This is a genomic window from Streptomyces sp. NPDC014764, assembly GCF_043082785.1.
Lineage (GTDB): Bacteria > Actinomycetota > Actinomycetes > Streptomycetales > Streptomycetaceae > Streptomyces > Streptomyces althioticus.
In genome coordinates this window covers 1-56,783 of sequence record NZ_JBIBXY010000006.1, presented here as the reverse complement: position 1 = coordinate 56,783, position 56,783 = coordinate 1, and the positions used below count along the sequence as shown (strand labels likewise).

General features: G+C 73.3%; 50 protein-coding genes and 1 pseudogene. 30 read left to right on the top strand and 21 right to left on the bottom strand.

Annotated elements, in window-relative coordinates; genetic code table 11:
- Positions 1-48: 48 nt before the first annotated feature.
- Together ACF1AG_RS16680 and ACF1AG_RS16675 are read left to right on the top strand one after the other, a co-directional pair.
- Positions 49-1,542 carry a hypothetical protein gene (locus tag ACF1AG_RS16680; protein WP_359607045.1) on the top strand — a complete coding sequence of 498 codons (1,494 nt, stop codon included), beginning with the start codon at positions 49-51 and terminating at the stop codon, positions 1,540-1,542.
- Between the two features lie 116 nt (positions 1,543-1,658).
- Complete coding sequence (locus ACF1AG_RS16675; protein WP_359607047.1) at positions 1,659-2,138, top strand: DUF5709 domain-containing protein; 480 nt, start codon at positions 1,659-1,661, stop codon at positions 2,136-2,138.
- Between the two features lie 351 nt (positions 2,139-2,489).
- Here ACF1AG_RS16675 and ACF1AG_RS16670 read toward each other — a convergent pair whose 3' ends face one another.
- From ACF1AG_RS16670 to ACF1AG_RS16655, 4 genes are all read right to left on the bottom strand, one after another.
- Positions 2,490-2,696: a hypothetical protein gene (locus ACF1AG_RS16670; RefSeq protein WP_048454866.1), complete on the bottom strand. Its 207-nt coding sequence runs from the start codon at positions 2,694-2,696 to the stop codon at positions 2,490-2,492.
- Between the two features lie 200 nt (positions 2,697-2,896).
- Positions 2,897-4,102, bottom strand: coding sequence for a glycoside hydrolase family 64 protein (locus ACF1AG_RS16665; RefSeq protein WP_391809937.1), 1,206 nt, complete (start codon positions 4,100-4,102; stop codon positions 2,897-2,899).
- 371 nt (positions 4,103-4,473) lie between these two features.
- A complete protein-coding gene (locus ACF1AG_RS16660; RefSeq protein WP_359748842.1) occupies positions 4,474-5,364 on the bottom strand; it encodes a Gfo/Idh/MocA family oxidoreductase in 891 nt (296 codons plus the stop codon).
- A 129-nt stretch (positions 5,365-5,493) separates the two neighbouring features.
- Positions 5,494-5,907, bottom strand: a complete 414-nt coding sequence (locus ACF1AG_RS16655) for a VOC family protein (RefSeq protein ID WP_359606152.1) — start codon at positions 5,905-5,907, stop codon at positions 5,494-5,496.
- A 223-nt stretch (positions 5,908-6,130) separates the two neighbouring features.
- On the opposite strand from ACF1AG_RS16655, the gene ACF1AG_RS16650 reads away from it, so the two are divergent.
- From ACF1AG_RS16650 to ACF1AG_RS16640, 3 genes are all read left to right on the top strand, one after another.
- Positions 6,131-6,988, top strand: a complete 858-nt coding sequence (locus ACF1AG_RS16650) for an aldo/keto reductase (RefSeq protein WP_359606150.1) — start codon at positions 6,131-6,133, stop codon at positions 6,986-6,988.
- 101 nt (positions 6,989-7,089) lie between these two features.
- Positions 7,090-8,859, top strand: coding sequence for an ABC transporter ATP-binding protein (locus ACF1AG_RS16645; protein ID WP_359606148.1), 1,770 nt, complete (start codon positions 7,090-7,092; stop codon positions 8,857-8,859).
- Between the two features lie 206 nt (positions 8,860-9,065).
- Positions 9,066-9,323 (top strand): DUF5133 domain-containing protein, encoded by a 258-nt coding sequence (locus ACF1AG_RS16640; protein WP_359606146.1) that lies wholly within the window; start codon positions 9,066-9,068, stop codon positions 9,321-9,323.
- On the opposite strand, the gene ACF1AG_RS16635 is transcribed toward ACF1AG_RS16640, so the two are convergent.
- Positions 9,279-10,307 carry a helix-turn-helix domain-containing protein gene (locus ACF1AG_RS16635; RefSeq protein WP_359606144.1) on the bottom strand — a complete coding sequence of 343 codons (1,029 nt, stop codon included), beginning with the start codon at positions 10,305-10,307 and terminating at the stop codon, positions 9,279-9,281. The genes ACF1AG_RS16640 and ACF1AG_RS16635 overlap by 45 nt on opposite strands.
- A gap of 225 nt (positions 10,308-10,532) precedes the next feature.
- Between ACF1AG_RS16635 and ACF1AG_RS16630 the strand changes: the two genes are divergently transcribed.
- Together ACF1AG_RS16630 and ACF1AG_RS16625 are read left to right on the top strand one after the other, a co-directional pair.
- Entirely contained in the window at positions 10,533-11,006 is a 474-nt protein-coding gene (locus tag ACF1AG_RS16630) for a hypothetical protein (RefSeq protein WP_387795145.1), read from the top strand.
- A 93-nt stretch (positions 11,007-11,099) separates the two neighbouring features.
- Entirely contained in the window at positions 11,100-11,318 is a 219-nt protein-coding gene (locus ACF1AG_RS16625) for a hypothetical protein (protein WP_359606140.1), read from the top strand.
- A gap of 50 nt (positions 11,319-11,368) precedes the next feature.
- Here the strand turns inward: ACF1AG_RS16625 and tgmB are convergent, their stop codons facing one another.
- The 3 genes from tgmB to ACF1AG_RS16610 all read right to left on the bottom strand — a co-directional run bounded on the left by tgmB (position 11,369) and on the right by ACF1AG_RS16610 (position 13,004).
- Positions 11,369-12,352, bottom strand: coding sequence for an ATP-grasp ribosomal peptide maturase (tgmB, locus tag ACF1AG_RS16620; protein WP_391809936.1), 984 nt, complete (start codon positions 12,350-12,352; stop codon positions 11,369-11,371).
- A gap of 16 nt (positions 12,353-12,368) precedes the next feature.
- On the bottom strand, positions 12,369-12,560 hold the full coding sequence (gene tgmA / locus ACF1AG_RS16615) for a putative ATP-grasp-modified RiPP (RefSeq protein ID WP_004935783.1): 192 nt from the start codon (positions 12,558-12,560) through the stop codon (positions 12,369-12,371).
- 120 nt (positions 12,561-12,680) lie between these two features.
- The gene (locus ACF1AG_RS16610) at positions 12,681-13,004 is read right to left on the bottom strand and encodes a YkvA family protein (RefSeq protein WP_359606136.1); all 324 of its coding nucleotides are present in this window, start codon (positions 13,002-13,004) and stop codon (positions 12,681-12,683) included.
- A 248-nt stretch (positions 13,005-13,252) separates the two neighbouring features.
- On the opposite strand from ACF1AG_RS16610, the gene ACF1AG_RS16605 reads away from it, so the two are divergent.
- On the top strand, positions 13,253-14,752 hold the full coding sequence (locus ACF1AG_RS16605; RefSeq protein WP_359606134.1) for a hypothetical protein: 1,500 nt from the start codon (positions 13,253-13,255) through the stop codon (positions 14,750-14,752).
- A 452-nt stretch (positions 14,753-15,204) separates the two neighbouring features.
- Here ACF1AG_RS16605 and ACF1AG_RS16600 read toward each other — a convergent pair.
- From ACF1AG_RS16600 to ACF1AG_RS16590, 3 genes and pseudogenes are all read right to left on the bottom strand, one after another.
- A pseudogene (locus ACF1AG_RS16600) lies at positions 15,205-15,542 on the bottom strand (ABC transporter ATP-binding protein); the annotation flags it as partial.
- Between the two features lie 58 nt (positions 15,543-15,600).
- Positions 15,601-17,235 carry an ABC-F family ATP-binding cassette domain-containing protein gene (locus ACF1AG_RS16595; protein ID WP_359606132.1) on the bottom strand — a complete coding sequence of 545 codons (1,635 nt, stop codon included), beginning with the start codon at positions 17,233-17,235 and terminating at the stop codon, positions 15,601-15,603.
- A gap of 260 nt (positions 17,236-17,495) precedes the next feature.
- Positions 17,496-18,653: a hypothetical protein gene (locus ACF1AG_RS16590; RefSeq protein WP_387795140.1), complete on the bottom strand. Its 1,158-nt coding sequence runs from the start codon at positions 18,651-18,653 to the stop codon at positions 17,496-17,498.
- Positions 18,654-19,011: 358 nt separating this feature from the next.
- Here ACF1AG_RS16590 and ACF1AG_RS16585 point away from each other — a divergent pair, with 358 nt between their 5' ends.
- From ACF1AG_RS16585 to ACF1AG_RS16560, 6 genes are all read left to right on the top strand, one after another.
- Positions 19,012-19,404: a hypothetical protein gene (locus tag ACF1AG_RS16585; RefSeq protein WP_359606128.1), complete on the top strand. Its 393-nt coding sequence runs from the start codon at positions 19,012-19,014 to the stop codon at positions 19,402-19,404.
- Positions 19,401-20,183, top strand: coding sequence for a hypothetical protein (locus ACF1AG_RS16580; RefSeq protein WP_387795139.1), 783 nt, complete (start codon positions 19,401-19,403; stop codon positions 20,181-20,183). Before ACF1AG_RS16585 ends, ACF1AG_RS16580 begins: the two co-directional genes overlap by 4 nt.
- A gap of 38 nt (positions 20,184-20,221) precedes the next feature.
- On the top strand, positions 20,222-20,734 hold the full coding sequence (locus tag ACF1AG_RS16575; RefSeq protein ID WP_359608210.1) for a roadblock/LC7 domain-containing protein: 513 nt from the start codon (positions 20,222-20,224) through the stop codon (positions 20,732-20,734).
- A 93-nt stretch (positions 20,735-20,827) separates the two neighbouring features.
- Complete coding sequence (locus ACF1AG_RS16570) at positions 20,828-21,202, top strand: hypothetical protein (RefSeq protein WP_024888267.1); 375 nt, start codon at positions 20,828-20,830, stop codon at positions 21,200-21,202.
- Positions 21,203-21,389: 187 nt separating this feature from the next.
- Positions 21,390-23,135, top strand: coding sequence for a GAF domain-containing protein (locus ACF1AG_RS16565; RefSeq protein WP_391809935.1), 1,746 nt, complete (start codon positions 21,390-21,392; stop codon positions 23,133-23,135).
- 202 nt (positions 23,136-23,337) lie between these two features.
- On the top strand, positions 23,338-25,710 hold the full coding sequence (locus ACF1AG_RS16560) for a glycoside hydrolase family 65 protein (RefSeq protein ID WP_391809934.1): 2,373 nt from the start codon (positions 23,338-23,340) through the stop codon (positions 25,708-25,710).
- A gap of 75 nt (positions 25,711-25,785) precedes the next feature.
- Here ACF1AG_RS16560 and ACF1AG_RS16555 read toward each other — a convergent pair whose 3' ends face one another.
- The 4 genes from ACF1AG_RS16555 to ACF1AG_RS16540 all read right to left on the bottom strand — a co-directional run bounded on the left by ACF1AG_RS16555 (position 25,786) and on the right by ACF1AG_RS16540 (position 31,818).
- Positions 25,786-27,150: an FAD-dependent oxidoreductase gene (locus ACF1AG_RS16555; protein WP_391809933.1), complete on the bottom strand. Its 1,365-nt coding sequence runs from the start codon at positions 27,148-27,150 to the stop codon at positions 25,786-25,788.
- 127 nt (positions 27,151-27,277) lie between these two features.
- The gene (locus ACF1AG_RS16550; protein ID WP_391810057.1) at positions 27,278-29,929 is read right to left on the bottom strand and encodes a SpoIIE family protein phosphatase; all 2,652 of its coding nucleotides are present in this window, start codon (positions 29,927-29,929) and stop codon (positions 27,278-27,280) included.
- Between the two features lie 762 nt (positions 29,930-30,691).
- Positions 30,692-31,237: a hypothetical protein gene (locus ACF1AG_RS16545; RefSeq protein ID WP_033275207.1), complete on the bottom strand. Its 546-nt coding sequence runs from the start codon at positions 31,235-31,237 to the stop codon at positions 30,692-30,694.
- A gap of 29 nt (positions 31,238-31,266) precedes the next feature.
- Positions 31,267-31,818: an ATP-binding protein gene (locus ACF1AG_RS16540; protein ID WP_391809932.1), complete on the bottom strand. Its 552-nt coding sequence runs from the start codon at positions 31,816-31,818 to the stop codon at positions 31,267-31,269.
- 173 nt (positions 31,819-31,991) lie between these two features.
- On the opposite strand from ACF1AG_RS16540, the gene ACF1AG_RS16535 reads away from it, so the two are divergent.
- Positions 31,992-32,225, top strand: a complete 234-nt coding sequence (locus ACF1AG_RS16535) for a DUF397 domain-containing protein (protein WP_102642031.1) — start codon at positions 31,992-31,994, stop codon at positions 32,223-32,225.
- 206 nt (positions 32,226-32,431) lie between these two features.
- The gene (locus ACF1AG_RS16530) at positions 32,432-33,355 is read left to right on the top strand and encodes a helix-turn-helix transcriptional regulator (protein WP_359608066.1); all 924 of its coding nucleotides are present in this window, start codon (positions 32,432-32,434) and stop codon (positions 33,353-33,355) included.
- Between the two features lie 104 nt (positions 33,356-33,459).
- Here ACF1AG_RS16530 and ACF1AG_RS16525 read toward each other — a convergent pair whose 3' ends face one another.
- Positions 33,460-34,281, bottom strand: a complete 822-nt coding sequence (locus ACF1AG_RS16525) for an SAM-dependent methyltransferase (RefSeq protein ID WP_359607745.1) — start codon at positions 34,279-34,281, stop codon at positions 33,460-33,462.
- Positions 34,282-34,513: 232 nt separating this feature from the next.
- On the opposite strand from ACF1AG_RS16525, the gene ACF1AG_RS16520 reads away from it, so the two are divergent.
- From ACF1AG_RS16520 to ACF1AG_RS16510, 3 genes are all read left to right on the top strand, one after another.
- A complete protein-coding gene (locus ACF1AG_RS16520) occupies positions 34,514-36,907 on the top strand; it encodes a nitrate reductase (protein ID WP_359607746.1) in 2,394 nt (797 codons plus the stop codon).
- Positions 36,904-37,395 carry a hypothetical protein gene (locus ACF1AG_RS16515; protein ID WP_359607748.1) on the top strand — a complete coding sequence of 164 codons (492 nt, stop codon included), beginning with the start codon at positions 36,904-36,906 and terminating at the stop codon, positions 37,393-37,395. Before ACF1AG_RS16520 ends, ACF1AG_RS16515 begins: the two co-directional genes overlap by 4 nt.
- 134 nt (positions 37,396-37,529) lie before the next feature.
- On the top strand, positions 37,530-39,254 hold the full coding sequence (locus ACF1AG_RS16510; RefSeq protein ID WP_359607750.1) for a hypothetical protein: 1,725 nt from the start codon (positions 37,530-37,532) through the stop codon (positions 39,252-39,254).
- Between the two features lie 112 nt (positions 39,255-39,366).
- Here ACF1AG_RS16510 and ACF1AG_RS16505 read toward each other — a convergent pair whose 3' ends face one another.
- Complete coding sequence (locus ACF1AG_RS16505) at positions 39,367-39,549, bottom strand: hypothetical protein (RefSeq protein WP_359750878.1); 183 nt, start codon at positions 39,547-39,549, stop codon at positions 39,367-39,369.
- Positions 39,550-39,687: 138 nt separating this feature from the next.
- On the opposite strand from ACF1AG_RS16505, the gene ACF1AG_RS16500 reads away from it, so the two are divergent.
- A complete protein-coding gene (locus tag ACF1AG_RS16500; RefSeq protein WP_359607754.1) occupies positions 39,688-39,900 on the top strand; it encodes a hypothetical protein in 213 nt (70 codons plus the stop codon).
- 134 nt (positions 39,901-40,034) lie between these two features.
- On the opposite strand, the gene ACF1AG_RS16495 is transcribed toward ACF1AG_RS16500, so the two are convergent.
- On the bottom strand, positions 40,035-40,967 hold the full coding sequence (locus ACF1AG_RS16495) for a LysR family transcriptional regulator (RefSeq protein ID WP_387795137.1): 933 nt from the start codon (positions 40,965-40,967) through the stop codon (positions 40,035-40,037).
- 60 nt (positions 40,968-41,027) lie between these two features.
- Between ACF1AG_RS16495 and ACF1AG_RS16490 the strand changes: the two genes are divergently transcribed.
- From ACF1AG_RS16490 to ACF1AG_RS16450, 9 genes are all read left to right on the top strand, one after another.
- Complete coding sequence (locus ACF1AG_RS16490) at positions 41,028-41,393, top strand: DoxX family protein (RefSeq protein ID WP_387795136.1); 366 nt, start codon at positions 41,028-41,030, stop codon at positions 41,391-41,393.
- A 299-nt stretch (positions 41,394-41,692) separates the two neighbouring features.
- On the top strand, positions 41,693-42,595 hold the full coding sequence (locus ACF1AG_RS16485) for an alpha/beta hydrolase (protein WP_359606706.1): 903 nt from the start codon (positions 41,693-41,695) through the stop codon (positions 42,593-42,595).
- Positions 42,596-42,803: 208 nt separating this feature from the next.
- Positions 42,804-45,626, top strand: a complete 2,823-nt coding sequence (locus ACF1AG_RS16480; RefSeq protein ID WP_387795135.1) for a LuxR C-terminal-related transcriptional regulator — start codon at positions 42,804-42,806, stop codon at positions 45,624-45,626.
- A 143-nt stretch (positions 45,627-45,769) separates the two neighbouring features.
- Complete coding sequence (locus ACF1AG_RS16475; RefSeq protein ID WP_387795134.1) at positions 45,770-47,038, top strand: helix-turn-helix domain-containing protein; 1,269 nt, start codon at positions 45,770-45,772, stop codon at positions 47,036-47,038.
- Between the two features lie 625 nt (positions 47,039-47,663).
- Positions 47,664-48,446: an ABC transporter ATP-binding protein gene (locus tag ACF1AG_RS16470; RefSeq protein WP_391809931.1), complete on the top strand. Its 783-nt coding sequence runs from the start codon at positions 47,664-47,666 to the stop codon at positions 48,444-48,446.
- Positions 48,443-49,276: an ABC transporter ATP-binding protein gene (locus ACF1AG_RS16465; protein ID WP_391809930.1), complete on the top strand. Its 834-nt coding sequence runs from the start codon at positions 48,443-48,445 to the stop codon at positions 49,274-49,276. Before ACF1AG_RS16470 ends, ACF1AG_RS16465 begins: the two co-directional genes overlap by 4 nt.
- A complete protein-coding gene (locus ACF1AG_RS16460; protein ID WP_359606716.1) occupies positions 49,273-50,169 on the top strand; it encodes a branched-chain amino acid ABC transporter permease in 897 nt (298 codons plus the stop codon). Before ACF1AG_RS16465 ends, ACF1AG_RS16460 begins: the two co-directional genes overlap by 4 nt.
- Entirely contained in the window at positions 50,162-51,304 is a 1,143-nt protein-coding gene (locus tag ACF1AG_RS16455; protein WP_391809929.1) for a branched-chain amino acid ABC transporter permease, read from the top strand. The genes ACF1AG_RS16460 and ACF1AG_RS16455 overlap by 8 nt, the downstream gene beginning before the upstream one ends.
- Positions 51,301-52,581 carry an ABC transporter substrate-binding protein gene (locus ACF1AG_RS16450; protein ID WP_387795132.1) on the top strand — a complete coding sequence of 427 codons (1,281 nt, stop codon included), beginning with the start codon at positions 51,301-51,303 and terminating at the stop codon, positions 52,579-52,581. Before ACF1AG_RS16455 ends, ACF1AG_RS16450 begins: the two co-directional genes overlap by 4 nt.
- 44 nt (positions 52,582-52,625) lie before the next feature.
- On the opposite strand, the gene ACF1AG_RS16445 is transcribed toward ACF1AG_RS16450, so the two are convergent.
- Both ACF1AG_RS16445 and mgrA read right to left on the bottom strand, forming a co-directional pair.
- Positions 52,626-53,108, bottom strand: coding sequence for an MSMEG_6728 family protein (locus ACF1AG_RS16445; RefSeq protein ID WP_359750861.1), 483 nt, complete (start codon positions 53,106-53,108; stop codon positions 52,626-52,628).
- Positions 53,109-53,201: 93 nt separating this feature from the next.
- Positions 53,202-54,245 carry an L-glyceraldehyde 3-phosphate reductase gene (gene mgrA / locus ACF1AG_RS16440; protein WP_359603713.1) on the bottom strand — a complete coding sequence of 348 codons (1,044 nt, stop codon included), beginning with the start codon at positions 54,243-54,245 and terminating at the stop codon, positions 53,202-53,204.
- A gap of 219 nt (positions 54,246-54,464) precedes the next feature.
- Between mgrA and ACF1AG_RS16435 the strand changes: the two genes are divergently transcribed.
- Complete coding sequence (locus tag ACF1AG_RS16435; RefSeq protein ID WP_359750859.1) at positions 54,465-55,004, top strand: snapalysin family zinc-dependent metalloprotease; 540 nt, start codon at positions 54,465-54,467, stop codon at positions 55,002-55,004.
- A 204-nt stretch (positions 55,005-55,208) separates the two neighbouring features.
- Here ACF1AG_RS16435 and ACF1AG_RS16430 read toward each other — a convergent pair whose 3' ends face one another.
- Positions 55,209-56,531, bottom strand: a complete 1,323-nt coding sequence (locus tag ACF1AG_RS16430) for a lipase family protein (protein ID WP_391809928.1) — start codon at positions 56,529-56,531, stop codon at positions 55,209-55,211.
- Positions 56,532-56,783: the final 252 nt, after the last annotated feature.

Here is a 56,783-nt window from a genome sequence, read left to right as displayed (position 1 = left end):
CCCATGACGGGGATGGCACTCCGAACCGGCGGCAGCGAAGGACGGACGATGACCCACGGCGCCGGCGCTCCGCCGACCGTCACCCGGCGGAGCGAGGACCGCTCACGGCCCGCCGGCCCGAGGACGACCCACGGCGCACGGCCGCTCGCGGTGCTCGCCGCCGTCTTCACCCTGGCCCAACTCGCTCTGATCAGACCGACGTTGGGTCTGGGCTGGGACGAGATCGTCTACACCAGCCAGGTCACCACCCACCACCCGGCCGCCTTCTTCAGCGCACCGCGCTCCCGTGGCGTCTCCCTGCTGGTCGCGCCCGTCGCGTCCTGGTCCGACTCCACCGTGCTGCTGCGGATCTACCTCGCGCTGCTCTCCGGACTGGGCCTGTACCTCGCCCTGCGCGTCTGGCGCGGCCTGTTCCCCACCCGCGTGCTGGTCGTCGCGGGCGCCTTCTTCGCCTCCTTGTGGGTGACCCTCTTCTACGGTCCCCAGGCCATGCCCAACTACTGGGTGGCCGTCGGCGCGCTGATCGCCGTGGGGGCGTTCCTGCGCCACCGCGAGGACCCCTCCTCCACGGGCATGCTGTGGGCCGTCGTCGCGGGGGCCGCGCTCATGGCGTGGATGCGGCCCACCGACGCCGTGTGGGTCACGATCCCGCTGCTCGTCCTCGCGGCGGTGTGGCGACGCCCCCGCCTCCTGGCAGCCGTCGTGGGCGGACTGCTGGCCGGCGGGGTGCCCTGGGTGATCGAGGCGTACGCGTCGTTCGGCGGCCTCTCCGAGCGGCTGGCCGAGGCGTCCCGCATCCAGGGCGGACTCGGCCTCCACATGGCCGTCGACGACCAGCTCCGCAGCCTCGGCGGACGCGCCCTGTGCCGCCCCTGCACCGGCGAGATGCCCCACCCCGTGATCACCCTGTGGTGGTTCGTGCTGCCGGTGCTCGCCGTGCTCGGCCTGGTCGTCGCCGTACGGGCCGGCCGCGCCCTGCGCGCCGCCGTGCCGCTGGCGTGTGCCGCCACCGCCGCGCTGCCGTACCTCTTCACCATCGCCTACGCGGCGCCGCGCTTCCTCCAGCCCGCCTACGCCCTGCTCGCGATTCCCGTCGCCGTCGCCCTGTGGTACCTGGTCACGGCGCCGCGCGGGCGGTGGCGGACGGTGCTGCGGACCGTGGTCGCGGTGGGACTGGCGGGCCACCTGGCGGTGCAGCTGACCGTGGCGGTGCACACCGCGAACCGCTCCGCCGCGAGTCGCGTGGACTGGGCCCGCACCGCCGGGGGACTGCACCGGCTCGGTGTCACCCCGCCCTGCCTGATCACCGGCCACGAGTCCATCCCGATCGGCTACTACACGGGCTGCTCCTCCGGCGCGACCACCGGGAACAACGAGAACATGACGGCCGAGGACATCCGGCGCACCGCCGCACGCGTCCCGGTCGCCGAGATCACCCGCGTCGGCAGCAGGCCCAACGCGTACGCGCGGACCTGGCCCGTCCACCGCGTCGAGGACTACGACGTCCGCGTCGCGCCCGCCCCGGGGACGCCACGGGAGTGAGATCCGGCGGTTCGCCCTCAGGTCCGGCCGATCACGGGGTTAGAGACCGCCTCACGGGAAACGCGGACCGGACACCGAGACGGCGCGAGCCGACGCAGCACGACAGGGAGGACGCCATGGGCTCCGAACCGATGGGGGACGACGTCTACCAGCCCACCGGGACCAACGAGCAGCAAGAGGATGGCGCCCCGCTCGACATGCAGGACGCCCTCGACGAGCGGGACTACGACGACATGCTCGACGAGGGCTACTCACCGCCGGAGAAGGCGGTGGGCGTCACCAAGCACGGCGTGACCGCCGCCGAGCAGCACGACGGGGAGACGCTGGACGAACGGCTGGCCCAGGAGGTCCCGGACCCCTCCGCCGAGGCCGGCGACGGAGTGGGGGACCTGCCGGGCGGCGAAGGCGAGCCGGTCGACCCGGAGGCGGGCACCGCCCGCGCGGGACGCCTGGTCGCACCGGACGAGGGCGTTCACACCGACACCACCAAGGAGTCCGTCGCCGACGACGTGGGCATCGACGGGGGCGCGGCGGGCGCGGAGGAGGCCGCCATGCACGTCGTGGAGGACGAGACGGAACTGCCCGAGGACCGGTAGGCGCCCGGGACGACAGGGCCCCCTGGTGATGCGGTTCGGTCTCGCGACCTCCGGATCCCGAGGGGGCCCTCTTCCGTGCGCCGACGCGGGGTGAGTCCTCGTCCTCGGCGGCGCCATCCCGACGGCCTGCCGTCGTACCTGTCTCAGCCGTCCTGTACGGCGGAGCCGACGCCGGCCGTGGTCAGTACATCGAGAGGCGCCTGCGCCGGCAGGCAGCACTCTTCCCGGCCGGCATTCGGCGTCGAGCGGTCGCATGCCGGCGGGCAGCCGCGTGACGACGTCTTCGGGCCCGGTGCCCAGGGCGTGCACCGGGCCCGAAGACGTCGTCCTGCCGAGGGAGCGACGGGGTGACTACGGAAGGATCTTCTCCATCGCGGAGGGACCCTCCTCGGCCAGCTTCCGCCTGGCCCACTCGATGTTCTGCGGGGTGAGGTCCTTGCCGCTGGCGAGAACCAGGTCTTCCGGCGACACCTCGTTGCCGGTGCGGGTGTGGAGCAGGCTGTCGGGGGTGGCGCGGTCCTCGCTCTGCCGGGACGCGTCGGGCTGGGACGTCGACATCTTCGGGCTCCTCGGGTCCGGATCGCTGGTACGGCCCGGCGCCGGGCGCCGGGTCCGGTACTCAGCCTTCACCGAGGAGGCCCGCCGTGCATCCGGAGCGCCCCGGCGCCCGCCGTCGGGCACCCGGGGCCCCGGGTGCGGGGCCTCCCCGTGCATGCCGGAGTACCGTGCCCCGCCCCGGGGAAACCTGCTCCCCGCGCTCACTCGAAGGGCGTGAGCGTCAGCCGCATGGCGGTGGGCGCCGTGTCCTGGATGTACGAGGCGAAGTCCGCCACGTCGTCGAAGGCGAAGCCGTACGCCCTGCCGTCCTCGGTGGCCGCGTGCATGGCCTTGGAGTAGTGGTTCGTCAGCTCGGTCAGGTAGAACTCCGCGGGGTCGGTCGTCGGCTGCTCGGGATGGCTGAGCAGCGTCGAGCGGTTGAAGCCCGCGCCCAGGATCGCGGCGACCGGGCCCGTGGTGCCGTCGTTGGGCGCGGCCAGGGCGCCGTCGCAGAACAGCACGTCCCGGGTGGACGGCTTGTCGAACGCGACCTGCGCGGGCCCGTCGAAGGTGAACCGGTCCCCGCGCACCCGCCCGGTGAAGGTGCCGGCGTTGGTGGTGACCTTCAGGTCCCGGCCGGTGTAGGTGCTCCACACCTCGTCGATGTACGGGGCGAAGTAGTCCTCGGCGAACAGTCCGGCGTCCAGGCCGTGGCCGGGCGCGATGATCCGGGTGTCGTCGACCACCAGCCGGTCGAAGCCCTCGGTCCCCTTGACGGCGGCGAACGCGGCCGCGCGGCCGCCGGGGCCGACCCTGCCCGTGGTCTGGTCGTCGGCGCCGGTGAGGCGGATGCTCAGCGGCACGCTGAACATGTCGACCATGGTGGTGTTGCAGAACAGACCGGCGGAGTTGTACGTGAACTCCGCGCAGTCGTGCAGCACGCCGTAGTTCGGGTCCGAGGAGACCCATCCGGCCGGGTACTGCAGGGCGGCCGCGCCGCTTCCGTCCGCGACGGCCTTGAACTTCAGCTTCTCGCCGAGCGCGACGTAGATGCGGCCGGACATGTGCGGCAGTGACAGCGTTGTCTCGTTGCCGGTGAGGCTGATCGCGTAGTCGGTGAAGCCGTCCTCGCCGTTGTCGGCCAGGTCGACGGGGGCGAGCGTGCCGTCGGGGGTGAGCCGGACCTGGCGGCCGTCGGAGTTGCCCACGACGTACAGGTGTACCGAGGCGTTGTCGAAGGAGCCGCTGCCGTTGACGAACGTCAGCGGGAGCGAGGCGGCCGCCTTGGTGCCGGACCCGTCCTGACCGGACTGGTCGGCGAGGGCGTGGGGGGCGATCGCCGCGGCCGCGGGCAGCGCGACGGCGGCTCCGCCGAGGGTGAAGAGCAGCTTGCGGCGGCCGAGGGTGCGCTGGTGCCGAGGAGTCATGTGGGGGGTCTCCAGAGTGCTCGTGCGGTTGCGGTGGGGCACACCGGCCCGACCGGCCGGGAGCTTCAAGAGAGCGCTCTCAGGCTGTGCGTCGGGACCGGCACGCGGCACCGATGGTAGGGACCGGGACCGCGCCCGCCAACGGGTCCGACTTGTCCCCGACGCTTCCTGACCTGCGCCTACTTGAATGCACGACAAAGCGCGCACGATCGCTTAACCGGTCCTTAAGGATCGTTTAAGCCGACGGGAGCGGGCCGTGTACGCAACGCACCGGCCGCACTCCGCAGGGTGCGGGAACGGGGCCGCCCTCGGACGCCAAGCGCGCCAGGCCTCTTCGGCAGGTCGCCGACCAGCCGCCCGGGGAGGGGTTCTCAGCGGGTGCCGCTGTGGAGCAGGGTCTCCGCGTTGGCGAGGATCCGGGTCACCGTGAAGGCGAACCGCGCGTCGCACGGGTGCGGTTCCCCGGAGCCGGCCGCGGCGATCAGCGCGTCCGCGGCCCGGCCGAGCGCCGGGACGACGTCGCCGCGGGCCTCCGGAAGCACGGTCACGCCGGACTCGCCCCGCAGCTCCACCATGGCGCCCGCCGCGGCCGGGGGAGCCGTCAGACTCAGGGTCGTACTGCTCGACGCGCCGCCGGAGTGGTCCAGCACGAGATGCACGGTGTCGCCGGGCCCGTACGCCGCCGCCGTCACCCGGCGCGGCTCGCCGAGCACCGGCAGCAGTACGGACAGGGCGTGCGGGCCGACGTCCCACAGGGCGCCCTTCTCCTGTCGCCAGGGCGAGGCGGCGAAGGGGTTGTCCTCGGAGGTGAAGACCGCGCCGAGCCACTGCGCCCGCCCGGTGAACCAGCCGCCCACGCGCGCCTGCTCCTCGATCCAGGCCTGCGGTTCCGGCTGGAAGCGGGTGGTGAAGAAGACCACGGAGGCCACGCCCGCCGCGTCGGCGGCCTCCACGACCGCGCGCCCCTGGGCCACCGTCGTCGCGATCGGCTTGTCGAGCAGCAGATGGCGGCCCGCGCGCGCGGCCCGCACCGCCAGGTCCGCCTGCACGGCCGGCGGCAGCGCCACGGCGACGGCGTCCACGTCGGCGAGCAGCGCGTCGACGTCGTCGTACGCCCGGACACCGTGCACCGCCGCCAGCTCCGCGGCGGCCTCGGGCCTGCGGCCCCAGACACCTACGAAGTCCAGGCCGGGGTGTTCACCCAGCGCGGGGGCGTGTGCCGCCCGCGCCCAGGGTCCGGTGCCGAGCAGTCCGATCCGCATGCCGCCGCCTCTCCCCGGGTCGCCTCGCGCCGCCGGGCCGGTGTCCGCGCCGCGCCCCGTCGGCGCGCGCCACGCTGCACGATGATCCTCGCCGGAATGCCGTGTCAACCACCTGCCGTGCGGGCCGCCTCAGCCTTCGCGCGTGTTGATGTTGACCATCCACGGCACGCCGAACCGGTCCGTGCACATCCCGAAGATGTCGCCCCACATCTGCCGCTCCAGCGGCACCGACACCTGGCCCCCGTCGGACAGCTTCTCCCAGTAGCGGCGCAGCGTGTCCTCCTCCTCGCCGCTGAGGCTGACGGCGAAGTTGTTGCCGGAGGCGTACTCCATGCCGGGAGGCCCGTCCGAACCCATGATCGTGAAGCCGTCGGGAGTGGTGAGCATGCCGTGCATGATCTTGTCGGCGAACTCCTCCCCGGCGCCGCCGGCCTCCCCGAAGGTGTGCATGTTCAGCTCGCCGCCGAAGACTTCCTTGTAATACTCCATCGCCTGCCGGGCGTTGCCGTCGAAGTTGAGGTACGGGTTGAGGAGCGGGGCCATCGGAACCTCCGGGACAGGGGCATGAGGGGTCGATTTCGCGCAGCGTAACGCCGGGGGACGGGGGGCGCGCGGTGAAGCGGACCGGAGGCGTACGGGAACGATTCAGCGAACGGCCCGATGAATCCGTTCTGATTTCCCTGTTGGATTTCCGGGCACCCGGCGACGAGGCTGGTATGCGCTTTCCACGATCGCCAGCACGACAGCCGGAAGGGGCTTCGCGCACATGCACATGCGACGAATCGGTGAGGTCGAGGTGTCCGCGATCGGACTGGGCGGCATGCCCATGTCGATCGAGGGACGGCCCGACGAGTCCCGTTCGCTGGCCACCCTGCACGCCGCCCTGGACGCGGGTGTCACCCTGATCGACACCGCGGACGCCTACCACCGGGACGCCGGGGAGGTGGGGCACAACGAGAGCCTGATCGCCAAGGCGCTCTCCACCCACGAGCGGGGCGGCGACGTACTGGTCGCCACCAAGGGCGGACATCTGCGCCCCGGCGACGGCAGCTGGACCCTCGACGGGCGCCCGGAGTACCTGAAGCGGGCCTGCGAGGCGTCCCTGCGCCGGCTGGGTGTGGAGGCGATCGGCCTCTACCAGTTCCACCGGCCCGACCCCGACGTCCCGTACGCCGAGTCCGTCGGCGCGATCCGTGACCTGCTCGACGAGGGGAAGATCCGCATGGCGGGCATCTCCAACGCGAACCCGGAGCAGATCCGCCAGGCCCAGGAGATCCTCGGCGGGCGTCTCGTCTCCGTGCAGAACCAGTTCTCGCCCGCCTTCCGCTCCAGCGAGCCGGAGCTGGAGCTGTGCGACGAACTCGGTGTCGCCTTCCTGCCCTGGAGCCCGTTCGGCGGCATCTCCAAGGCCGGTGAACTCGGCTCCACCTACGCGCCGTTCGCACGCGTGGCGCAGGAGCACGGGGTGAGCGCGCACCAGGTGTGCCTCGCCTGGATGCTCGCCAAGTCGCCGGTCGTCGTGCCGATCCCGGGCGCGAGCCGCCCCGAGTCGGTCCAGGACTCCGTGCGCGCCGCCGACCTCGAGCTGAGCGCCGAGGAGATCGCGGAGCTCGACGGGGCCTGAGCGGCCGTTCCCGCGCCCGGCACCCCCAGGAGGGGCGCCGGGCGCCGTTCGTGCGCCGCGATCCGCCCGGGCGGCGCTTCACAGGGGGAGGACCACCGCCCATGGCATCGCCGCAGACGAGACCGCTCGACCACCGCTACCGGGGCGAGCATCCCGTGCGCACCCTCGGCTACCTGTTCCGCGCGGACCGCGGCAGGCTGTCCGCGGCCGTCGTCGTCTTCACCGTCAAGCACAGCCCCGTCTGGCTGCTGCCGCTGATCACCGCGTCCATCATCGACACCGTCGTCCAGCACCAGCCCATCTCCCGGCTGTGGACCAGCACCGGCGTCATCATGTTCATTCTGCTGGTCAACTACCCGCTGCACGTGCTGTACGTCCGCCTCCTCTACGGCAGCGTCCGCCGCATGGGCACCACCCTGCGCTCCGCGCTGTGCACGCGCATGCAGCAGCTCTCCATCGGCTACCACTCCCGGGTCAGCGCGGGCGTGCTCCAGGCCAAGGTGGTCCGCGACGTCGAGACCGTCGAGCAGATGGTTCAGCAGACCGCGGAGACCGGGCTCGGCGCGTTCACCGTGCTGGCCGGCGGACTTGTCATCATCGGTGTGCGCACCCCCGAGTTCCTGCCCGTCTTCCTCGTCGTCGTGCCCGCCGCGGCCCTGCTCGTGGCCCGGCTGAGGGCGCGGCTGCGCACCCACAACGAGCACTTCCGGCACGAGGTGGAGACGCTGTCCTCCCGCGTCACCGAGATGACCCGGCTGATCCCCGTCACCCGCGCCCACGGCCTGGAGGGCAAGGCGCTGCACCGCATGCACGGCACCCTCGACCGGCTGCTCACCTCCGGGATGCGCCTCGACCTGGTCAACGGGCGGTTCGGCTCGCTGGCGTGGGTGGTCCTCAACGTGGTCGGCGTGATGGTGCTGGCCGGAGCCGCCCTCGTGTCCTACTACGACGTCTGGGGTGTCACCGCCGGTGACGTCGTGATGCTCAGCGCCTTCCTGACCACGCTCACCAACTCCACCACCACGCTGGCGGGTCTGGCCCCGGTCATCACCAAAGGGCTGGAGTCGGTGCGCTCGGTCGGCGAGGTGCTGCAGGCGCCGGAGCTGGAGGACAACGAGGGCAAGGCCGAACTCACGGCGCTGCACGGCGCGGTGACCTTCGAGGGCGTCGGGCACGCCTACGACGGCGACGACCGCCCAGCGGTGCAGGACTTCACCCTCGACGTCGCCCCGGGCGAGACCGTCGCTCTGGTCGGCGCTTCCGGGGCGGGCAAGTCCACGGTGCTCAACCTCGTCATCGGGTTCATCCGCCCCACCTCCGGCCGGCTGCTGGTCGACGGCACCGACATGAACACCCTGGACCTGCGCACCTATCGGCGTTTCCTGTCCGTGGTGCCCCAGGAGTCGATCCTCTTCGACGGCACCGTGCGGGAGAACGTCGCCTACGGCATGGACGACGCGGACGAGGAGACGGTGCGGGCCGCGCTGCGCGACGCCAACGCGCTGGAGTTCGTCGACCGGCTGCCGCAGGGCCTGGACACCCTCGTCGGGGAGCGCGGGGCGCGGCTGTCGGGCGGACAGCGCCAGCGGCTGGCCATCGCCCGCGCCCTCATACGGGACCCCAAGGTGCTGGTGCTGGACGAGGCGACGTCCGCCCTGGACACGCGTTCGGAGGCGCTGGTGCAGGAGGCGCTCGCCCGGCTGCTGCGCGGGCGGACCACATTCGTCGTGGCGCACCGGCTGTCCACGGTGCGCGGTGCCGACCGGATCGTGGTGATGGCCGACGGGGCGATCCAGGAGGTCGGCACGCACGAGGAGCTGCTGCGGCGGGGCGGCGCGTACACGGCGCTGCACGGCGGACAGGTGGCCTGAGCCGCCGTCCGCTCCTCGGGGCCGGGGTGGCCTGCTGGCCCGGTGGTCCGGTGGCCCGGTGGCCCGGTGGGTCCGAGTGGCCGGGACGGCCAGGCGGGCCGGTCGCAGTGCGACTGTTTTCGGTCATTTTCGATCAACAGGGCGCGGGGTGTGTGTGGTTTCGTCGTCTTCGGGCATGCGCACCGAAAAGACGAAAGGGGCGCTACGTGCTCGTACCGGATCCGAAGGTCGTCAGGCAGCTGCTGACGCGGTATGCCACGCTGCGGATCGCGCAGGCGGAGCGACAGACTCCGGCGGTGGTCGGGGAGCTGGAGGACGTCACCCGCAGGCTCTGCGTGACGATGGGCACGGCAGGCATCCACGACGCCATCGCGCGCGCCGACGACCTGCTCACCCGTGCTCGGACGGACCGTCGCCGGTCACCCGAGGCGGACGGCGATAGCGGCCTGTCTCTGGCCGTCTGAGCCCGCGGCCCGGCCGTCCGCCGGGACGGCCGCGGCGCGCTCGCCCCTGAACGACCGGCGATAGGCGTACGGGGTGGTCCCCACCACCTTGCGGAACCGCTCGCGGAACGCCGTGGGGGAGCCGAACCCCGCCTGCTGCGCGATCCGTTCGACCGTGTGGTCGCTGTTCTCCAGCAGGTACTGGGCGCGCCGCACCCGGGCCCGCAGCAGCCACTGCAGCGGTGTGGTGCCGGTCTGCTCGCGGAACCGGCGGCTGAAGGTGCGCTCGCTCATCCCCGCCCGCGCCGCCATCGCGGCGAGCGTCACCTCGTGCGCCACGTTGTCCTCGATCCACTCCAGCAGCGGCTCCAGGTCCGAGCCGCGCGGCACCGGCGGGTGCTCGTGCACGATGAACTGGGCCTGTCCGCCCTCGCGTTCCAGCGGCATCACCGACATCCGCGCGGCGTTCGCCGCCACCGCCGACCCGAAGTCACGGCGGATCATGTGCAGGCACATGTCCAGCGCGGCGGCCGCGCCGGCCGAGGTGAGGATCCGCCCGTTGTCCACGTAGAGCACGTCGGGCTCCACCTCCACCCGTGGATACGCGTGCGCGAACTCCTCGGCGGCCACCCAGTGCGTGGTGGCGCGCAGTCCGTCCAGCAGGCCTGCCTCCGCCAGCACGAAGGCGCCCACGCACACCGACGCGACCCGGGTGCCCGCAGCGGCCGACCTCCGCAGCGCCGCGAGCACCGCGGGGGAGGGCGGCGGGGAACCCGGGGCGCGCCCTGGCACGATCACCGTGTCCGCGTCCGCGAGCGCCTCCAGACCGCGGCCGACGCGCAGCGTGAAGCCGCCGTCCGCGGCCACCTCCGGCCGCTCGGCGCACAGCCGGACGCGGTACGGACGCCGGCCGTCGGGCAGCCGCGTGAAGTCGAACACCTGCATGGGGGCCGCCATGTCGAACGGCACCACACCGTCCAGTACGAGGATCGCCACGGAGTGCATGAAGGCCACCTTAGACAGATTCCCGCCACCCGCCCCACCCGGTCCTCGTCACGCCGTGCCTGGTCACCACGGTTGGCGGGAATCCGTGGGGAACTGTCGATCCAGCCGCTGTCCGGCCGCTGTGACGGCTCCTAGCGTGAACCCGGCATCCCGCCGAACAGGCCGGCTGCGCCGATCAAGCTATGCCGATCAAGCTATGTCGATCACGTCAAGGAAAGAGCCCCGGTGACCAAGCTGCTCCTGTCCCTCCACGTCCTGGCCGCCATCGTCGCCGTCGGTCCCGTGACCGTCGCCGCCAGCATGTTCCCGCCGGCCGCGCGCCGCGCCGCCCCGGCGGACGGGACCGACCCCGGCCCGCGCGCGGCCGGCACCGTGGAACTGCTCCACCGGATCTGCCGTGTCTACGCCCGACTCGGTGTGCTCGTGCCCGTTCTGGGCATGGCGACCGGTCTCGCGATGGGTGTCCTCGGCGACGCCTGGCTCATCGCCTCGGTCGTTCTCACCGCCGTGGCCGCCGGTACGCTCATCGCCCTCGTGCTCCCCCGCCAGGAGGAACTCGTCGAGCAGGTGACCGAGCGACAGCTCGTCGATCACCGCAGTACCGTCCAACTCGCCATGTTCACCGGCGTGTTCAACCTGCTCTGGGCGACCGTCACCGTCCTGATGATCGTCCGGCCCGGCTCGACTACGGGTGCCTGACGTCCGGAACGCCCACTTCACCCCCGTTGGCCGCATACACTCGGCAGTCGCGGCCCCGCACCGGGGACGCCGAGCAGAAAGGCACGTTGTCGGGTGTTCCAGGATTCCCCCATCTACGACCGACTCATCGCGGAGTGCGGCGACGTGCCCGCACAGGTCCGCCGCGAGGCCGAACGCGTGAACAGGGAACTGGAGTCGGTCATGCGGCCCCTGCAGTCGCCCGGCTACGGCTCCGGCCTCGACCGGCCGCACGGAGCCCCCGGCAACGGCTGGCAGCGCGCCGCCCTGCTGCCCGGCCCCCGGCCGCACTGACGCTCGTAGGCCCCTGGCCGGAGCGGTGACCGGGGCTCACCGCTGCGGGCTCACCGCGCCGTGGTGACCGAACCGGCCGGCTCCGCCGGCTCCTCGGGGACGGGACGGGAGAGCCACTCCGCGATGGTCCGCGCGATCGGCTGTTCCGTCTCCACCTCGACGAACCCGAACTGCCCCGACTGGTTGCACTCCAGGAACCACCAGGTTCCGTCCGCGTCCTCCGCGAAGTCGAAGGCCCCGTAAGCCAGTTGGGCCCGGCGCATGTAGTCGAGCACGGCGTCCGCGGTGCGCGGCGGGACCCCCACCGGCTCCCACGGCGGGCCGGGCGCGGCGAACCGCACGTCCACCACCTGCGGGTCGGCGTCCGGCGCCGTCGTCTTGCGGGCCGCCAGCAGCACGTCACCCACCACGGTGAGCCTGATGTCCGCCTGCTTGGCGATCCGCCGCTGAAGCAGCGTCGGCCCGTAGGCCACCGCCGAGAAGTCCGTGTCCGGCGCCACCCTGCTCGTCGGCACGGCGCGCGGCGGGTCCTGCGGATGCGCGCCCGACACCGGCTTCACCACCAGGTCCGGGAAACGCTCCGCGAACTCCCGCGCCGCACGCGGGAACGTCGTGATCACCGTCGCCGGCACGGGCAGCCCGCAGCGCTGGGCCAGGCGCAGCTGCCACGGCTTGTGGCGGGCCTGTCGTGCGGCGTCCGGGTGGTTCATCCATCGCGCGTCGCAGCTGCGCAGCATGCCGTAGAGGGCCTGCGACGCTTCTTCGGTCAGCCAGGCGGACGGCTGCGGGGCGCGCTCGGCCGGAGCGCCGGGGCGGCGCACCCACACCGACCGCAGCCCGCCTATGCTCACCAGCCGTCCGCCGGCGGACAGATGGCCGCGGAACCGGCCGTGGACGTACTCGCCGGACAGCGAGACGCCGCCGGTGAGATCGGCGGGGTCGAGACGGACCACCGGCACCCCTGCGCCGTTCAGGTGGACCACCACCATGTCGGCGGTCACATCCTCCTCGCAGGTGAGGATCAGCACGGTCATGGTCTACGGTCCGCGTTCAGTCGTCGAAGTGGGTCTTGGAGCCCGCGGTGGACGTGGTCGTCCCCACCTCGCGCAACAGGGCGTGGTCGCAGGCCGCGATCCGCCCGTCACCGAGGACGTTCAACTGCAGTCCGGAGTCATACGCATACGGAGTGGCAACGGCCAACTCCACCGCCGGACGGGCGTAGTTGAGCGCGAACGGTTGCATCGTCTCTCCCTCGTCGGTGCTGCGCCGATCAGGCAACGGCCCTCTGTGCGCCGCCGCTTGGTCCGCCGACTTGCGTTGGCTTCCAGAGACTTATACGAATCGAACGGGTGGTTGGTTTCCTCACGGAGCGTAATCATCGGCGGGTTGTCGTCCCGGGTGCCTTCCGGGCACTCCGGGCGCTCCCGCGCCGAGGGAACCACGCATGGTGCGCAGAGCGAGCAGCAGGACGCCGATGTCGTCCAGGTACACCGGATCGGGTAGCAGATCGGCCGGTAGCACCAGGTAGAGCACCGCGCCCCAGAACACCCAGCGGGGCCCGGTGGGCAGCCCCGCCCGCCGCAACTCCCGCCGTGTGCGGACCAGACGGACCAGCACGGCCACGGCGCCCGCCAGCACCAGGGCCGCGAGGACCGCGAGGCCCCACACCACGGTCGTTGTGTCCAAGGTCACAGCCCTCCTCCCGATGGCCGCGCGACGCGGCCTCGCCCCCCGACACAGTCCTCGAGGAAACGGATTCCCCTTCCGGGCCCCGGTATGGCGGCGGGGACCGGCCATGCGCCGGTCACGACCGCTGCCCCGTGAACAACACCCGAAACACGGAATCGTCGCAGGTCATCCCTGCGGCTCAGTCAAGTGGCAGCCCGCGGTGGGGGAGCCTAGTAATGGTCATCAGTCTTCCACTGGAGTCGATCATGACCACTTTCTCCTCGTCCTCCTCCAACGAACCGGGCATACCCGTGGATACGGCCGCGGCCCCGCCCGTCGGCACGACGGGCACCGCGACCGGCGCGCACCGGCCCGAACCGGCCTGGGCGCGCAACCGGACGGCCGACCGCACGGCCCAGGCCGACGCGCGGTACGCGGCCGGCGCGGACGTGGGCACGGCGCCACCGCCTGACCCGTCCGGGACCGGCCGCACGGCTCGTCAGGCCGACACCGGCCACCCACGTGATCCCGTGCACGGCAACCATCCGCGCGATCCGGTCGACCGGCCGCGCGAACCCGCCGGGGTGGAAGGGCCCCGGGACCCGGTGGCGACGGTCGATCTGGTGGATCCCGTCGACACCACGAGGGAGCCGGTGAGGGAGCCGGGAGCGCCACGCCGCCTCGGTGACGCGCCGGACCCCGCCGGTCCGCCGGGCAGGGCCACCGGGGCGACAGGACGCGTGTACGCCGATCCGGTCACCGATCTGGTGCACGCGGCCGTGTCCGACCGTCCCCTCGAGGAGGTCGTCGACCTCATCACCGCGCTCGAACGGTCGCCCGAGCACACCCGCGCCGTGGTCGACGCGCTGCGCGCCGCCGGTGTCGACCGGTCCGTGGAGGACGTCACCCGGCTGGTCGCACTGCTGACCCGCCCGCCCCGTGACGCCGCCAGCGCGGACGAGACGATCCGCGCGGCCGCCGCCCACCGGTCGGTCGAGGACGTCACCCTCCTCGTCGCGCTGCTGCACAACGAGCCCCTTGCACCGCACTGTCGTGAGGAGGCACTGCGCGCCGCCGCCACCGGCCGGTCCGTGGACGAACTCGTCGAACTGATCGACCGTCTGGCCGCCCAGCGTCCCCCCGAGCACCTCCTCGTCGCGGCACAGGCCGAGACCGGGTGCGCGCACGAGCCGCGCCCCGGGGAGCAGCAGGAGGACGTCCGGCCCGACAACGCGCGCGCGGCGGTCCCGCGTGACGGTCTGCGCGTCGCGCGCCGGAAGCCCGCCGCGCGGAAGAACAGCCGCCGCACCCCCCGGCCGGCCCGGCGTCCCGGCACCGTCGCCAGGTCCGCGATCTGGACGAGCTGGCTGGCCGCCGCCGCCCTCGCGGTCTGCGCGGTCACCCACTTCCCGCTGCAGCGTGACGGCGTGTCGCTCAACGTGCACGCCCTCGCCGTCGGCCTGTCGGTGCTCTGCACGGTGCTGGCGCTGATCCTGGTGGTGCGGCCCGCGGTGGTCGTGCTGGTGGGAGCGGTCGTGGTGCCGTCGGCGCTGGCCGTCGCCCACGCCTACGGCGGGTCGTTCTCCGACGCCGCCCTGCCCCGGGCGGCGGATCTCGCCCTCGCACCCTCCTGGCTGGCCACCTCGGCCGCCGTCGCGGCGGCGCTGCTGGCCCTGACGGCCCTGGTGGTCCGCGTGGCCACCCCGGTCCCAGGCGGCCGCTGGGCCCCCTGGCCTCCGGTCGAACCCCACCACGCGACGGACTGACCGCCGCGCACCCCGGCCCCGGAGGGCCCACCAGGCCGCCCCCCGGGGCCGACGCCTGCCCCCGACCCGGCTGCCTCGGCCGGCGGCCGCCGCGACATCCGGCACGCCAATGGCAGGACACCGGGCGACGCCTCGCAAGGGATCGCGGCCGAGGCCTGTCCGACCTCCGCCACCGGTGTCATGTACCCAGAGGCCGCCGAGATCACGGTCGGACCCACCCCGGGGAACGCCGTGCCCCTCAGGGACCTCCTCCTGGGCTCGATCAGCACCGCCGAGAGGATCGCCACACCGCTGCTGACCTGGCGCACCGTCACCTGGACGCCGCGCCGACCCCGCGCCGCGCCCGGACGCCGGCTCACTGCGGCAGGGGGTGTGGCGCCCAGCCGGCGGTGGCGGGGTCACGCACCCGCCTCCAGCCGGAACCCGCAGCCCTGCCGGCGTCGGCGGAGCCACCGGCCGTGGCCGGCCACCACGATCGCGCCCGGTCCGCTGCCCAGTGCCTCCTCCAACTCGCCGCACAGGCCGGGCGAGGGGTGGTCGGTCGGCTCGTCGAGCAGCAGCGCCGGGGGCCGCCGGACGGTCCGTGCCGCGTCCGCAGCGCGGCCAGGGCCAGTCGGCCGCGCTGCCCGCCGGACGGCTGCCCGAGCGTGCGGTCGCGGCCGACCCCGGTCAGGCCGACGCCGTTCTCCCCGATCCGGCCGACGCGACGGCCCGGGGAGGCGGTCAGGGTGATGCCGTCGAGCACCCGGCGCCCGCCGAGGTCGTGGGTGAGCAGAGACGGTTGGGCCACGGGTTTCCGTCCGAGGTGGCCGGCCCGCCGGGCGCGGGCCAGGCCACACGTCGGCGGCTCACACCTCGGGGGCTCCTGTCTCCGCCAGCAGGCCGTCGGCCAGCCGCAGCCAGCGGCTGATTCCGATCTCGGCGAGGAACCGCTCGTCATGGCTGATCACCATGAAGGCGCCCTGGTAGGAGTTGAGCGCGCTCTCCAACTGGCCGGCGCTCACCAGGTCGAGGTTGTTGGTCGGCTCGTCGAGCAGCAGCAGGTGCGGGGCCGGTTCGGCGCACAGTACGCAGGCCAGGGTGGCGCGCAGCCGTTCACCGCCGGAGAGCACCCCGACCGGCAGGTGGGCGCGCGGCCCCCGGAAGAGGAAGCGGGCGAGCAGGTTCATCCGCTCCGCCTCGGGCCGCTCGGGAGCGAACTGCGCGAAGTTCTCCGCCACGGTTCGGTCCAGGTCCAGCAGGTCGAGCCGCTGGGACAGATAGGCAATGCGGCCGTCGTTGCGCTTGATGTCGCCCCTGTCGGGGGTGAGGTCGCCGGTGATCAAGCGCATGAGGGTGGTCTTCCCGGCGCCGTTGGGTCCGGTGAGCGCGATGCGTTCGGGGCCGCGGATCGTCAGATCGACGCCGCCCGTTCCGAACACGTTCGTGTCGCCACGGTTCACCTGCATGCCCACGCCGAGGAACAGGTTGCGGCCGGCCGGCACCTGGGTTTCGGGCAGCTCCAGGCTGAGGCGCACCTCTTCGCGCAGCGCCCGGCCGGCCTCGTCCAGGCGGGCCCTGGCCTCGCTGACGCGGGCGGCGTGCAGGATGCCGGACCTGCCGGCGGCCTCCTGCGCGCCCCGCTTCATGTTGCCGGCGAAGATGCGGGGCAGACCGGCGCTCTTGAGGTTCCTGGCGGCGTTGCCGGCGCGGCGCTCGGCGCGCTCGCGGGCCTGCTGCGCCTCGCGCTTCTCGCGCTTCAGCTCCTGCTCGGCGTTGCGGATGTTCTTCTGCGCGACCTCCTGCTCGCCCCTGACGGCCTCCTCGTACTCGGTGAAGTTGCCGCCGTACAGACGCAGTTCGTTGCCGCCGAGTTCGGCGATGCGCTCCATGCGGTCGAGCAGCGCGCGGTCGTGGCTGACCAGGAGCAGGCAGCCGTTGAAGTCCGACAGCGCGTCGTACAGCTTGTGCCGGGCCTGGGCGTCCAGGTTGTTGGTGGGCTCGTCGAGCAGGAGGACGTCGGGACGCTTGAGCAACTGGGCGGCGAGGCCGAGGGAGACGACCTGGCCGCCGCTGAGCGTGCTCAGGCCGCGGTCCAGGGCGAGGTCGCCAAGGCCCAGGCGGTCGAGCTGGGCACGGGTGCGCTCCTCGATGTCCCAGTCGTCACCGATGGTGGCGAAGTGCCCTTCGTCGACGTCGCCGGACTCGACGGCGTCCAGCGCGCGGATCACCTCCGCGACGCCGAGCACCTCGGCGACCGTGAGGCTGTTGGTCAGGGGCAGGTTCTGCGGCAGGTGGCCGAGGGTGCCGCTGACGGAGACCGATCCGGTCGTGGGTGTGAGTTCACCGGCGATCAGCTTGAGCAGGGTGGTCTTGCCGGAGCCGTTGGGCGCGACCAGGGCGGTGCGCCCGGGGGTCACGGAGAACGACAGGTCGTGGAAGACCGGGGTGTCGTCGGGCCAGGCGAAGGAAAGGTTCGAGCAGGCGATGGCTGCGTCGGACATGGGACGACCTCGGAAGCACGGAGGGCGGAGCGTGAACATCCGCCCTGGGCAGACGGTGGAGAAAGGGGAACGACGAAACAGGCCACCCCGGCAGCGCTCCTGAGCGCCGGCCGGTGGCCGTCATGTCCGGATCTCACCCGGAGATGTCGTCTTCACCCACCACGTCTGTGACTCCTCGATCGGCGACCTGCCTTCATCCCAATTTAACAGCTCGGGCAGACCGCGCTGCGTCGGAAGACGGTCCGGGGCCGCAGCGGGCTCTAGCCGTCGGACGGTGCCTTCGGTTCGCCCTCCGGGGCCGTCTCCTCCGGGGAGGGCCGGCCGCGACGGGAACCGCCCGGCTTCAGGCGTTCCAGGGTGCGCGTCAGGTGCTGGAGCGGGGCCGGGGTCCGGGGGCGGGGCGGCTGTGCGGCCGGGGGCGGTGGGGCGAGTCCCGTCTCCCGGTAGGCGGCCAGCGCCTCGTGGGCGCGTTCGGCGGCCTCCCGGTACAGGTCGCGGGACTTCGTCATCGCGTCCAGCGCCTCGGCGTACATCGCCACCAGCGCCCGCTCCCGCTCCAGTTCCTCCGCGACGGTGAGCAGGTGCCAGTCCTCGCGCAGCGCGGTCAGCGCCTCCTCGGCCCGCTCCGGGAGCTCCCTCGGCAGCGCGTCGTACCGCAGCACCGCGTCCACCAGGTCCGTGGGCTCCGTGCCGTCGAGGAACACCGCGCGCACCGCGAAGGCGTCCGGCTCGTACCCCTCGGGGACCGGGCGGCCGGGCAGCACCGCCGCGCCGCCACGGGGGACCTCCACGTCGAACTCCCGCAGCGCCCAGTTCGTCACCCGCGCCTGCTGCGGGGTGGCCCGGTGCTCGACGACCCGGTCCCGCAGACCCGGCGGCAGCCAGTGCGCGAGCGGGACGTGCCCGCGCTCGTCCGGGGTCATCGCTTCGTGGACGACGACGTGGACGTACCAGGGGTCGCGGGCGCAGTCGCGCAGCCGGCGCCGTACGTCCTTGTCGTCCTCCGGGAGCGGGTTGATCTCGCCGGGGCGCAGTCCCGATACCGGGTCGTGGTTCCAGGCGGCGTCCGGTTCCTGCGGCCAGAACATCGTGACCGGGGACGGCCAGGAGGGGTCCCAGGGGTGTTCCGCCTCGGCGACCAGGAGCCAGTCGCGCTCCGGTCCCTTCGCCTTGGCGGGGGAGAGGGCCAGGCGGGCGCGGACCGTGACGCCGTCCCCGACCCGCGTTCGAGACTCGAACACCAGGTCGGGCTTGGTGTCGTCCGCCGGGAGCTCCAGGAAGTCGTCGATGGTCCCGGCGTCCTTCAGGGCGGAGAGGCTGCGCCGGAGCGTCTCGTCGGCCCGCTCCCCGACGTGGCGGCCGCGGGTCGTCCGGACGGTGGGAGGGACGGTGGGGCGGGCTTTGGCAGAGATCGGCATGGGTCCAGTCGTGAGCGGGGGCACGTGCTGCCTCTCAGTATCGTCGCCCGCGCAGGACGACGGGACGCCGGGTTCCGCCGTACGGCGGCCCTGCTCGCGGACATCCCGCCCGGACGGCCGACACCCCGGGCCGCGGGGACCGCCACCCGCACATCCGATCCCCCGCACCTTCCGGACCACCCGCGCGGGCCCCACGCCCCGCCTCGTACAGAGGGCGAAAACGGCGGACTCTACCAGCGCCCCGACCCTCATGTCGCATATTCCACGGGAAAACGCCAAAGCCCTCACCACGGTCGAGCACACACCGTAGCGTCGACGTCACGTTCGCGGTACAGCCGTGCGAGGAGGGGGATCCGGCGTGCCCGGAATCGACGAGAGTCTGTTGGAAGCCATGCGACTGCCCGGCGCACGTGGCGCCCTGGTGGTCGACTGGATCAGCGGGCTCGCCCTGGGCGCGGTGGGGGAGGCGCCGGGCGGCGACGTGGAGGCGACCGCCGCCGAGACCGCCGAACTGGCCCGACTTGCGATGGAGAGCGGCGCCCTCGCCCCCGCGCACGCCGGCCAGGGGAAGGAGCCGCCCGTCGAGGATCTGATCCTCACCACCACGGACGCCTTCCACCTGCTGCGGTTCGTCGTCACCACCTTCGACAGCACGGTCTTCCTGTTCCTGTCGCTGGACCGCGCCGACGGCAACCTCGCCCTGGCCCGCATACGGCTGGCCGAGATGGCGGACCGGATGGTGCTCGGATGACCGCTGCCGCCGCCCGCGCGGACGGATCCGCCCCCGAACTGCTGGACACCCTCGCCGCCGACCATGCCACCGGGGCGCTCACCACCCGCTCCGGCGTCTTCTACCTCGCCGCCGGACACGTGGTCCACGTCGAGTCCGCCCACAGCCCCGCCCTCGGCGACCTGCTCACCCGCAGTGGCGCCCTCGCCCCGGCCGGCTGGTGGGAGGCCGTCGAGCGTGCCGGGGCCCGGCAGCGGGTCGGCCGCCAGCTCGTCGACAGCGGACGCCTCACCGCCGGGGCCCTGGAACTGGCCCACCTTGGCGCGCTCTTCGACGCCGCCTACTTCGCGCTCGCCCACGACGGCACCGACCTGCGCTTCCGCCCGGGCGTCGCGCACTGGCTCGGCGCGGTCCGTCCCGTGACCGTCGCGACTGTGCTGCGCGAGTCGTACCGCCGCCGCGCACTGCTGGACCGCATCTGGCCCGACGCGGCCGTCGACACCGCGCCGCTCGCCCGGACCCCCGCCGCCGACCCGGCCGCGCTGCCGCCCCGCAGGGGCCGCGCGCTCGCCCTGGTCGACGGCGGGCGCACCGCGGCGCAGATCGCCTCCGCCCTCGCCCACCGCACCTTCCACACCCTCGTCGAACTTCGCAGGCTGGCCGCCGACGGACTGGTCGCCCCCGCACCCCCCGCGCCCGCCCCGCCCGTCCACCCCGTCCCCGGCGCGGGCCGCGCCGACTGGGACGAGCCCGACACAGCGCTGCTGCGACGGCTCCTGGACGCCTTGGAGGCACTGTGATCCGCACGCGCCGGCAGCGTGCCGAAAGGAGACTGCTCATGGCCGTCGAGACCGACGTGCTGGACGAACTGCGTCGGCTCCGCACCCGCGTCCCGCGGCTGGCGGGCTCCCTCGCGGCCACCGTCGACGGACTCGTCCTCGCCCACGACGTGCCCGGCACCGAACCCGAAGGGCTCGCCGCGCTCACCGCCGCCGCACTGGGCGTCGCCCACCGGATGACGGACGCGGCCGGACGCGGCGACTTCCGCGAACTCATGGTGCGCGGCGCCCACGGCTACATCGCCACCTACGCCGCCGGCACCACCGCCGTGCTCACCCTCCTCGCCGACGACCGGGTCAACGTCGGCCGGCTCCACCTGGAGGGGCGGCGCAGCGGGACCCGGATCGCGGAACTGGTCGACGCCCGCATCGGCCCCGGCGGCGGACGCCACGCCGACCGGCCCGCCCCTGCCGACGGCGCCCCGGACCCGGCCGACCGGTCCCGGCCCATCGGCACCCTCCCCGTGCGGACCCCGCAGCGTCCCGCCCACCGGCCGCGGACCGGGGGCTGACCCGCACCCACCGAACCCACCACCCGGCCGGACGCCCGCACACCGCCGGCGCCGGCCCGTACCACCCTTCACGATCCGGAAAGGACACCACTCATGGCCAACACCGAGACCTCGCTCAAGGAATGCCTCAGCTCCATCGACGGCGCGACGGCCGCCGCGCTCGTCGACTACACCAGCGGCATGGCCCTCGGCACCCTCGGCGGCGGCAAGGACCTCAACCTGGAGGTCGCCGCCGCCGGGAACACCGACGTCGTGCGGTCCAAGCTGCGCACCATGGAACTGCTGGGGCTGAAGGAGGAGATCGAGGACATCCTCATCACCCTCAACAGCCAGTACCACCTCATCCGCCTGCTCAAGGGACGTGGCGGCAACGGCCTGTTCCTCTACCTGGTGCTGGACGCCGGCCGGGCCAACCTGGCCATGGCGCGCCACCAGCTGCGCCGCATCGAGAACGAGCTGGAGGTCTGACACCGCGCACGTCCGCGGCCCCGCGCCCCACCGGTGCGCGGGGCCGCGGACGTGCCCGACGGGCGGTCCCCGCCGGGTGCGCGGCCCGCCCGATGCCGTACCGTCACGTTTGCCGGACCGTTACCGACACCCGCCCCGGAGGACGCCGGGCGGGCGGTGCCGGAGTGTGGGGACAGGAGGCACGCGGGTGACCGACGCCGGGCGGGAGACGGCCCCGGATCGCGCCGAGGACGCGCGGGTACGTCTGCCGCAGCTCAGGCTGGACGAACTGCTGGAGGAACTGCAGGCGCGCATCGACGCGGCCCGCGGCACCCGCGACCGGGTGCGCAGCCTCCTCGAGGCGGTCCTCTCCGTCGGCCGCGAGCTCGAACTGGAGCAGGCGCTGCACTCCATCGTGGAGGCCGCCGCCGCGCTGGTGGACGCGCGGTACGCCGCCCTCGGCGTGATCGGCCCGGACGGCAAGCGGCTGTCCGCCTTCCACACCGTCGGCGTCAGCGACGAGGAGATCGCCCGCATCGGCCACTACCCCGAGGGCCACGGCATCCTCGGCGAGCTGATCCGCCACCCGCGGCCGCTGCGGGTGCCCAAGCTCTCCGAGCACCCCGCCTCCTACGGCTTCCCGCCGCACCACCCGCCGATGAACACGTTCCTCGGCGTCCCGATCCGCGTCCGTGACCAGGTCTTCGGCAACCTCTACCTGACCGAGAAGCGCGGCGGGGCACAGTTCGACGAGGAGGACGAGTCGGTCCTGTCGACCCTGGCCGTCGCCGCCGGCGTCGCCATCGACAACGCCCGGCTCTACGAGGACTCCCGGCTGCGGGAGCGCTGGCTCCAGGCCAACGCCGAGATCACCCACGCGCTGATGTCCGGCAGCGAGCGCGGCGAGGCGCTGCTGCTCGTCGCCGAGCGGGCCCGGGAGATCACCGGGGCCGCCCTCGCCGTCGTCGCGGTGCCCATGGGGGGCACCGACTCGCTGACCGTGGAACTGGCCCTCGGCCGGGACGCCGAGACGCACCGCGGCCTCGTCGTGCCGGTCGGGGGCAGCCTCCTCGGCCGGGCGTTCGCATCCGCCACGCCCGTGACTTCGGCGGACATCGCCCACGACGAACGCGTGTTCCAGGGCCCGCAGACGTTCACCGGCCTGGGGCCCGCCGTGGCGGTGCCGATCGGCGGTGAGAACGGCGTGCGCGGCGTCGTGCTGCTGGTTCGCGCGGCCGGCGGCCACGCCTTCACGGACAAGGAGATCGAACCGCTGCGGGGCTTCGCCGCCCAGGCCGCCGTGGCGATGGAACTGGCCGAGCGCCGCCAGGACGCCGAACAGATCGCCGTCCTCGAGGACCGCGACCGTATCGCCCGCGACCTGCACGACCTGGCCATCCAGCGGCTGTTCGCCACCGGCATGACCCTGCAGAGCGCCGGCCGGTTCATCGAGCACAAGGGAGCCTCCGAGCGGGTCCTTCGGGCCGTCGACGACCTCGACGAGACCATCAAGATCATCCGGTCGACCATCTTCGGCCTGCGCTCCCGCGCCGCGGGCGGCACCGGGACCGGCCTGCGCGCCCGCGTCGTCCGGCTCGTCGGGGAGGCCGCCCCGCTGCTGGGCTTCGCGCCCAGCGTGCGGATGGAGGGTCTGATCGACACCCATGTGTCCAAGGAGGCCGCCGACCACCTGGTGGCCGTGCTCTCCGAAGGGCTCACCAACGTCGCCCGGCACGCCCGCGCGAGCCGCGCCGAGGTGGCCGTGGAGACCGACGGGCGCGAGGTGCGGCTGACCGTTGCGGACGATGGCGTGGGCATGCCGCCGGGCGGGCGCCGCAGCGGTCTGCGCAACATGGCCGAGCGCGCCGGGCAGCTCGGCGGTGCCTTCGAGGTCACGGACACCCCGGGCGGCGGCACCACCCTGGTGTGGCGGGTGCCGGTGGGCGAGCGGTAGCCCTCCGTCCGGGCGGTGTGTGTTCCGCTCCGGCCGGGGGTACTCGGAGCGCCGTTCCGGTCGCGTCGTGACCGCCCGGCCCCGCCGCCGGGAGGACTCGCCGCCGGTGACGGCGCCGGGCCGGGCCGCTGACGGCCCCCGGCGCTCTCGTACGGGCCGCACGGCCGCGTGCGCGGCGGTCGTCGGCGGGAGGAGCGGCGAAGTGACGGGCTGGACCTGGCAGTACGAGGGCTACGAACCCGCCGACGAGCGCCTGCGGGAATCGCTGTGCACCCTCGGTAACGGGTACTTCGCCACCCGTGGCGTCCTCGCGGAGTGCGCCACCGACACCGTGCACTACCCCGGCACCTACGCGGCAGGCGTCTACAACCGGCTCGTCTCCTCGGTCGGCGGCCGTCAGGTGGAGAACGAGGACGTCGTCAACCTGCCCAACTGGCTGCCCCTGCGTTTCCGCAGGCCCGGCGGCAGCTGGCTCACCCCCGACACCACGCCCGTCCTCGACCACGCCGTCACCCTGCACCTGTCCTCCGGCCTGATGGAGCGCCGGACGCGGTTCGGACTCGGGGCGGACGGCGCGCTCCTGGTGCGGCAGCTGCGGTTCGTCCACATGGCGGACCCTCACCTCGCGGGTCTGCGCACCGAGTTCACAGCCGAAGGGTTCTCCGGGCCGCTCGAGGTCGAGGCGGCCCTCGACGGCGGCGTCACCAACTCCGGGGTGCCTCGCTACGCCGACCTGGACGGCCGCCACCTCACCCACGTGGTCACCGGCACCTCGCAGCAGGACGCCGTATGGCTGCACTGCCGCACCCGGACCTCCGACATCAGGGTCGCCTACGCCGCCCGGCTGACCTCGCCCGCGTCCGTCACCGTCCGCCACGAGCTGCCCCGCGCGGTGCAGACGACCCGGCTGGACCTGACGGACGGAACCACCCTGACCGTCGACAAGGTCGTCGCTCTGCACACCTCACGCGACCCGGCGATCAGCGACCCGCTGCACGCCGCCGTCGACCGGGTGCACCGGGCAGCCCCCTTCGACGAGCTGCTGGCGCCCCATATGGCGGCCTGGCAGCAGCTGTGGCGGCGGGCGGAGCCGGACGTGCCCGACGATGTGGGGCGCATCCTGCGGCTGCACCTCTTCCACGTCCTGCAGACCCTCTCCCCGCACACCGCCGACCTGGACGTGGGGGTGCCGGCCCGCGGCCTGCACGGTGAGGCGTACCGGGGGCACGTGTTCTGGGACGAGCTGTTCGTCCTGCCGTACCTGAACCTGCACTTCCCGGAGGTCTCCCGGGCGCTGCTGCACTACCGGTACCGACGCCTGGAACGCGCCCGGACGGCGGCGCACGACGCCGGGCGGCGCGGCGCGATGTACCCGTGGCAGTCCGGCAGCGACGGCCGTGAGGAGACCCAGCAGCTGCACCTCAACCCGCGGTCGGGCCGCTGGCTGCCCGACCACTCCCACCTCCAGCACCACGTGGGCTCGGCGATCGCCTACAACGTGTGGCAGTACTGCGAGGCCGCGGGCGACGAGGAGTTCCTGCACACCAAGGGCGCCGAGATGCTGCTGCAGATCTCCCGCTTCTGGGCCGGCTCCGCCTCCTTCGACGACCGGCTGGGCCGCTACCGCATCAAGGGCGTGCTGGGCCCCGACGAGTACCACGACGCCTACCCGGAGGCGGACCGCCCGGGCCTCGACGACAACGCCTACACCAACGTCACCGCCGCCTGGGTGCTGGCCCGCACCCTGGAGGTGCTGCGCCACCTGCCCGAACCGCGCCGCCGTGAACTGGCCGAGCGCACCGGCCTCGACGAGGCGGAACTCGACCACTGGGACCACGTCTCCCGCACCCTGCACGTCCCCTTCCACGACGGCGTCGTCAGCCAGTTCGAGGGGTACGGCGGCCTCGCAGAGCTGGACTGGCGGGGCTACCGGCGCCGGTACGGGGACATCAGGCGGCTCGACCGGCTCCTGGAGGCCGAGGGCGACACCGTCAACCGCTACCAGGCGTCCAAGCAGGCGGACGTCCTCATGCTCGGCTACCTGTTCTCACCGTCCGAACTCCAGGGCGTGTTCCGGCGTCTGGGGCTGAGCCTGGACGAGCGGACCTGGCGGCGCACGGTGGACTACTACCTGCACCGCACCAGCCACGGCTCCACCCTGAGCGGCCTGGTGCACGGCTGGGTCCTGGCCCGGGCGCGCCGCAGGGACGCCTGGAAGTTCTGCCAGGAGGCCCTCCAGTCGGACATCGCCGACATCCAGGGCGGCACCACGGGAGAGGGCATCCACCTCGGGGCCATGGCGGGCACCCTCGACCTGGTGCAGCGCGGCCTGACGGGCCTGGAGACCCGCGGCGGGGCCCTGTGGCTCGACCCCGTGCCGCTGCCGGAGCTGTCCTCCTACGGCATCACCGTCCGCTACCACGGCCACTGGGGCGTGCGGCTGCGGCTGGAGAGCGGGTCGGTGGAGATCACCGTGCCTTCCGCCGGCCGCTACCCGATCGAGGTGCACCTGCCCGGACACCGCGCGGTGCGCGTGGACCCGGGGGAGACGGCCCGGCTCACCCTGCTGGAATGACGACGCCGGGCGTCCGGCCGGTACGGAGTACCGGCCGGACGCCCGGCGGACGGCCCCATTCCGGGGCCGCGGATGTCAGGCGCCGCTCTCGCGGAGCATGTCCTCGCGCTCGACGATCTTCACGCGCGCGCGGCCCTGCGGCTCGCCCAGCGCCTTCTCCGCCGCGTCCAGGCGGTACCAGCCGTCCCACGTGGTGTAGCGGACGCCGCGCTCGGCCAGGAACGCGTCCACGGCCTCGGGGTCCGGGGAGCCCGGGGTGCCGAGCCGGTCGTTCTTGTAGTCGTCCAGCAGGTTGGCCACCGTCTCGTTGGCATCGCCCTTGGTGTGCCCGATCAGGCCCACGGGACCGCGCCGGATCCAGCCGGTGACGTACGTCGACGACAGGTGATCGCCGGTCTCCTGGACGACCCGGCCGCCCTCGTCCGGAACCGTGCCCGAGTCGATGTCCCAGGGCAGCTTGGGCAGCTTGTCGGAGAGGTAGCCGACCGCGCGGTACACCGCGGTGACGTCCCAGTCCTTGAACTCGCCGGTGCCCTTGACGTTGCCGGTGCCGTCGAGGGCGGTGCGCTCCGTGCGCAGGCCCACGACCTTGCCGTCCTCGCCGAGGATCTCGGTGGGCGACTCGAAGAAGTGCAGGAACAGCTTGTGCGGGCGGTCGCCGACGTCGCGGATCGCCCAGTTCTCCAGAGTCTTGGCGACCATGTCGGCCTGCTTGTTGCCGCGCCGGGTGGCGATCGAACCGTCGTCGTAGTCGATGTCCTCGGGGTCGACGATCACCTCGATGCTGGGGGAGTGGTCCAGCTCCCGCAGCTCCATCGGGCTGAACTTGGCCTGCGCGGGGCCGCGGCGGCCGAAGACGTGGATCTCCATCGCCTTGTTCGCCTTGAGGCCCTCGTGGACGTTCGGCGGGATCTCCGTGGGCAGCAGCTCGTCGGCCGTCTTGGCGAGGATGCGCGCCACGTCCAGGGCGACGTTGCCGACGCCGAGCACCGCGACCTTCTCCGCCTCCAGCGGCCAGGTGCGGGGCACGTCCGGGTGTCCGTCGTACCAGGACACGAAGTCCGCGGCGCCGTACGAGCCGTCGAGGTCGATGCCCGGGATCGGCAGCGCGCGGTCGGCCATGGCGCCGGTGGCGAAGATCACGCCGTCGTAGAAGGCGCGGAGGTCGTCCAGGTGCAGGTCGGTGCCGTAGTCCACGTTGCCGAAGAGCCGGATCTGCGGCTTGTCGAGCACCTGGTGGAGGGCCGTGATGATGCCCTTGATCCGCGGGTGGTCGGGGGCGACGCCGTAGCGGATCAGTCCGAACGGCGCAGGCATCCGCTCGAAGATGTCGATGGACACGCCAGGGCCGGCGGCCACGTCGGACTTGAGCAGGGCGTCGGCGGCGTAGATCCCGGCGGGGCCGGATCCGACGATGGCTACCCGCAGGGGGCGGGGCATGGTCAGGTTCCCTTCGAGCGATGACAAGCGTCTCGTGGGGAAGCCTAAACTCAGGCTTGCCTTACCTGGTACGCGGGTCCGGCCTATGGACCCATAAGCCGACCTTATGCCATGTCCCGAGGGGATCTTATGACATGGCGCCAGGCGTCTCCGGAAGGTTCTGCTCCGCCCAGATCACCTTGCCGGCGGGCAGATAGCGGGTGCCCCAGCGCTCGGCGAGCTGCGCCACCAGGAACAACCCACGCCCGCCCTCGTCCGTCATGGTCGCGTACCGCAGATGCGGGGCGGTGCTGCTGCTGTCGTAGACCTCGCAGATCAGATGACGTTCGTACAGCATCCGCACCTGGATGGGGGCCCCGCCGTGCCGCATCGCGTTGGTCACCAGCTCGCTGAGGATCAGCTCCGTGCCGAACGTCAGCTCGTCGAGACCCCACTCGGCGAGCTTCCGCGTCACCGCCGCCCGCAGCTCTCCCACCGCCGCCGGGTCCGGCGGTACCGGCCACTCGGCGATCCGGTCGGCGGACAGCGCCCGGGTCCGCGCCACGATCAGCGCGACGTCGTCGGCGGCCCTCCCGGGACGCCGCGAGTCCAGCACGGCCCGGCAGGTCTCCTCCGGGGACCCCCCGGCGCCCGCCAGCGCCTCCCGCAGCCGCTCCAGACCGACGTCGATGTCGTGCTCGCGGTCCTCGACCAGCCCGTCGGTGTACAGCACCAGCCTGCTGCCCTCCGGCAGCTCCAGCTCCGCCGACTCGAACGGCAGCCCGCCCAGGCCCAGCGGGGGACCCGCGGGCACGTCCGGGAACTCCACACGCCCGTCCGGCCGGACCAGCGCCGGCGGCGGGTGACCCGCGCGCGCCACCGCGCAGCGCCGCGACACCGGGTCGTACACCGCGTACAGACAGGTCGCCCCGATGACCGGGGCGACGTGCTCGTCCTGCGCCTCGTCCTGGTCGATCCGGCCGACCAGCTCGTCCAGCAGGGCGAGCAGCTCGCCCGGCGGCAGGTCCAGCGCGGAGAAGTTGTGCACCGCCGTGCGCAGCCGGCCCATGGTGGCCGCCGCGTGCAGACCGTGCCCGACGACGTCGCCGACCACCAGCGCCACCCGGGCGCCGGACAGCGGCAGCACGTCGAACCAGTCGCCGCCCACCCCGGCCTGCGCCGGCAGATAGCGGTAGGCGATCTCCAGCGCGTTCTGCTCGGGCAGCGTGCGCGGCAGCAGGCTGCGCTGCAGCGTCACCGCCATGCTGTGCTCGCGCGTGTAGCGGCGGGCGTTGTCGATGGACACCGCGGCCCGTGCCACCAGCTCCTCCGCGAGCGCCAGCTCCTCCTCGTCGAACGGCTCCGGCTTGCGCGAACGCCAGAAGCTGACCACGCCCAGGGTCAGGGAACCTGCCCGCAGCGGCACCGTGATCAGCGAGTGGATGCCGTACTCGACGACCTGGGCGGAGCGCTCCTTGTCCTGCGCCTGCCAGCCCGGCGCCTCGTCGAGCCGTGGCTCCAGGACCACGCGGCCGGTGGCCAGGCTCCGGCCCTGCGGGGACGACTCCACGAACCGGATCTGGTGGTCCCGCGGATAGAGGGGGGCGATCTCGTCGACGCCGGTCCGGGCCGTGCGGCGCAGCGCGGCGGCCGCGTCCGGCTGCCCGCCCGCCAGCACCGGCTCGAACAGGTCCACGGTGACGAAGTCGGCGAACCGGGGCACGGCCAGGTCGGACAGCTCCTGCGCGGTCCGCGCCACGTCCAGGCTGGTGCCGATGCCCACGCCCGCGTCGTAGAGCATGTTGAGCCGTTCGCGGGACTCCTCGGCCCGGCCGGACAGCGCCCGCAGCTCCGTGGTGTCACGGACGCTGGTGACGCTGCCCCGGTGCCGTCCCGCCGGGTCGGTGGGCCGCTGGTTGACCGCGAGCAGCCGGTCGCCCACCGGAAGCACCTCGTCCGTGGCCGTGCGGCCCGAGGACAGCAACTCCGTCGTGGCCGGATCCAGACCCAGATCCCGCACGTGCCGGCCCTCGGCGTCCTCGGGGAGGCTGAACAGACGGCGCGCCTCGTCGTTGGCGAGCAGCAGGGTGCCGTCGTCGTCGAGGATCATCACGCCCTCGCGCACCGCGTGCAGCACGGCGTCGTGGTGTTCGTACATCCGGGTCATCTCGTGCGGGCCCAGGCCGTGGGTCTGGTGCCGCAGACGTCTGCTGATCAGGGCCGCGCCGCCGGTCGCCAGGGCCAGCGCGGCGGCGGCCGCGCCCAGCACCAGCGGCAGCTCCGCCTCGGCCGCCCCGCCGACGTTCTCCAGCGTGATGCCGGCCGACACCAGGCCGACCACCTCGCCGTCCGGTTCCTCCACCGGCACCACGGCCTGCACGAGCCGCCCGATGGTCCCGTCGATCTCCTCCACGACCGGCTCGCCCGCCAGCGCGGGCTCGAGGGTGCCGACGAACTGCTTGCCGATGCGGTCGGGCCGGGGGTGCGTGTAGCGGATGCCGTCGGTGTTCATCACCACGACGAAGTCGACGTGCGACCGCTCACGGGCGGCCTCGGCGCGCGGCTGGAGCACGGCCGTGGGGTCGGGCGACTCCAGCGCCTCGATCGTGCCGGGGGCGTTGGCGAAGGTCTCGGCGACGGCGAGGGAGCGGTTGCGGGCCTCCTGGCTGCTGTCCCGCTGCACCTGCAGCACCAGCGCGACGACGGCCGCGACGACCAGCAGCAGCACCATCACCAGGAGCAGGAGGAACACCTGTCCGGCGACGCTGCGCCCGCTCAGCACCGACCGCAGCCCCGCCATCGGATGCCACCCGGAACGGCCGCTCTCCTGCCGCCGGCGCCGCACCGAAGCGGCCGCGCCCGCCCGCTGGGGCGACCGGGTCCGGGATCGACCCATGAGTCGGACCATGTGCCATGTCTACACTGCCGGGCCAATCGAGGCGAGGGTAGGCCGCTGCCGCGAGGGCTCGGAAGGGGGCGCCCCTCTGCGGCGAGGGGGCAGGCTGACGCGCCTCGGGGCGCACCCGCGCGCGGGGGTGACTTGAACCTGCCGTTCGCTCCAGTGCGCCAGGCGCACGGGGCACCGAGGGGCGCTCTGAAGCGCGGGTCAGCCGAGTGCGCCTTCCAGAGGGCGGGGAAACTGCGCGATCAACCCCGATGGCGCGGCACCCGCTCTCGCACCGATGTTTCTCGCGCCCGACCACGAGGCCGCCGCCTGCGGTGAAGGGGCGGCTGCGTCGCCGTCGGGGCCGGTCGCGCAGTTCCCGGCGCCCCTGGAAGGGCGCACGTCCGCACCGGCGCGGGAAGCAGTGAGGTGCCCCGGACGCAGGGCGCGAAAAGGTGTGCTTCACATACATAAGCGGGTCGCGCGCGGCCTTCCCCCTCGGCCGCGCGCGACCCTCCCCCCGACGCGCGACTCGTCCCCCGAGCAGTCGCGCGTCTTCTTGACCGGGCCCGCCCCGTGCGGGGGCGTCCCGGAGTGTGCGGGCCCGTGGTGATGCATCCCGTCGCCCCGGGCAGGGGAGGACAGGGCCCTCGAGAACCCGGCCGCGCCCGACGGCGCTCAGTCGGCCAGCGCCCGTGCCAGCTCCGTGCTGGCGCGCGCGATCTCCGTGTCCGGCTCCGACAGCAGCCGGTTCAGCTCGCCGCGGCGGGCGCGCACGGCCTGCCGGGCGGCCCGCTCCCACACCACGGGGTTCTCACGGCGGTTGAGCAGCTTGGGGTACGCGGCCGCGGTGCTCTCCCACTGCCGGGCGTCGGCGATGGCCTTGAGCAACTGGATGATCCCCGCCCGCACGGTGACGTGGGGCAGCTGGGCCAGCTCCCAGAGGAACGGCACCGTCGCGGCGGTGGCCTGCTCCGTGACGAAGCCGTACTGGCAGATCCGTTTCCGCAGATCCTCGAGGGCGGCCCGGGCGGTGTCGGCGTCACCCCAGGCGATCCCGTTGAGCAGCAGGGGAATGGCGGCCGCCGATCCGGTGGAGTCCTGCATGTCGGCCCACGGCACCTGGGACAGGGCCGTGAGGGGTGTGGACCGGGCCACTCCGGTGGGGGACGTGTGGCGCACTGGGCGCTCGCTGCTCGGCTGTTCCGTAGAAGCGCTGCGCATGGCGTGGGTGCCTTTCCGCGGCAGTCGTGTCAGGTGGGCGGGCGGGTGGACAACCGGGCCCACACCGTCTTGCCTGCCGGGACGGCGGGGAACCAGCCCCAAGCGTCCGACAGGGCGTCGACGATGCTCAGCCCCCGGCCGTGCTCCTCCAGGTCGGCGTCGCCGCCGCGAGGCCGGCGCACGGGCGGGCGGTCGTCCGGGTCGGTGACCGTGAGCAGCAGGTGCGCCGGCTCCAGACGGAACCCCAGCCGTACGTCCGGCTCACCCGGGCAGCGCGAAGCCGCGTGCAGTACGGCGTTGGCGGCCAGCTCGGTCATGACCAAGGCGGCGTCGTCGCCGCACCGGTGCAGCGACCACTCCCCGAGGGTGTGGCGGGTGAAGGACCGCGCTCGCGCGAGGCCCTCCCGGCTGCAGGCGATGCTCACCGCCGCGTGGGGGGCGGCGGCGGGCACCGTCTGCAGTGGCGACCCGTCCTCGTGCGGCACCGCGGGCAGCGGGCCGAACGAAGCGGCGCCGCCACCACCTGCCGGTAAGACGGCCGAGGCCGTCGGCCGGAGCGTCAGGTGCACAGGTGATGACACGGCATCTCCTCGATGCGACGTCAGGACGGGGCGCTCCCAGGGGGGTTGACGCCACGGCTATTATCCACGCTGTCAGCGCTCCCGTGCAATTGCACGGGAAATTGCGCGAGAATTTTCGCCAAGTACGGCAGGGCCGCACGGGGCGGGACAAGATCCACAGCAAGGAGACAGGGGTGCCTGGAGTGCGGAACGGAGTGCGGGCCAGCCAGTTGGACGCCCGCTGGATCAAGAGCCGGCACAGCAACGCCGAGGGCAACTGTGTCGAGGTCGCGCCGCTGTCCGGCGGTGACGTCGCGATGCGCAACTCCCGCGACCCCGACGGCCCGGCCCTGGTGTACACCGCCGCCGAGCTGGCCGCCTTCCTGGCGGGCGCCAAGGACGGCGAGTTCGACCACCTGGTCGGGTGACGGGGCCACCTCGTCCGATGGAGGGCCACCGCGCCCGCCGGCCACCGCGCCCGCCGGGCGGCCGGTGCCGGACCCTGTGTGTACCGGCGCCGGTGAAGCGGAGCCCAACTGCCCCAATTTGATCGGCATTTCGCATCCGGGTGCGGTGAGGCGGCGTCAGGTGCGATAGTGTGAATCGCCCTTGTGTCGGTCTGCTGGGAGTCAGGATGTCCGCCGCGTCGCATCGTATCTCCCGTCTGGAACCCTACCTGGACAGGCCCGAGCCCGCGCCGACCCTGCTGAAGATGCTGGTGGGCGTGCAGCTGGCCGGTTTCCGCGAGGACGCCGGACTGTCCCAGGACCAGGCGGCCCGCTCCGTCGGCTTCAGCGGGGCCAAGCTGTCCCGCATCGAGTCCGGCAAGGGCCGCCGCCCGCCGACCGAGACCGACGTCCGGGCGCTGCTCGAGCTCTACGGCACCGACGACTACGAGGCCTCCGTCCTCCTCAAGCTGCTCCGGAGGGCCGGCGAGCCAGGCTGGTGGCAGCGGTACGACAAGCGGCTGATGCCCGAGTGGTTCGACCGCCTGGTCGGACTCCAGGAGGCGGCCGCCACCATCCGTACGTTCGAGATCCAGTACGTCCCCGGGCTGCTGCAGAGCGCCGACTACACCCGCGCGGTCGTCGAACGCGGACTGCCCAACGCCCCGGCGAGCGAGGTGCAGCGCCGGGTCGAACTGCGCATGCGACGTGCCCAGCTGCTGCTCCGCGAGGACGCCCCGCAGCTGTGGGCCGTCATCGACGAGTCGGTCCTGCTGCGCGTCCTCGGCGACCGCACCGTGATGCGCGACCAGCTCGAGCACCTGGCGCAGATGGCCGAGCGGCCCAACGTCACCCTGCAGATCGTCCCGTTGGGCGTCACCAACGCCTCGGCCCCCGCCATCCCGGTGACCTATCTGCGCTTCGGCGGACTCGACCTGCCCGACGTGGTCTACCTGGAGCACATCAGAAGCGCCAACTTCCTCGAGGACCGCGACGAGACCGAGGAGTACCGGATCGTGCTCGACCGTCTCGCCGACGAGGCGCTCACGCCCCGCGAGTCCGTCGAGATGCTGCGCCGCACGATCGACGAACGCTACGCGCTCTCCTCCTGAGCCGGCACGGCTTTCCCTGGTCCCGTCCAGCGCGACTTCCCGGGACCAGGAACGGCCGACGCCCCTCCCGGGACCCGGGAGGGGCGTCGGCCGTTCGTGGACGGTTACGAGGGAAGCCGGCCCACGCCGCCGAACTCGATCCACTCCTGCGTGAGCTGACGGGGAGCCACCTCGGTGTCCGGACGCCAGGTGGACACCTCCACCAGACCCGGCTCCAGGATCTCCAATCCCTCGAAGAGGACCTCGACGTCCTTCTCCGTGCGGACCCGGCCCCAGTGCCCCTGGGTCGCCTGGTCCATGAAGTCGGTGACGAACTCGCGGACCTTCGGGTCCTCGCTGACCAGCTGGCACATCACCATGAAGCTGCCCGGCGCAAGCCGCTCCCGCACCCGCTTGGCGACGGCCAGCGGACCGTCGGTGTCGCTGTCCGGGATGCAGTGGAAGACGGAGTTGAACAGCACGCACACCGGCTCGTCGAAGTTGATCAGCCGCTGGGTCTCGGGGTGGCCGAATATCCCGTCGGTGTCACGCATGTCCGCCTGGATGACCACCGTGCGCTCGTCCTGCTCCAGGAGGGCCCGTCCGTGCACCAGCACCATCGGGTCGTTGTCGGCGTACACGACGTGGGTGGTGGGGTCGATGCGCTGCGCCACCTGGTGCACGTTGTCCTGCGTGGGCAGGCCGGAGCCGTGGTCCAGGTACTGGCGGATGCCGTACTCCTGGGTGAGCGTGCGGACCACGCGCTGCAGGAAACGGCGGTTGTTCAGGGCCAGGCGGCGGGTGCTCGGCACCACCTTGTCGAGCTCCTCGACCGCGGCACGGTCAGCAGCGTAGTTGTCCTTGCCGCCGAGGTAGTAGTCGTACATCCGCGCGGCCGTCGGCACGGTCGCGTCGATCTCGGTGGACAGCTGCTTACCGGAATGCATCGTTCCCCCTGCGGAGTGCCGCGCCAACTGGACTGGCTGGACAGGAAATACATCCTAGGGAGGGCCGTACGGCCCTTGCCAGCCCGTCGGCGAACATGACCCCGAAGGAATGGTGAAGGAGTGTCAGGCTGTCACGTTGAGTGGCGTGGCGTGTGCGCGGTGTGATGGTGTGACCCGTGGAGGGCGGGTACCCGCCTCCGCGGTATCCCCGCACCGAGGAGGTCGGACCACCATGCACGGCCCGCCGGACCGGATCACCAACCCCTGGGGCGCACGCACCCCGTACGCTCCCGGCGACCCCTGGCCGGTCCGCACCGACCTGCACCTCGCGGACGGGGTGACGGAGGAGGACGTCGAGCGGTGGGTGCCGTCCGCCTCGATCCTGCACTCCAACGGCGACGCGATGGACATCGCCGTGCGCGGCGGACGCATCGTGGGCGTCCGGGGCCGTGCCGCCGACCGGGTCAACCGCGGCCGGCTCGGTCCCAAGGACCTCTACGGCTGGCAGGCCAACCACTCCCCGGACCGCCTCACCCGCCCCCTCGTCCGGGAGGGCGGCCGCCTGGTCGAGACCGACTGGGACACCGCCATGGACCGCGTGGTCTCCCGCACGCGCACCCTGCTCGACGACCGCGGCCCCGGATCCGTCGGCTTCTACACGAGCGGGCAGCTGTTCCTGGAGGAGTACTACACCCTTGCCGTCCTCGCCCACGCCGGCGTCCGCACCAACCACCTCGACGGCAACACCCGGCTGTGCACCGCGACCGCCGCCGAGGCCCTCAAGGAGACCTTCGGCTCCGACGGCCAGCCCGGCTCGTACGAGGACATCGACCACGCCGACACGATCGCCCTGTTCGGGCACAACATGGCCGAGACGCAGACCGTGCTCTGGGCACGCGTCCTGGACCGGCTGGAGGGCTCCGACCCGCCCCGGCTGCTGTGCGTGGATCCCCGGTACACCCCGGTCGCCCGCCACGCGGACGTTCACCTGGCGCCGCGCCCCGGTACCAACGTCGCCCTGCTCAACGCCCTGCTGCACGAGATCATCCGCACCGGCCGCATCGACCGCGCCTACCTCGACGCCCACACCGTCGGCTACGACGAACTCGCCGCCGGCGTCGAGCGCCGCACCCCCCGCTGGGCCGCGGAGATCTGCGGTGTCCCGGCCGCCGAGATCGAACGCGCCGCCGACCTCCTCGGGGACGCGAAGCGGCTCACCTCCACGGTTCTCCAGGGTGTCTACCAGTCCCACCAGGCGTCCGCCGCCGCCGTGCAGGTCAACAACCTGCACCTGATCCGCGGCATGCTCGGCCGACCCGGCTGCGGGCTGATGCAGATGAACGGCCAGCCCACCGCCCAGAACACCCGCGAGTGCGGGGCCGACGGCGACCTCCCCGGCTTCCGCAACTGGCAGAACGACCGGCATGTGGCCGAACTGGCCGGGATCTGGAACGTCGAACCGGACGGCATCCCGCACTACGGCCCGCCCACCCACGCCATGCAGATGTTCCGCTACGCCGAGCAGGGCTCGCTGCGCATGCTGTGGATCTCCGGCACCAACCCGGCCGTCTCGCTGCCCGAACTCGGCCGGATCCGTTCGATCCTCGCGCAGGAACGCCTGTTCGTGGTGGTGCAGGACCTGTTCCTCACGGAGACCGCCCAGCTCGCCGACGTCGTCCTGCCCGCCGCGACCTGGGGCGAGAAGACCGGCACCTTCACCAACGCCGACCGCACCGTCCACCTCTCCGAGAAGGCCGTTGACCCGCCCGGCGAGGCCCGCGCCGACCTCGACATCTTCCTCGACTTCGCCGCCCGCATGGACTTCCGTGACAAGGACGGCGGCCCACTGGTCCACTGGTCCGACCCGCAGGGCGCCTTCGCCGCCTGGCAGCGGTGCAGCGCCGGCCGCCCCTGCGACTACACCGGCCTCAGCTACGACAAGCTGCGCGACGGCGGCATCCAGTGGCCGTGCACCGAGGACGCCCCCGACGGCACCGCCCGCCTCTACACCGACGGCTTCGACCACGCCCACCCCGACCGCTGCGAGAGCTACGGCAAGGACATGGTCACCGGCGCGACCGTCACCCCGGTCGAGTACCGCTCCCTGAACCCTGACGGCAAGGCCGTGATCAAGGCCGCCGAGTACCTCCCGCCGCACGAGGACGCCTCCCCGGAGTACCCGCTCCGGCTCATCACCGGCCGGACCGTCCACCACTTCCACACCCGCACCAAGACCGGCCGCGCCCCCGAGCTGAACGCCGCAGCCCCGGACGTCTGGGCGGAGATCTCCCCGGCAGAGGCGGCCACGCAGGGCCTGGCCGACGGGGACCTGGTCCAGGTCACCACCCCGCGCGGCGCGCTCCGGGCCCGGCTGCGCACCGTGGCGATCCGCGACGGCGTGGTGTTCGTGCCGTTCCACTACGGCTACTGGGACCTCCCCGAGGGACACCGGCCGCCCGACGGCCGCCCCGGCCGCGCCGCCAACGAGACCACGATCACGGACTGGGACCCGCTGTCCAAACAGCCCCTGTTCAAGACGGCGGCGGCCCGCGTCACGCTCGTCGCCCGGCGCGGGACCCCGCCACGGCAGGACACGGACGACGCGAGCACGGGGAGCACGGCATGAGCGGCATCGGCATCACCCTGCGCGCCCTCCACGACGGCGAGCGCGACCTGGAGACGGACCTGCTCGCCGTCGCCGAGCGGCACCGCACCGAGCACGAGGTGCACCACGTCGCCACCGACGTCGCCCGCTGGTCCCGCGAGCACGCGGCCCGGCTGGCCGCCCTCGGCCCCGGTCACGGCGTCGAGTTGTCCGGCCCCCGCGACCACACGGCGCCCGGTGCGCTGACAGCCCTGCGCGAGAAGGCCGCCCAGGCCCTCGGACGACGCCCGGAGACCGGGCTGCTCCTCCTGGAGGACCTGCGCGACCTGCACCTGGCCGCCGTCCGCAACAGCCTCCACTGGGAGATGCTCGCCCAGACCGCACAGGCCACCCGCGACCGCGCCCTCCTCGACCTGGCGACGGACTGCCACCCCCAGACCCTGCGGCAGATGCGCTGGACCAACACGATGATCAAGGTGCTGTCCCCTCAGCTCCTCGTGAGCGTCTGACCTGGCCCGGGACGGGGTCCGCGGCGCGCCTGCGCGACCGTCCGTGCCCCGCTATCGTCGGTTTCGTCCCCACGGGACGTCGGCCGCCGGCGGGCGGCGGCCGGCCCGGCCGGACCCCCCGGGAGGCGGGCACCATGGACGGCTACTACGACCTAGGCTCCTACGGACGGCCCGTTTCGACGACCTCTCCCGAGGCGCAACTCTGGTTCGACCGCGGGCTGATGTGGACGTACGCCTTCAACCACGAGGAGGCGGTCGCCTGTTACCAGAAGGCCGCCGACGCCGATCCCGGTTGCGCGATGGCCCACTGGGGCATCGCGTACGCCCTCGGCCCGAACTACAACAAACCCTGGGAGGCCTTCGACTCCGAGGACCTCGACCGCACCGTGGAGCGAACCCACGCCGCCGTCGAACGCGCCCATCGGGCGGCGGAGGCCCGTGCCACCCCGGTCGAACGCGCCCTCGTCGAAGCCCTGCGCGCCCGCTACCCGCAGGACCGCCCCGCGGAGGACTGTTCCGTATGGAACGAGTCGTACGCGGACCGCATGCTCGCCGTGTACGAGAACGCCCCCGGGGACCCGGACGTGGCCGCGCTCTGCGCGGACGCGCTGATGAACCTCACGCCGTGGCAGCTGTGGGACCTGAGGACCGGGAGCCCCGCCGACGGCGCCCGCACCGTGGAGGCCAAGGAGGTGCTCGACGGCGCCCTAGCCGCCGAGGCCGGCGCCACGCACCCCGGCGTCGTGCACCTCTACGTCCACCTCATGGAGATGTCCCCGACCCCGGAGGCCGCCCTCACCGTCGCCGACCGGCTGCGCGGCGCCGCCCCCGACGCCGGCCACCTGCTCCACATGCCCTCGCACCTCGAGGTGCTGTGCGGCGACTACCGCCGTGTCGTCTCGGACAACACCGCCGCGATCGCCGCCGACGAGAAGTACCTCCGGCGGGCCGGCGCGATGAACTTCTACACGCTCTACCGCTGCCACAACCACCATTTCAGGATCTACGGCGCCATGTTCGCCGGACAGTCCGGGGTGGCCCTGGACGCCGCCGCCCGGCTCGAGGCCGCCGTGCCCGAGAAGCTTCTCAGGGTGGAGAGCCCGCCCATGGCGGACTGGCTGGAGGCGTTCCTGGCGATGCGCTTCCACGTGCTGATCCGCTTCGGCCGCTGGGACGACATCCTCGCGCTGCCGTTCCCCGACGACCCCGAGCTGTACTGCGTCACGACCGCGATGCTGCACTACGCCCGCGGCATCGCCCTCGGCGTCAAGGGTGACATCGACGGCGCCGACGCCGAGCGGGAGGAGTTCCGCGCGGCCGTGGACCGTGTGCCCGGGAGCAGGATGCTGTTCAACAACACCTGCCACGACATCCTCGCCATCGCCTCCGCGCTGCTCGACGGCGAACTCGCCTACCGCAAGGGCGACTACGACACCGCCTTCGCCGCGCTCGAACTGGCCGTCGAACGGGACGACACCCTGCCGTACGACGAGCCGTGGGGCTGGATGCAGCCCACCCGGCACGCCCTCGGCGCGCTCCTCCTCGAACAGGGCCGGGTCGCCGAGGCGGAGTCCGTCTACCGTGCCGACCTGGGCCTCGACGACACCCTGCCCCGGCCGCTCCAGCACCCGAACAACGTCTGGGCGCTGCACGGCTTCCACGAGTGCCTGCTGCGTACCGGCAAGACCGGCGAGGCCGCGATCGTCGCCCGGCAGCTGCGGCAGGCGGCGGCGCTGGCTGACGTACCGATCGAGGCGTCCTGCTTCTGCCGGCTGGACACGCACAGCCCGGAGCCTGGGGAGCACACCCACGGTCCGGAGCAGCACACCCACGGTCCGGGGGATCCCGCCTGCCACTGAAGCGGAGCCGGCGGATGCCACTGAAGCGGAGCCGGCGGATGCCGCTGAAGCGGCGCCGGCGGACCCGGACGGTGCCCGGGCCCGCCGACGCCGGCGGGGGCGGCCGTGGCTCTCAGCGGGACGCCACGACGGTCTGGAACGACTTCATGCAGGTGAAGCAGTGCCGGTCCGTCGTGTCGCGCCGTGGCGATTCCTCCTCCTTGTCCACCCCGCACAGCGTCGAGGTCTTGTCCGGGGTGAGAACGTGCCAGACCGGCTCCCCCGAAGTGTCTGCACCGCACCACATCTCGTGCATTCCCAGCTCCCTCCGGGTAGGCATGGAGGCCGCTTCCATACCAGCACGGCGGGCGTCCGTCCGGCTCGTCCGGCGGTCCAGTCGGGTGACACGCGGTCCCGGCGTGCATACGCGACGGCACGGACGGACCCTGGAGGGATGAGGAAGCCTCCGATCGTGGTGCACCCGCCGCTCGGCTCGGGCGGCCGGCGCGTCACCGTGCGCGGAGAGATCGTCGGCCTCGCCTACTCCGACCGTGACGTCGTGGAGTTCCTGCGCCGTGCGGGGCTCCCGGAGGGCGAACAGCTGCTGGACGACGCCGCATGGGTGAAGTGGGTCGGCGGCCGGGCCCACGTCTACGACGCCGCATAGAACGACGGCGCCCCGGAAACCGGAGCGCCGTCGCCGCCACCGTCGGCGCCGACTCCGACGGTGACCGTAGCAGCCCGGGTACCCCGGTCGGACACCTCCATGCAGGGCAGGCCGGGGCGCGGGAAACTGCGCGCTCAGCCCTCACGGGTCCGCGGCTCGACGCCGGCATCAGCCCTCTCGGGAGCGCCCCCGCTCAGCCGCCGCGAGACGGCCCGCAACAGTGCGTCCAGCACGACCTCGTCCCTCCGCCGCCGTGGCCGCGCCAGCCCCACCCGGGACGGTGAGAGCCCGTGGACCGGCCGGAACACCACATCCGGGCGGGAGTGGTAGCGGGCCGCCGACGCGGGCGCCAGTGCCACGCACCCGCCGGCCACCGCTCCCAGCCACTCGTCGGGACGGCTCGTGACGGCGCCGATCCGGACAGGGTGCTCGCCGTCCCGTTCCTCCGTCCCCAGCCAGTGTTCCCTCCAGGCGCCGGTCTCGGCCCCGGCCGCGACGAACGGCTCGTCCCACAGCTCGTGGAATTCCACCGTCTCGCGCGTCGCCAGCGGATGCCGGGCCGGCAGCAGCACGCCACGCTCCTCGGCGAACAACTCCCGCACCGTGTAGTTCTCCTGTCCCGGGAACGGCAGACGCACCACTGCGGCGTCCACCTCCCCTCGGCCCAGGCCCGCGCTCGCGTCCGACCAGTCGAACTGCCGCAGTTCCACCCGCCACTCCGGCCGCGCGCGACGGAAATCGGCGATGACCTCGGGGACGGCCCCCGCCGCTCCCGCGTCCAGGAAGCCCAGGCGCAGCACGCGCGCCGCCCGGCCGGTCGCCCGCACCGCCTCGTCCCATCCGTCCAGCAGCGCGGGCACCCGGGAGGCGAACTCGCGGCCGGCCTCGGTCAGCGCCATCCCGGAGCGGGAACGCGCGAAGAGCCGTACGCCCAGATCGTCCTCCAGGCGCCGGATCTGCTTGGTCAGCGCGGGCTGCGAGACGAACAGCCGCTGCGCGGCCCCGGTCAGGCTGCCCTCCTCCGCCACGGCGGCGAAGTACCGGAGGAAACGCGTGTCCACATCCATGCCTCCAGGTTATAGAAGCAGGTATTGGACGGTGCCGAGCTGCCCGCGAACCCTGGAGACATGACCGGTGTCCCACTCGCCCTCCTCGTCGTCACCGCGCTGACCGCCGCCGTCAACGTGGCCATCGCCGCCGCCGATCTCGCCGGGGCACGCTTCGTGCTCGCCAACTCGGCCCAGGTCGGTGTTCCCCGATCGTGGCTCCCCTGGCTGGCCGCCCTCAAGCTGGCCGGCGCGGCGGGCCTCCTCCTCGGCGTCCTCGTCGGCGCACTGCGCCCCCTCGGCGTGGCCGCGGCCTGCGGTCTCGTCCTGTTCTACCTGGGCGCGACCGCCTTCCACCTACGCGCCCGAGTACTGCACAACCTGGCGTTCCCCGCCTTCTACCTCGCCACCGCAGCCGCGTCGCTGGCCCTGACAACTTCCTCCTGAGGCAACACCTTCCGGGGGCGCGGGGAACTGCGCGCTCAACCCCCACCGGCCCGCAGTCGACAGCGGCGCGGGGAACTGCGCGCCAGGCCCCCACCACCCGGCGGTGAACGAACCCCCGCACAGCCACCCCCGACCACAAGACCGGTGATTTCACCGATCCCCACCCACCCCCTCCCCACCGACAGTGGCACCGCCAGTCAAAAGGCGCCGCCAAGGCCCGAGCACGGCTCCCCAGCCCACGCAGTGACCCCGTGCACCGGCCGGCCCGGCGGCCGCCATGACAGAGAGGACCACTCGTCGTGCAGCAGCACCCCCACACCAGCAGGCGCAGGACCGGCCGCCTGGCCGGCCTCACCGCGGCGCTCGCCGCCGTCGTCGGCCTCAGCACCCTCACCGGCCCCGGCGCCCACGCCGCCGACAACCCCTACGAGCGCGGCCCGGCCCCCACCGAGTCCAGCATCGAGGCCCTGCGCGGCCCGTACTCCGTCTCGCAGACCTCCGTGTCCCGTCTCATCGCGACCGGCTTCGGCGGCGGCACGATCTACTACCCGACGTCCACCGCCGACGGCACCTTCGGCGCGATCGCCATCTCGCCCGGTTTCACCGCCCTCGAGTCCTCAATCTCCTGGCTGGGCCCGCGCCTGGCCTCGCAGGGCTTCGTGGTGTTCACCATCGACACCCTCACCACCGTCGACCAGCCCGGCTCCCGCGGCGACCAGCTGCTGGCCGCGCTGGACTACCTCACCCAGCGCAGCTCCGTCCGCAACCGCGTCGACAGCAGCCGACTGGGCGTCATGGGCCACTCCATGGGCGGTGGCGGCTCCCTCGAGGCCGCCAAGACCCGGCCGTCCCTCCAGGCAGCCATCCCGCTGACGCCCTGGAACCTCGACAAGACCTGGCCCGAGCTGCGGACCCCCACCCTGATCTTCGGCGCCGACGGCGACAGCATCGCGCCCGTGGCCAGCCACGCCGAGCCGTTCTACAACAACCTGCCGTCCTCCCTGGACCGGGCGTACATCGAGCTCAACAACGCCAACCACTTCGCCCCGAACACGTCGAACACGACGATCGCGAAGTACAGCATTTCGTGGCTGAAGCGCTTCATCGACAACGACACCCGGTACGAGCAGTTCCTCTGCCCGCTGCCGCGGCCCAGCCTGACCATCGAGGAGTCGCGGGGCAACTGCCCGCACACCTCCTGACGACAGCCAACGGTGGCGGTCCGCGTACGGCGCGGGCCGCCACCGCCGTTGTGCGCGGGCACCGCGCCCCGCCGCCGCGCTTGGGCCACGGCACAGTCCGAGATGGACGTCACACCGCAAAAGCCGCTGGTGGCGCGGCCGTTCATGTTTCATCCGGTCCCGGACGTATACCTTCCGCGTGACCTTACGCGTGAGTAAGGTCGCTGGAATGAGCGGACACACGACCGCGCGGCAGCGGCTGACCGCCGAGCTGCTGGACGCGCTGCGCACCGACGGCGGCGTCCGCGTCGTGACCGGTGAACCCGGTTGCGGCCGCACCACGTTCCTCGACCACGCCGCCCGGCTCTTCCGCGCGGGCCCGGTGCGGTACGTACGGGCCGACGGCGTGCGCGAGCTGGACGAGGCCGTCCGGACCGCCGGCCCGCTCCTGGTCTGCGTGGACGACGCCGACCTGTGGGACGCCCCGTCCCGCGCCGCGCTCGCCCGCACCGCCACGCGCATACGGGCGACGGCCGTACGCACGACGCTCCTGCTGACGGTCGCCAACCACCGCCCCCCGCCGCCGGAACTGGCGGACCTGCCCTTCCTGCGCCTCGGCCCGCTCACCCCCGGCGACGCGGCACTGCTGATCCGGGAGCGCGCCGACAGCCCCGTCGACCCTGCCGTACGGAATGAGCTGATCACGGCGGCCGAGGGCAACCCGGCGCTGCTGCTCGCCCTGGTGCGGCGGCTGTCGCCGGACCAGCTGGGCGGGCGACGCGCCCTGCCCCGGCCGCCGGCCGACGGTGAGGTGCTGGCCGACGTGGCCGGCGACCGCCTCCCCGACGACCCCGGCGGCCTGCTCCTGACGACGGCGGCCGCCGCTCGGGCGACGGGGGAGGAGGAGGCGGACGCGGCACTCGTCCTCCGGGCTGCCCACGCGGCGGCGGACGCCCCGCTGCCCGACCTGCTGACCCGCAACGAGGGCCGGCTCCGCTTCCGCAGCGGGCTGATGGGCCGGGCGGTGTACGCGACCGGGTCCGTGGAGGGCCGCCGTGCCGCGCATCTCGCCCTCGCCGAGGCCGCGACGGGCCAGGAGGGCCTCCTCCCGCTCCTCCACCGTGCGTGGGCGGTCACCGCCCCCGCTTCCGCGGTGGCGGCCTCCCTGGCCGCGGCGGCGACCGACCCGTCCTCCTCCGCGCCCCCCGCTCTCCGCCGCCGGGCCCTGACCCGCGCGGCCGACCTCACCCCGGACGAGGCGGAACGGGCCCGCCGCCACCTCGCCGCCGCCGAGCAGGCACTCCTCGCCGGCCACGCCGCCGACGCCCTGCGCCTGCTGGACCGGGCACGCGGCCGTTCCGCACCGGCCTCGGTGCGCGGGGGCGCGGAACTCCTGCGGGGCGCGGTACTGCTGGCGGACGGTCCGGTGGAGGACGCCCGGGAGTCCTTCCTGCTCGCGGCCGACCTCCTGCCCCCGTCCGCCGCGGCCCGCGCGACCCTGGGCGCGGCGGACGCGGCCTGGTCCGCGGGCGACCCCACCGCCTGCCTCTCGGCCCTGGCGCCCACCCGCACACCCCCGACCCTCCCCTTGGCGGAAGCCTGCGTCCGGGTTCCGGGAAACGGGACGGCCACGGCTCCGGGCGACAACGCCGGCCGCGGAGTCGGGGAATCCCCCCGCCACGGACAGTCGTGCCTCCCCCGGAGCCCTGAAGGCTCGGGGGGACCCCCAGCGGCACGGGTGGGCGCACCGGCACCCCGCACGGCGTGCCCCCCGCCCACCGACGCCCAGCCGAGCGGCACCCCGCCCACGATCCCCCCGCCGGACGGCGACCCCTCCCGCGACCACCGCGACGGCATGCGCGCCGTCCTCCTCGCCCGATTCGACCTCGCCGCCACCCCCCTCCGCCGCGTCGTCGACAACGGCCTCCACGGCACCGACCCCGACCACCTCCTCCGCTCCGCCGCCGCAGCGCTGATGCTCGGCGACGTCACCTCCGCCCGCCGCGCGGGCGCCCGCGCCCTCGCCGCCGCCCGAACCTCAGGCTCCGCCGCCCTCGAACCCCGCGCCCTCGAGTACCTCGCCTACGCCGAACTCCGCGCAGGCCGCCACCAGCTCGCCCGCACCCACGCCGAGGAGGGCCTCCGCGTCGCCGAGCGCGCCGGGCTGCGCAACACCGCCGCCCACCACCACGCCGTCCTCGCGCTCGCCGCGTCCATCGAGGGCGAGACGGACCTCGTGGCGGAGCACGCCGAGGAGGCCCTGCGCACCGCCCGCCGGCACGGGCTCGCCCAGGCCGCGACCCTCGCGCACTGGGCCGCCGCCCGCGCCGACCTGGGCGCCGGCCGTCCCCGCGAGGCGGCGCAGCGGCTCGGCCCGTTGGTCCGCCCGGGCGCCCGCCGCGGGCACTTCGCGGTGTGGATGCTCGCCGTCCCCTGTTTCGTGGAGGCCGCCGCGTCCGCCGGACGCCCCCAGCACGCGGAGGCGGTCGTGGAGGACTTCGCCCTGTGGGCGGCCTGCGGCGCCGACCCCCAGGCTCCCTCCCAACTCCTGCGCTGTCGTGCCCTGCTGGCCGGCCCGGACGCCGCCGACGAGCTGTACCTCAGCGCTCTCCACCGGCACGACGACACCGTCGGTGACTTCGAACGCGCCCGCACGGAACTCCTCTACGGCAAGTGGCTGCGCCGCAGACGCCGTCTCCGCGAGGCCCGCACCCGGCTGGAGGAGGCCCGCCTCGGCTTCGAACGCTGCGGAGCCCCTCTGTGGGCGCAGCAGGCCGCCGCCGAGCTGAGGGCCGGCGGCGCCGCCCCGAACGCGGCCCCCGCCGCGTCGTCCGGCGTGGGCGGTCTCGCCCGCCTCACCCCGCAGCAGCTGCGGATCGCCCGGTACGTGGCGGCGGGCGCCACCAACCGGGAGGTGGCCCTCAGCCTCTCCGTGAGCACTCGGACCGTCGACTACCACCTGCGGAACGTGTTCGCCACACTCGGCCTCCGTTCCCGGGTCGAGCTGGTGCGTCTGGTCGAGCAGGAGGAAAAGACCGGCGCACGACTCTAGGGACCGACCGGACGGTATGCCATCCTTCGGGGCAGGACGAGTCCGACGGCGGCCGGCCCGCGGGCTCCCCGTACCTGCCGGGCGCCGGTACGGGGCCGCCGCACGGGCACCGCCCGGAAGCCCGACCCTGGGGGGAATGCGCGATGCCTCACGCCGTACGGCCACGAACCCTGCTGCGTCCCGGACCCGTGCCCGCGCCTCGGTCGCGGACGCCACGCGTGCGGTCACTGATCGACGCCGACGCGCTGCGCGTGCTGCACCGGGCCGCCCGCATCCTGCTGGACGACCTGCCGCAGCTCACCGACCGGCTGGTCGCCGTGCTCCAGGAGCAGGAACCGGCCTACCGCACCGCCGTCGAGGGCGACGCCGTCGCCACCTGGCAGGAGGTGCACCGCTCGCTGCGGCACAGCATCTCCTCGCTGCTGGACCCGCGGGGCGCCCGCGAAGCGGCGCGCCGCTGCTCCTGGAAGATCGGAACCACCCGCGCCGAACAGGGACTGCCGCTGGACGCGGTGCTGCACGCCTTCCGGCTGGGCGGCTCGCTGGTGTGGCAGGGCCTGGTCGACGAGACGTCCCGGGCGGCGCCGGAGGACGTACGGCTGCTGGTGCACGTCGCGTCCGACGTGTGGGAGTACGTCGACGAGCACAGCACGATCGTCGCGGACGCGTACCGGCAGACCGAGCGGCAGATGGCATGGCGGAGGGAGAACAGGGTGCGCCTGCTGGCCGCGGCGCTGCTGGACGGCACCAGCAGGATCGCCGACCTGCCCGAGGCGGCCGAGGCGCTGGAGCTGCCCGAGCACGGCCGGTACGTCGTCGTCGCCGTCGAGGGGGCGCGGTCCGCCGGCTGTACGGGCGCCCAGGCGGCCCTCGCCCCGGGTGTGCGTGTGCACTGGCACACCGGTGTTGACGCCGACCACGGCATCGTCCTCGTCGAGGGCGACCCGGCGGTGCTCGTCCCGGACGAGCAGCCGCCCGGCGTGCGGGTGGGCGTCAGCGGCACCGTCGACGGACTGGCCGCCGTGGGGGAGGCGCGACGGCTGGCGGACACCGCGCTGCGGCTGTGCCCGGAGGCGGGCGGCACGGTCAGGCTGACCGAACATCTGCCGGCGGCGCTGGTCGCGTTGAACCCCGACCTCGCCGCGGCGCTGGCCGACCGGCTGCTCGGCCCGCTCGCCGCCCTGGAACCCGCCGACGCCGAGGTCCTCCTCGACACCCTCGCCACCTGGCTGGCCTGCGACGGCTCCGCCCAGCGGGCTGGCCGCCGCCTCTACTGCCACCGCAACACCGTCCTCAACCGCCTGCGCCGCTACGAACAACTGACAGGCCGCAACCTCTCCCGCCCCACCGACCTGGTGGAAACCACCCTGGCCCTGACAGCCCACAACCTCCTCCACCGCCGGGGCACATGAGACGCCGCCCCGGGACACACCGGAAGGGGCGCGGGGAACTGCGCGCTCGCCCCCTACCGGCCGGCACTGGTGACACAACAGGAGCCCCCCGCCCTTTGTGCCGACGGAACGGCTGTCCGCTCGCGGCGCATTCGCGCCGGAAGGGGCGCGGGGAACTGCGCGATCACCCCTCACCGGCCCGCACCGGCGACACGACAGGAACCCCCCGCCCTTTGTGCCGAAGCAACGGCTGTCCGCTCGCGGCGCATCCGTGCCGGAAGGGGCGCGGGGAACTGCGCGATCACCCCTCACCGGCCGGCACCGGTGACACGACAGGAGCCCTCCGCCCTTTGTGCCGAAGCAACGGCTGTCCGCTCGCGGCGCATCCGTGCCGGAAGGGGCGCGGGGAACTGCGCGATCACCCCCACCGGCCCGCACCCGCGATACGACAAGTACCCCCCGGCCCCCTGGCGTACCGATCAGCAAGCCGCCCGCATGGGCACCCGCACAACCCACCCCCACCCCCGTTGGTACACCGCAGCGTGCGGCCCCGGACCGCTGTACCCCCTCCGCACCTCCGTGCTGTCGTAAGCACCCCTTCCCCCGAAGCCGTCGCAGACCCACGCGACGACCCCGAGGAGTCGTGATGCCCGAAGCACCACCGGACGGTGGCCCCACCCTTCACGTCGAGGACGTCGACGTGACGTACGGCCGAGCCCTGTCCGCCCTCCGCTCCGTGTCCCTGACCGTGCCCCCCGCCACGGTCGTGGCCCTGCTCGGCGCGAACGGCGCCGGCAAGACCACACTGCTCCGCGCCGTCTCCGGCACGCTCCGCCTGCACCGCGGCGCGGTCACGGCGGGCAGCATCCGCTACGGCGACACGGTGCTCGACGGCAAGGACCCGGTCGCCGCGGTCCGCGCCGGCGTCGTCCAGGTGCCCGAGGGACGGCGGGTGTTCGCCGGGCTGTCGGTCGACGAGAACCTCCGTTCCGGCGGCCTGGGCCTCGAACGGCGCGGACGCGACCAGGTCCAGGAGGCGCGCGACCGCGTCTTCACGCTCTTCCCCCGGCTCGCCGAACGCACCCATCAGCCGGCCGGGCTCCTGTCCGGCGGCGAGCAGCAGATGCTGGCGATCGGCCGCGCCCTGATGGCCGCGCCCCGCCTGCTGCTCCTGGACGAGCCCTCCCTGGGCCTCGCCCCCCAGATGGTGCACCGCATCGCGGAGGTGGTCCGCGAGATCAACACGCAGGGCACCGCCGTGCTGCTCGTCGAGCAGAACGCCGGCATGGCGCTCTCCCTCGCGAGCCACGCCCACGTCCTGGAGGTGGGGGAGACCCGCCTGTCCGGGCCCGCCGACGAACTCGCCCGCACCGACGCCGTACGCCGCCTGTACCTGGGCGAGTCGGCCCAGGACCAGGGGGCCGCGTGAACGACCGCACCACCAAGGCCCGCGCCGGCGAGCCCCGCACCACCACCGCCCCGCCGGAGCTCGCCGTACGGGACGTCACCGTCCGCTTCGCCGGGCTCACCGCGCTCGACGGGGTGTCCTTCACCGTGGCCCCCGGCTCCGTGCACGCGCTCATCGGCCCGAACGGCGCCGGCAAGTCCACGTGCTTCAACGTGCTGTCGGGACTGTGCCGTCCCGCATCCGGCACCGTCACTCTCGGCGGCACCGAGCTGACCCGGCTCGCCCCGCACCGCATCGCCGCGCTCGGCGTGGCCCGTACCTTCCAGAACATCGTCACCACCCAGGGCACCGTCGCCGACAACCTGATGCTCGGCCGGCACGCCCTCACCCGCGCCGGGTTCACCGCGAGCGCACTGCGGCTGCCCGGTGCCCGGCGCGAACAGCGCGAACACCTCGCCCGTGCCCGCGAGATCGCCGAACTCACCGGCCTCGGCTCCCACTTCGACTCACCGGTCGGCCTGCTGTCCTACGGCGACCGCAAGCGCGTCGAACTCGCCCGCGCCCTCTGCCTGGAGCCCCGTGTGCTGCTGCTCGACGAACCGGTGGCCGGCATGAACGCCGCCGAACGCGCCCGCACCGCCGAGGTGGTGGCGGAACTCCGGGCCGAACTCGGCCTGTCCGTGGTGCTCGTGGAGCACGACATGGGCCTGGTGATGCGTCTCGCCGACGAGGTCACCGTGCTGGACTTCGGCCGGCCCATCGCGCACGGCACGCCCGACGAGGTCCGCCAGGACCCGGAGGTCCTGCGCGCCTACCTCGGCACCGACGCGACCGGGGAGGACGCGGCATGACGGATCTCCTGGACAGCCTGCTGGGCGGGCTCGCCCTCGGCGCGGTGTACGCGCTGGTCGCCCTCGGCTTCGTCGTCATCTTCAAGGCCTCGGGCGTGCTCAACTTCGCCCACGGCTCCCTGCTGCTGTTCGGCGGCTACCTGGTCGCCGTCCTCCACGACGCCCTGGGCTTCGCCGGGGCGCTCGCCCTCGCGGTCCTCGTCACGGCCGCCCTCGCCGGGGCGCTGGACCGGTTCCTGCTGCAACGCGGCGGCACCGACGCCCACTCCGCGCACGTGCAGACCATCGTCACCATCGGCATCGACATCGTGCTGCTCACCGAGCTGGCCCGGCGCATCGGCGGGGACCTGCTGTCGCTCGGAGACCCGTGGGGCGACGCGGTGACCGAACTCGGCCCGGTCACCGTCGCGGACAGCCGGCTCGCCGCGATCGCCGTGTCGGCCGTCGTCATCACCGGGGTCTTCGCACTGTTCAGGTTCACCCCCTGGGGCCTGTCGCTGCGGGCGGCGGCCGAGGACATGGAGGCCGCGGCGCTGATGGGTGTACACCTCGGCCGGGTCCGGGCGGGCGCCTGGTGCCTGGCGGGCGCGCTCGCCGCCCTGGCCGCCGTCTTCCTCGCCGCGTTCCCCGCCCCCGGTCTGGAGCGCACCACCGGGCAGATCGCGCTCAACGCCTTCCCCGCCGCCATCCTCGGCGGGCTCGCCTCCCCGACGGGCGCCCTCGCCGGCAGTCTCGTCATCGGGCTGACCGAGGCGCTCGTCGTCGGCTACCAGTCCGAACTGCACGTGCTCGGTGACGGCTTCGGCGACGTCGCCCCGTACGCCGTGATGCTGCTGGTGCTCCTCGTGCGGCCCAACGGGCTGTTCGGCGCGAAGGGAGCGGCCCGTGTCTGACCGGATCCGCGCGCTGCTGACCCGTCGCCGCGCCACCCTCCTTACGGTCGCCGTGCTGCTGTGCCTGCCGCCGTTCTACCTGGACGCCTTCTGGCTGCGCATCGGCCTGTTCTCCATGGCGGCCGCCATCGGAGCCGTCGGCCTCGCCCTGCTCAGCGGCACCGCGGGGCAACTCTCCCTCGGCCACGCCTTCTTCCTCGCCGTCGGCGCCTACGGCTACACCTGGCTGGCCGGCGACCCGGGCCCCGGCCTGCCGACCGCCCTCGCCGTGCCCCTCGCGGTACTGATGGCGGGGATCGCGGGCGGGCTGTTCAGTCCCGTCGCCGGCCGCGTCAAGGGCATCTACCTCGGCATCGCCACCCTCGCCCTGGTCTTCCTCGGCCACCACGTCCTGCTCACCGCCGAGTCGGTCACCGGCGGCTTCAACGGCCGCTCCGTGCCGCCGCTGTCCCTCGGCGGCTTCACCTTCGACGCGGGCGACGAACTGACCGTCCTCGGCGTGCCGTTCGGCGCGGAGGAGCGGCTGTGGTTCCTGGGCCTGGCGCTGTTCGCGCTCACCTGGTTCACCGCCCGCGGCCTGCTCCGCTCCCGCCCCGGCCGTGCGCTGGCCGCCCTCCGGGACAGTGAGACCGCCGCCGCCGTGATGGGCGTCGACGTGGCCCGGCACCGCTCCGCCGCCTTCGTGGTGTCGTCGATGTACGCGGGCCTCGCCGGGGTGCTGCTGGCGCTCGCCTTCCGCCGCGTGGTGCCCGACTACTTCGGCCTCGTGCTGTCCGTCGACTACCTCGCGATGATCGTCATCGGCGGCCTGGGATCGGTCGCCGGGGCCACCGCCGGCGCCGTGTTCGTCACCGCGCTGCCGCTGCTGATGACCCGCTACGCCGACCAGCTCCCGCTGGTCGCCGCGCCCGGCTCCGCCGAGGGCGCCGTCGGTCCCACCGAGGCCGCCCGCTACCTGTACGGCGCCGCCATCGTCCTCGTCCTGCTGTACGCCCCCGACGGGCTGCACGGTCTGGCCCGCCGGGCCCGCGACCGCCTGCGGCGCCGCCGCACCCCGACCACCGCCCCGGACACCGCCCTTCCCTCGCCCCCGCCGCCGGCCGCGGCCGCACGACCCAAGGAGCACACCCCGTGACCACCAGACACACCCGCCGCCCCCGCACCCGCGCCGCCGGAGCCGTCCTCGCCGGCACCCTCGCGCTGCTGCTCGCCGCCACCGGTTGCAGTTCCAAGGCGGAGGGCGACGGCAAGGGCGACGCAGCCGACGGCGTCCGCACCGGCCCGGGCGTCGACGACGACACGATCAAGCTGGGCGCCCTCACCGACCTGACCGGCCCCTACGCGACGCTCGGCAAGAGCATCGTGCAGGCCCAGCAGATGTGGGCCGACGAGACCAACGCCGAGGGCGGCATCTGCGACCGCAAGGTCGAGATCGTCGTCAAGGACCACGGCTACGACGTGCAGAAGGCCGTCACCGCCTACGCCGACATCGCCCCCGACGTGGTGGCGCTGCCGCAGGTCATCGGCTCCCCGGTGGTGGCCGCCCTGCTCGACGACATCCAGCGGGACAAGATGCTCACCTTCCCGCAGGCCTGGGCGGCCTCCCTGCTCGGCAAGGACGCCGTCCAGGTGCTCGGCACCACCTACGACGTCGACATGATCGCGGCCGTCGACTACCTCACCCGCACCAAGGGCCTGAAGAAGGGCGACACCATCGGCCACGTCTACTTCGAGGGCGACTACGGCGCCAACGCCCTGGAGGGCTCGACCTGGGCGGCGGAGCAGGCCGGGATGAAGGTGGCCGGGCAGAAGATCCAGGCCACCGACACCGACCTCTCGGCGCAGGTGTCGGCGCTGCGCAAGCAGGGCGTCAAGGCCGTCCTGATCAGCGCGGGCCCGGCGCAGACGGCGTCCCTGGTGGGCGTCGCCGCCTCGCGTGGCCTGAAGGTCCCCGTGGTCAGCAGCGCGCCCGGGTTCGCGCCCCAGCTGATGGAGACTCCGGCCGCGCCTGCCCTCGCGGCCATGCTGAGCGTGGTCAGCGCGGCGCCCGCCGTCAGCTCCGACCTGCCCGGCGTGGAGAAGATGGTGGCGTCGTACAAGAAGAAGTACCCGGACTCGCCCGTCGACTCCGGCGTGCTGTCCGGCTACAACGCCGCGAAGCTCACCGGCGAGGACCTCGCCAAGGCGTGCGAGGCAGGCGGGCTGACCAGGGAGGACGTGGTCAAGGCGCACCGCTCGCAGTCGAACGCCGACACCGGGCTCGGCACGCCGCAGGACTTCTCCGACGTGAACCGCCCCGCGAGCGTGCAGACCTACGTGCTCAAGCCGGACGCGAAGGCGGTCGGCGGTGTGGTGAACGCCGAGGACGCGCACACCGCCCCTGGCGTCGAGGACTACCTGTCCTCCCGCTGAGGCGGCAGGCGAAGCCCCGGCGCGCGTGCGAGGCGCGCCGGGGCTCAGCCGGCCGCCGCCTCCGGGTCGCGGTCGGAGGACGGCCAGAAGTACGGCAGGTCGTCCGGCTCGTCGGGGAACAGCTCCCGGTACACCCCGGGGTCCTTCCGGACCAGCGCGGAGCGGTGGCTGCGGTGCACGGCCTCGTCACCGAGCCAGGGCGGCAGCTCACCGGCCCCGGCCAGCTCGTCCTGCTCCCGCACCGGCGCCCCGGGCCGCACCGTGGCCAGGTCGGCGACCAGGGTGGCCGCACAGCTGTCCTGGTGGCCCCGCTCGCGCCAGACCCGGCAGATCTCCAGGCCGTAGCGCACGAGCGCCTCCTCGTACCCGGTCCACATGCGCACGGCGGGATGACGGCGCCAGCCGTAGCCCGGCACGATCAGCCCGCGCAGCACCTGGAGCGCCTCCACCCGCTGCTTGCCGAGCCGCTTGCGGTCCAGGACCAGCGCGGTACCGCAGAAGTCGGGGTAGGGGAGGAAGGTCTGCACGAGGGGCCGTCCAGGAGGTGGGGGGCCGAGCCGTTCAGAGCACCTCAGTTCCCAGAACCGGGCGGGGCACACCTCGCCCCGTCCGGCCAGGCGTCAGCCCAGCGCGCCGAGGCGGGCATCCCGCCACAGGTCCACGTTGCCGTCCGTGGCGTACGAGTCGATCTCCGCCAGCTCCTCGGCGGTGAAGTCGAGGTTCTCCAGCGCGGCCACGTTCTGATCCAGCTGCTCGGTCCGGGAGGCGCCGATGACCAGCGACGTCACCCGCGGGTCGCGCAGCGCCCAGGCCAGCGCCATCTGCGCCAGGGTCTGACCGCGCCGGGCCGCGATGCCGTTCAGCGCCCGCAGCCTGCGCAGCATGTCGTCCGTCAGCCAGCCCGCGTCGAACGAGGAGCCCGCCGCGGCCCGCGAGTCCTCGGGCACGCCGTCCAGGTAGCGCCCGGTGAGGAGCCCTTGCGCCAGGGCGGTGAACCCGATGACGCCGAATCCCTCCTCGTCGGCCACGTCCAGCAGCCCGTCCGTCTCGATCCAGCGGTTCAGCATGTTGTACGACGGCTGGTGGATCAGCAGCGGGGTGCCCAGGTCGCGCAGGATCTCCGCGGCCTGCCGGCTGCGCTCGGCGTCGTACGAGGAGATGCCGACGTAGAGCGCCTTCCCCTGGCGCACCGCGGTGTCCAGGGCGCCCATGGTCTCCTCGAGCGGCGTGGTGGCGTCCAGCCGGTGCGAGTAGAAGATGTCCACGTAGTCCAGGCCCGTCCGCTTCAGGGACTGGTCCAGGGAGGCCAGCAGGTACTTCCGGGAGCCGCCGCCCTGCCCGTAGGGGCCGGGCCACATGTCCCAGCCGGCCTTGGTGGAGATCACCATCTCGTCCCGGTACGGGGCCAGGTCCCGCTTCATCAGCCGGCCGAAGTTGATCTCGGCGGAACCGTAGGGAGGGCCGTAGTTGTTGGCCAGGTCGTGGTGGGTGATGCCCAGGTCGAAGGCGCGCAGCGCGATGGCCCGCTGGCTCTCGAAGGACCGGTCGTCACCGAAGTTGTGCCAGTAGCCGAGCGACAGCAGGGGCAGGTCGAGACCTGAGCGCCCGGTGCGCCGGTAGCGCATGGCGCCGTCGTAGCGGTCGGGGGCGGCGAGGTGGTTCATCGGTGCGGTCTCCGGTGGTGCGAGCGGGGTGTCCCGTGGGACGGTGTTGATCCTGGGCCCACAGTGCCCCCGAGTGATCCGGAAGTCCAACCGGCACGTCGCATGGGATTGAGCAGCGGGACTTCTGAATCCGGGGTCCCGTGATTGACCGGCCGGGCGGCGGGAAGCCGCTCCGAAGCGGCACTTCGACCGTCGCTGTCCCCCCACAGGAGGTCGACCATGCGGATCCGTACGCTCACCGGCGCCGTGGCCGCCGTGCTCGTCCTGTCGGGCCCCGTGGTGGGCGGACAGGCCGTGGCCGTCAGGACTGCCGACTCGGCGGCGCCTTCGGGGGAGACCCGGGTGCTCACCTACGACACCGGCCGGGCCGGGGAGTTCGCGTCCGCGGTCGACCGGGGAGCGGCGGTCTGGAACGACAGCGTCGACGCGGTGGAACTGCGTCCGGTGGAGTCCGGCGAAGCGGCGGACATCCGGATCGTCGTGGTCGACGGCTGGCCGCGCACCGTGCCCGGCGGTCTGGGCAGCGGCACCGTGTACTTCGGCCGGGAGGCGGTGGCGGAGGGGCATTCCACGGTCCGGATCGCCGCCCATGAACTGGGCCACGTCCTGGGCCTCCCGGACCGTAAGCCGGGCCCGTGCTCCGAACTGATGTCCGGCGCCAGCGCCGGGCCGTCCTGCCGGTCCACCCAGCCGAACGCGGCCGAGCGTGCGGAGGTCGAGGAGAAGTTCGAACGAGCCCCGGCCGGGTTGTTCATGTGACCGATGTGACGGGTGAGCCGATCTCCGCTATGGTTTTCTCAGGTCACGGCGAGGACGAACCTCCTCAACCCGACTGTGCGTTGGTCGTCTAAGGAAAGACGCCCCGCTTCCTGCGGGGAAATGCAGGTGCAAGGCCTGCCCGGCGCTCCGCTCATGAGCCCCGTCCCGCAGCTGCGGAACGGGGCTCATGTCATTCCCGCGTGCTCACGGCTGCAAGGGCATGGTCCAGCAGTTGGAGCTCGCCGCCTTGCCCTTGAGCCGGTCGGTCAGCCAGTCCACCGCGTCTCCCTGGTCGGTCAGCAGCGGCGCCAGGTGGTTGGTGAGCAGCTTGTCGCCCAGGTTCGGCAGCATGACCGCCTTGTAGGTGACGTCGCCGCCCTTCTTGCACCAGTCCACGGCCAGTTGGCGCGCCTGTGCGTGCGGCACGATGTCGTCCTGCGTCCCCGTCGCCAGGCGGACCGGGCCGGTGGGCTTCAGCCGGCCGAGACGCTGGTCGTCCAGGACGGCCTGCGCGGCGGGTTCACCAGCGATGATGTCGCCGACGGACTTCCCGTTCTTCGTCCACTTCGTGCTCTTCGTGAAGCCGTAGCCGAGGATCGCGTCGCCCACGCAGGTGGTGGAGATGTCCTTCAGCGCCTTGCGCCCGGCGTCGTTCAGGTTCGCCTCGATGACGTCCCGCAGCGCCGGCGAGGTCTGCGCGAACCCGTTGATGGACCAGCCGAGCGCACCGGCCAGCGCGCTGCCGTCGATGCCCTTCGTCACCTCCGTCAGATCGGCGGGCGGAGCGCCGCTGTAGGTGCCGACCAGCGGGACGTCGGGCGCGTAGGTGCGCTGGAGTTCGGCCGCGGCGGCGCTGGCCCCTCCGCCCTGGCTGTAGCCGTACATCCCCACCCGGGAGGAGGCGGTGACGGAAGCGCCGGGCACGGAGCGCGCCGCCCGGGCCGCGTCCAGCATGGCGTGGCCCTCGTCGACGCGGTTGACGTAGGTGTGCAGCCGGTCGGTGGCGCCGAGGCCGACGTAGTCGGTGACGACGACCGCCGCGCCGGTGGCGAGCAGCCGGTAGACGGCCAGGGTCTCGTAACCGAAGGACACGGTCTCCCCGGTGAGGGTGAGCGGGTTCTCCAGGGCGAGGGACGGCGCGCACTGGTCGCCCTGGCCCATGGTGCCGGAGCCGACGACGACCAGCGGGCGTGGTCCGGAGCCAGTCCAGCCGGCGGACGGTTCGATGTAGGCGCCGGTGACGGCCACCGGCTGTCCGTCGGCGTCCGTGGACGTGTACATCAGGCGGGTGGCCGTGCCCGGCAGGCGGCGGCCGTCCAGGCCGGGCAGGCTCAGCCCGAGGCGCAGGGGCTCATGGCGGATCAGCTTGCCGTTGCCCGACGGGAGTTCGGCGGGCGGGGTGTAGAAGGCGGGGATGGTGACGCCCCGCGACACGACGGGGTCGGTCGCCGCGGCGGGCGACGCGGACGCGCACACACACGCCGTCGTCGCGACGACGGTGGTCAGCACGCTGCTGATACGGCTCACGGCTCTCTCCTTGCGGCGGCTGCAGAAGATGAATCCGAAAACTAACAGCGCTCACTTACCGGCGGTAACCCGCGAGTAAGTTACGGACCGGTAACTCTTATGGGCGGCGGACCGTGCGGCGTCCGGACAGCGCAAGGAGCGGGCCCCGCCGAGAAGTCTTGGGTTCAAGGGGTCGTCGCAACACCGCCTGGTTTCAGGTGGTGAGTAGATCACGTAGACGCTCGGCTGGGGTATCCCAGTCGAGCGTCTTGC

Coding starts and splice junctions, on each gene's coding strand:
- ACF1AG_RS16675 (WP_359607047.1), top strand. CDS start 1,659: ATGGGCTCCGAACCGATGGGGGACGACGTCTACCAGCCCACCGGGACC.
- ACF1AG_RS16530 (WP_359608066.1), top strand. CDS start 32,432: ATGTCCGCCGCGTCGCATCGTATCTCCCGTCTGGAACCCTACCTGGAC.
- ACF1AG_RS16475 (WP_387795134.1), top strand. CDS start 45,770: ATGCCTCACGCCGTACGGCCACGAACCCTGCTGCGTCCCGGACCCGTG.
- ACF1AG_RS16655 (WP_359606152.1), bottom strand. CDS start 5,907: ATGGCCCCGCTCCTCAACCCGTACCTCAACTTCGACGGCAACGCCCGG.
- ACF1AG_RS16470 (WP_391809931.1), top strand. CDS start 47,664: ATGCCCGAAGCACCACCGGACGGTGGCCCCACCCTTCACGTCGAGGAC.
- ACF1AG_RS16570 (WP_024888267.1), top strand. CDS start 20,828: ATGGCCAACACCGAGACCTCGCTCAAGGAATGCCTCAGCTCCATCGAC.
- ACF1AG_RS16460 (WP_359606716.1), top strand. CDS start 49,273: ATGACGGATCTCCTGGACAGCCTGCTGGGCGGGCTCGCCCTCGGCGCG.
- ACF1AG_RS16495 (WP_387795137.1), bottom strand. CDS start 40,967: ATGGATGTGGACACGCGTTTCCTCCGGTACTTCGCCGCCGTGGCGGAG.
- ACF1AG_RS16480 (WP_387795135.1), top strand. CDS start 42,804: ATGAGCGGACACACGACCGCGCGGCAGCGGCTGACCGCCGAGCTGCTG.
- ACF1AG_RS16605 (WP_359606134.1), top strand. CDS start 13,253: ATGACCACTTTCTCCTCGTCCTCCTCCAACGAACCGGGCATACCCGTG.
- ACF1AG_RS16435 (WP_359750859.1), top strand. CDS start 54,465: ATGCGGATCCGTACGCTCACCGGCGCCGTGGCCGCCGTGCTCGTCCTG.
- ACF1AG_RS16575 (WP_359608210.1), top strand. CDS start 20,222: ATGGCCGTCGAGACCGACGTGCTGGACGAACTGCGTCGGCTCCGCACC.
- ACF1AG_RS16680 (WP_359607045.1), top strand. CDS start 49: ATGACCCACGGCGCCGGCGCTCCGCCGACCGTCACCCGGCGGAGCGAG.
- ACF1AG_RS16580 (WP_387795139.1), top strand. CDS start 19,401: ATGACCGCTGCCGCCGCCCGCGCGGACGGATCCGCCCCCGAACTGCTG.
- ACF1AG_RS16555 (WP_391809933.1), bottom strand. CDS start 27,150: ATGCCCCGCCCCCTGCGGGTAGCCATCGTCGGATCCGGCCCCGCCGGG.
- ACF1AG_RS16650 (WP_359606150.1), top strand. CDS start 6,131: ATGCACATGCGACGAATCGGTGAGGTCGAGGTGTCCGCGATCGGACTG.
- ACF1AG_RS16525 (WP_359607745.1), bottom strand. CDS start 34,281: ATGCATTCCGGTAAGCAGCTGTCCACCGAGATCGACGCGACCGTGCCG.
- ACF1AG_RS16515 (WP_359607748.1), top strand. CDS start 36,904: ATGAGCGGCATCGGCATCACCCTGCGCGCCCTCCACGACGGCGAGCGC.
- ACF1AG_RS16670 (WP_048454866.1), bottom strand. CDS start 2,696: ATGTCGACGTCCCAGCCCGACGCGTCCCGGCAGAGCGAGGACCGCGCC.
- ACF1AG_RS16660 (WP_359748842.1), bottom strand. CDS start 5,364: ATGCGGATCGGACTGCTCGGCACCGGACCCTGGGCGCGGGCGGCACAC.
- ACF1AG_RS16505 (WP_359750878.1), bottom strand. CDS start 39,549: ATGCACGAGATGTGGTGCGGTGCAGACACTTCGGGGGAGCCGGTCTGG.
- ACF1AG_RS16520 (WP_359607746.1), top strand. CDS start 34,514: ATGCACGGCCCGCCGGACCGGATCACCAACCCCTGGGGCGCACGCACC.
- ACF1AG_RS16490 (WP_387795136.1), top strand. CDS start 41,028: ATGACCGGTGTCCCACTCGCCCTCCTCGTCGTCACCGCGCTGACCGCC.
- mgrA (WP_359603713.1), bottom strand. CDS start 54,245: ATGAACCACCTCGCCGCCCCCGACCGCTACGACGGCGCCATGCGCTAC.
- ACF1AG_RS16550 (WP_391810057.1), bottom strand. CDS start 29,929: ATGGCGGGGCTGCGGTCGGTGCTGAGCGGGCGCAGCGTCGCCGGACAG.
- ACF1AG_RS16635 (WP_359606144.1), bottom strand. CDS start 10,307: ATGCACTCCGTGGCGATCCTCGTACTGGACGGTGTGGTGCCGTTCGAC.
- ACF1AG_RS16590 (WP_387795140.1), bottom strand. CDS start 18,653: ATGCCGATCTCTGCCAAAGCCCGCCCCACCGTCCCTCCCACCGTCCGG.
- tgmA (WP_004935783.1), bottom strand. CDS start 12,560: ATGCAACCGTTCGCGCTCAACTACGCCCGTCCGGCGGTGGAGTTGGCC.
- ACF1AG_RS16665 (WP_391809937.1), bottom strand. CDS start 4,102: ATGACTCCTCGGCACCAGCGCACCCTCGGCCGCCGCAAGCTGCTCTTC.
- ACF1AG_RS16510 (WP_359607750.1), top strand. CDS start 37,530: ATGGACGGCTACTACGACCTAGGCTCCTACGGACGGCCCGTTTCGACG.
- ACF1AG_RS16595 (WP_359606132.1), bottom strand. CDS start 17,235: ATGTCCGACGCAGCCATCGCCTGCTCGAACCTTTCCTTCGCCTGGCCC.
- ACF1AG_RS16645 (WP_359606148.1), top strand. CDS start 7,090: ATGGCATCGCCGCAGACGAGACCGCTCGACCACCGCTACCGGGGCGAG.
- ACF1AG_RS16545 (WP_033275207.1), bottom strand. CDS start 31,237: ATGCGCAGCGCTTCTACGGAACAGCCGAGCAGCGAGCGCCCAGTGCGC.
- tgmB (WP_391809936.1), bottom strand. CDS start 12,352: ATGACCGTGCTGATCCTCACCTGCGAGGAGGATGTGACCGCCGACATG.
- ACF1AG_RS16500 (WP_359607754.1), top strand. CDS start 39,688: ATGAGGAAGCCTCCGATCGTGGTGCACCCGCCGCTCGGCTCGGGCGGC.